Origin of the sequence: Streptomyces sp. NPDC007205, assembly GCF_040634095.1 — a bacterium.
Taxonomy (GTDB): Bacteria; Actinomycetota; Actinomycetes; order Streptomycetales; family Streptomycetaceae; genus Streptomyces.
This window is the reverse complement of record NZ_JBEYEW010000026.1, coordinates 57,444-105,927: the sequence shown is the minus strand read 5'-3', so window position 1 is coordinate 105,927 and position 48,484 is coordinate 57,444. Positions and strand designations below refer to the sequence as shown.

At 70.7% G+C, this 48,484-nt stretch carries 45 protein-coding genes and 1 pseudogene (1 of these 46 running past the window's edge); 24 read left to right on the top strand and 22 right to left on the bottom strand.

What is annotated here, in order from left to right:
* From ABZ624_RS31645 to glgB, 3 genes are all read left to right on the top strand, one after another.
* Positions 1-237 (top strand): alpha-glucosidase C-terminal domain-containing protein (locus ABZ624_RS31645; RefSeq protein WP_360096604.1); only part of this gene is annotated, 237 nt, incomplete at its 5' end.
* Between the two features lie 89 nt (positions 238-326).
* The gene (locus ABZ624_RS31640) at positions 327-1,721 is read left to right on the top strand and encodes a maltokinase (RefSeq protein ID WP_360096601.1); all 1,395 of its coding nucleotides are present in this window, start codon (positions 327-329) and stop codon (positions 1,719-1,721) included.
* A complete protein-coding gene (gene glgB / locus ABZ624_RS31635) occupies positions 1,718-3,940 on the top strand; it encodes a 1,4-alpha-glucan branching enzyme (RefSeq protein WP_360096598.1) in 2,223 nt (740 codons plus the stop codon). Before ABZ624_RS31640 ends, glgB begins: the two co-directional genes overlap by 4 nt.
* 102 nt (positions 3,941-4,042) lie before the next feature.
* Here glgB and ABZ624_RS31630 read toward each other — a convergent pair whose 3' ends face one another.
* From ABZ624_RS31630 to ABZ624_RS31615, 4 genes are all read right to left on the bottom strand, one after another.
* Positions 4,043-6,277, bottom strand: a complete 2,235-nt coding sequence (locus tag ABZ624_RS31630; RefSeq protein ID WP_360096595.1) for a UvrD-helicase domain-containing protein — start codon at positions 6,275-6,277, stop codon at positions 4,043-4,045.
* A gap of 170 nt (positions 6,278-6,447) precedes the next feature.
* Positions 6,448-6,780, bottom strand: coding sequence for a thioredoxin (gene trxA / locus ABZ624_RS31625; RefSeq protein WP_360096592.1), 333 nt, complete (start codon positions 6,778-6,780; stop codon positions 6,448-6,450).
* Positions 6,777-7,205, bottom strand: coding sequence for a MerR family transcriptional regulator (locus tag ABZ624_RS31620; RefSeq protein WP_360096589.1), 429 nt, complete (start codon positions 7,203-7,205; stop codon positions 6,777-6,779). Before ABZ624_RS31620 ends, trxA begins: the two co-directional genes overlap by 4 nt.
* 58 nt (positions 7,206-7,263) lie before the next feature.
* Positions 7,264-7,779 carry an Lrp/AsnC family transcriptional regulator gene (locus tag ABZ624_RS31615; protein WP_360096586.1) on the bottom strand — a complete coding sequence of 172 codons (516 nt, stop codon included), beginning with the start codon at positions 7,777-7,779 and terminating at the stop codon, positions 7,264-7,266.
* Positions 7,780-7,824: 45 nt separating this feature from the next.
* On the opposite strand from ABZ624_RS31615, the gene ABZ624_RS31610 reads away from it, so the two are divergent.
* Positions 7,825-8,733 carry an NAD-dependent epimerase/dehydratase family protein gene (locus ABZ624_RS31610; RefSeq protein ID WP_360096583.1) on the top strand — a complete coding sequence of 303 codons (909 nt, stop codon included), beginning with the start codon at positions 7,825-7,827 and terminating at the stop codon, positions 8,731-8,733.
* 1 nt (position 8,734) lies between these two features.
* The gene (locus ABZ624_RS31605) at positions 8,735-9,628 is read left to right on the top strand and encodes an aldo/keto reductase (RefSeq protein WP_360096580.1); all 894 of its coding nucleotides are present in this window, start codon (positions 8,735-8,737) and stop codon (positions 9,626-9,628) included.
* A 33-nt stretch (positions 9,629-9,661) separates the two neighbouring features.
* On the opposite strand, the pseudogene ABZ624_RS31600 reads toward ABZ624_RS31605, so the two are convergent.
* The 3 genes and pseudogenes from ABZ624_RS31600 to ABZ624_RS31590 form a co-directional block, all read right to left on the bottom strand.
* Positions 9,662-10,191, bottom strand: a pseudogene (locus ABZ624_RS31600) (SMI1/KNR4 family protein).
* The gene (locus ABZ624_RS31595) at positions 10,191-10,955 is read right to left on the bottom strand and encodes a DUF2127 domain-containing protein (RefSeq protein WP_360096577.1); all 765 of its coding nucleotides are present in this window, start codon (positions 10,953-10,955) and stop codon (positions 10,191-10,193) included. The pseudogene ABZ624_RS31600 and the gene ABZ624_RS31595 overlap by 1 nt, the downstream one beginning before the upstream one ends.
* A 120-nt stretch (positions 10,956-11,075) precedes the next feature.
* Positions 11,076-12,749: an MFS transporter gene (locus ABZ624_RS31590; protein WP_360096574.1), complete on the bottom strand. Its 1,674-nt coding sequence runs from the start codon at positions 12,747-12,749 to the stop codon at positions 11,076-11,078.
* A 132-nt stretch (positions 12,750-12,881) separates the two neighbouring features.
* Between ABZ624_RS31590 and ABZ624_RS31585 the strand changes: the two genes are divergently transcribed.
* Positions 12,882-13,499: a TetR/AcrR family transcriptional regulator gene (locus tag ABZ624_RS31585; RefSeq protein ID WP_360096571.1), complete on the top strand. Its 618-nt coding sequence runs from the start codon at positions 12,882-12,884 to the stop codon at positions 13,497-13,499.
* 157 nt (positions 13,500-13,656) lie between these two features.
* Here the strand turns inward: ABZ624_RS31585 and ABZ624_RS31580 are convergent, their stop codons facing one another.
* Positions 13,657-15,045, bottom strand: a complete 1,389-nt coding sequence (locus tag ABZ624_RS31580) for a cation:dicarboxylase symporter family transporter (protein WP_360096568.1) — start codon at positions 15,043-15,045, stop codon at positions 13,657-13,659.
* Positions 15,046-15,222: 177 nt separating this feature from the next.
* On the opposite strand from ABZ624_RS31580, the gene ABZ624_RS31575 reads away from it, so the two are divergent.
* The 7 genes from ABZ624_RS31575 (at position 15,223) to ABZ624_RS31545 (ending at position 22,169) form a co-directional block, all read left to right on the top strand.
* Entirely contained in the window at positions 15,223-16,851 is a 1,629-nt protein-coding gene (locus ABZ624_RS31575; RefSeq protein ID WP_360096565.1) for a sensor histidine kinase, read from the top strand.
* Positions 16,848-17,540, top strand: a complete 693-nt coding sequence (locus ABZ624_RS31570) for a response regulator (protein WP_360096562.1) — start codon at positions 16,848-16,850, stop codon at positions 17,538-17,540. Before ABZ624_RS31575 ends, ABZ624_RS31570 begins: the two co-directional genes overlap by 4 nt.
* A 118-nt stretch (positions 17,541-17,658) precedes the next feature.
* Positions 17,659-18,051 carry a hypothetical protein gene (locus ABZ624_RS31565; protein ID WP_360096559.1) on the top strand — a complete coding sequence of 131 codons (393 nt, stop codon included), beginning with the start codon at positions 17,659-17,661 and terminating at the stop codon, positions 18,049-18,051.
* Positions 18,052-18,274: 223 nt separating this feature from the next.
* Positions 18,275-19,648, top strand: a complete 1,374-nt coding sequence (locus ABZ624_RS31560; RefSeq protein WP_360096556.1) for an extracellular solute-binding protein — start codon at positions 18,275-18,277, stop codon at positions 19,646-19,648.
* Entirely contained in the window at positions 19,645-20,508 is an 864-nt protein-coding gene (locus tag ABZ624_RS31555; RefSeq protein ID WP_360096553.1) for a sugar ABC transporter permease, read from the top strand. The genes ABZ624_RS31560 and ABZ624_RS31555 overlap by 4 nt, the downstream gene beginning before the upstream one ends.
* Positions 20,509-20,513: 5 nt before the next feature.
* Positions 20,514-21,341 carry a carbohydrate ABC transporter permease gene (locus ABZ624_RS31550; RefSeq protein ID WP_360096550.1) on the top strand — a complete coding sequence of 276 codons (828 nt, stop codon included), beginning with the start codon at positions 20,514-20,516 and terminating at the stop codon, positions 21,339-21,341.
* Positions 21,342-21,479: 138 nt separating this feature from the next.
* Positions 21,480-22,169, top strand: coding sequence for a helix-turn-helix transcriptional regulator (locus ABZ624_RS31545; RefSeq protein ID WP_360096547.1), 690 nt, complete (start codon positions 21,480-21,482; stop codon positions 22,167-22,169).
* Here the strand turns inward: ABZ624_RS31545 and ABZ624_RS31540 are convergent.
* Entirely contained in the window at positions 22,166-23,191 is a 1,026-nt protein-coding gene (locus ABZ624_RS31540) for an ATP-dependent 6-phosphofructokinase (RefSeq protein ID WP_360096544.1), read from the bottom strand. The two genes, ABZ624_RS31545 and ABZ624_RS31540, sit on opposite strands and share 4 nt — an antisense overlap.
* Before the next feature lie 180 nt (positions 23,192-23,371).
* On the opposite strand from ABZ624_RS31540, the gene pta reads away from it, so the two are divergent.
* The 3 genes from pta (at position 23,372) to pyk (ending at position 28,206) form a co-directional block, all read left to right on the top strand.
* On the top strand, positions 23,372-25,447 hold the full coding sequence (gene pta / locus ABZ624_RS31535; RefSeq protein WP_360096541.1) for a phosphate acetyltransferase: 2,076 nt from the start codon (positions 23,372-23,374) through the stop codon (positions 25,445-25,447).
* Positions 25,448-25,470: 23 nt separating this feature from the next.
* Complete coding sequence (locus ABZ624_RS31530) at positions 25,471-26,691, top strand: acetate kinase (RefSeq protein ID WP_360096538.1); 1,221 nt, start codon at positions 25,471-25,473, stop codon at positions 26,689-26,691.
* Positions 26,692-26,778: 87 nt separating this feature from the next.
* The gene (pyk, locus tag ABZ624_RS31525; RefSeq protein ID WP_360096535.1) at positions 26,779-28,206 is read left to right on the top strand and encodes a pyruvate kinase; all 1,428 of its coding nucleotides are present in this window, start codon (positions 26,779-26,781) and stop codon (positions 28,204-28,206) included.
* Between the two features lie 98 nt (positions 28,207-28,304).
* Here the strand turns inward: pyk and ABZ624_RS31520 are convergent, their stop codons facing one another.
* The 4 genes from ABZ624_RS31520 to ABZ624_RS31505 all read right to left on the bottom strand — a co-directional run bounded on the left by ABZ624_RS31520 (position 28,305) and on the right by ABZ624_RS31505 (position 32,623).
* Positions 28,305-29,675 carry a hypothetical protein gene (locus tag ABZ624_RS31520; protein WP_360096532.1) on the bottom strand — a complete coding sequence of 457 codons (1,371 nt, stop codon included), beginning with the start codon at positions 29,673-29,675 and terminating at the stop codon, positions 28,305-28,307.
* Complete coding sequence (locus tag ABZ624_RS31515; protein WP_360096529.1) at positions 29,665-30,252, bottom strand: DUF6114 domain-containing protein; 588 nt, start codon at positions 30,250-30,252, stop codon at positions 29,665-29,667. Before ABZ624_RS31515 ends, ABZ624_RS31520 begins: the two co-directional genes overlap by 11 nt.
* A 116-nt stretch (positions 30,253-30,368) precedes the next feature.
* Positions 30,369-31,031 (bottom strand): DUF6230 family protein, encoded by a 663-nt coding sequence (locus ABZ624_RS31510; RefSeq protein ID WP_360096526.1) that lies wholly within the window; start codon positions 31,029-31,031, stop codon positions 30,369-30,371.
* A 623-nt stretch (positions 31,032-31,654) separates the two neighbouring features.
* Entirely contained in the window at positions 31,655-32,623 is a 969-nt protein-coding gene (locus ABZ624_RS31505; RefSeq protein ID WP_360096523.1) for a tetratricopeptide repeat protein, read from the bottom strand.
* Positions 32,624-32,834: 211 nt separating this feature from the next.
* On the opposite strand from ABZ624_RS31505, the gene ABZ624_RS31500 reads away from it, so the two are divergent.
* Positions 32,835-33,452 (top strand): TetR/AcrR family transcriptional regulator, encoded by a 618-nt coding sequence (locus ABZ624_RS31500; protein ID WP_360096520.1) that lies wholly within the window; start codon positions 32,835-32,837, stop codon positions 33,450-33,452.
* Positions 33,453-33,458: 6 nt separating this feature from the next.
* On the opposite strand, the gene ABZ624_RS31495 is transcribed toward ABZ624_RS31500, so the two are convergent.
* The 4 genes from ABZ624_RS31495 to ABZ624_RS31480 all read right to left on the bottom strand — a co-directional run bounded on the left by ABZ624_RS31495 (position 33,459) and on the right by ABZ624_RS31480 (position 37,377).
* Entirely contained in the window at positions 33,459-35,159 is a 1,701-nt protein-coding gene (locus ABZ624_RS31495; protein ID WP_360096517.1) for a methylmalonyl-CoA mutase family protein, read from the bottom strand.
* 76 nt (positions 35,160-35,235) lie between these two features.
* A complete protein-coding gene (locus ABZ624_RS31490) occupies positions 35,236-35,574 on the bottom strand; it encodes a DUF3817 domain-containing protein (protein ID WP_360096514.1) in 339 nt (112 codons plus the stop codon).
* Positions 35,575-35,617: 43 nt separating this feature from the next.
* Complete coding sequence (locus ABZ624_RS31485) at positions 35,618-36,127, bottom strand: MarR family transcriptional regulator (protein WP_360096511.1); 510 nt, start codon at positions 36,125-36,127, stop codon at positions 35,618-35,620.
* An 11-nt stretch (positions 36,128-36,138) separates the two neighbouring features.
* Entirely contained in the window at positions 36,139-37,377 is a 1,239-nt protein-coding gene (locus tag ABZ624_RS31480; protein WP_360096508.1) for an MFS transporter, read from the bottom strand.
* Between the two features lie 76 nt (positions 37,378-37,453).
* Between ABZ624_RS31480 and ABZ624_RS31475 the strand changes: the two genes are divergently transcribed.
* Positions 37,454-38,488 (top strand): DUF5937 family protein, encoded by a 1,035-nt coding sequence (locus ABZ624_RS31475; RefSeq protein ID WP_360096505.1) that lies wholly within the window; start codon positions 37,454-37,456, stop codon positions 38,486-38,488.
* On the opposite strand, the gene ABZ624_RS31470 is transcribed toward ABZ624_RS31475, so the two are convergent.
* Together ABZ624_RS31470 and ABZ624_RS31465 are read right to left on the bottom strand one after the other, a co-directional pair.
* Positions 38,448-38,738 carry an MTH1187 family thiamine-binding protein gene (locus ABZ624_RS31470; RefSeq protein WP_360096502.1) on the bottom strand — a complete coding sequence of 97 codons (291 nt, stop codon included), beginning with the start codon at positions 38,736-38,738 and terminating at the stop codon, positions 38,448-38,450. The genes ABZ624_RS31475 and ABZ624_RS31470 overlap by 41 nt on opposite strands.
* On the bottom strand, positions 38,735-39,085 hold the full coding sequence (locus tag ABZ624_RS31465; RefSeq protein WP_360096499.1) for a DUF3817 domain-containing protein: 351 nt from the start codon (positions 39,083-39,085) through the stop codon (positions 38,735-38,737). The genes ABZ624_RS31470 and ABZ624_RS31465 overlap by 4 nt, the downstream gene beginning before the upstream one ends.
* A 175-nt stretch (positions 39,086-39,260) precedes the next feature.
* Between ABZ624_RS31465 and ABZ624_RS31460 the strand changes: the two genes are divergently transcribed.
* The 4 genes from ABZ624_RS31460 (at position 39,261) to ABZ624_RS31445 (ending at position 41,927) form a co-directional block, all read left to right on the top strand.
* Entirely contained in the window at positions 39,261-39,899 is a 639-nt protein-coding gene (locus ABZ624_RS31460; protein ID WP_360096496.1) for an AIM24 family protein, read from the top strand.
* A gap of 2 nt (positions 39,900-39,901) precedes the next feature.
* A complete protein-coding gene (locus tag ABZ624_RS31455) occupies positions 39,902-40,552 on the top strand; it encodes an AIM24 family protein (RefSeq protein ID WP_360096493.1) in 651 nt (216 codons plus the stop codon).
* Positions 40,549-41,358 (top strand): AIM24 family protein, encoded by an 810-nt coding sequence (locus tag ABZ624_RS31450; RefSeq protein WP_360096490.1) that lies wholly within the window; start codon positions 40,549-40,551, stop codon positions 41,356-41,358. Before ABZ624_RS31455 ends, ABZ624_RS31450 begins: the two co-directional genes overlap by 4 nt.
* Before the next feature lie 92 nt (positions 41,359-41,450).
* Positions 41,451-41,927 (top strand): MarR family transcriptional regulator, encoded by a 477-nt coding sequence (locus ABZ624_RS31445; protein WP_031171854.1) that lies wholly within the window; start codon positions 41,451-41,453, stop codon positions 41,925-41,927.
* An 87-nt stretch (positions 41,928-42,014) separates the two neighbouring features.
* Here the strand turns inward: ABZ624_RS31445 and ABZ624_RS31440 are convergent, their stop codons facing one another.
* The 3 genes from ABZ624_RS31440 to ABZ624_RS31430 all read right to left on the bottom strand — a co-directional run bounded on the left by ABZ624_RS31440 (position 42,015) and on the right by ABZ624_RS31430 (position 45,789).
* Positions 42,015-43,241, bottom strand: a complete 1,227-nt coding sequence (locus tag ABZ624_RS31440; protein ID WP_360096487.1) for an MFS transporter — start codon at positions 43,239-43,241, stop codon at positions 42,015-42,017.
* A gap of 340 nt (positions 43,242-43,581) precedes the next feature.
* Entirely contained in the window at positions 43,582-44,538 is a 957-nt protein-coding gene (meaB, locus tag ABZ624_RS31435; RefSeq protein ID WP_360096484.1) for a methylmalonyl Co-A mutase-associated GTPase MeaB, read from the bottom strand.
* Between the two features lie 51 nt (positions 44,539-44,589).
* Positions 44,590-45,789, bottom strand: coding sequence for an acetyl-CoA C-acetyltransferase (locus tag ABZ624_RS31430; protein WP_360096481.1), 1,200 nt, complete (start codon positions 45,787-45,789; stop codon positions 44,590-44,592).
* A 149-nt stretch (positions 45,790-45,938) separates the two neighbouring features.
* Here ABZ624_RS31430 and mce point away from each other — a divergent pair, with 149 nt between their 5' ends.
* Both mce and scy read left to right on the top strand, forming a co-directional pair.
* On the top strand, positions 45,939-46,379 hold the full coding sequence (gene mce / locus ABZ624_RS31425; protein WP_360096478.1) for a methylmalonyl-CoA epimerase: 441 nt from the start codon (positions 45,939-45,941) through the stop codon (positions 46,377-46,379).
* Between the two features lie 205 nt (positions 46,380-46,584).
* Positions 46,585-48,484, top strand: the 5' portion of a protein-coding gene (gene scy / locus ABZ624_RS31420) for a polarized growth protein Scy (protein ID WP_360096475.1). Its footprint extends 2,048 nt past the window's final position; 1,900 of the gene's 3,948 nt are visible here — the first part of the coding sequence; its start codon is at positions 46,585-46,587; the stop codon falls past the right edge of the window.

The following is a 48,484-nucleotide window of genomic DNA, read 5'->3' as shown; positions in this document are numbered from 1 at the left end:
TCCAACCCGGCCGTCCTCGCCTTCCTGCGCGAGTACGAGGACGATCTCGTGCTGTGCGTCCACAACTTCTCCCGCTTCGCGCAGCCCACCGAGCTGGATCTGAGCCGGTTCGGCGGGCGGCACCCGGTCGAGCTGTTCGGCGGGGTCCGCTTCCCGGCGATCGGCGAGCTGCCGTACCTGCTCACCCTCGCGGGGCACGGCTTCTACTGGTTCCGGCTGCGCGGGAACGCGGCGTAGAACCCTGGTGGTGGGGCGGTTTCTCCCGCCCCACCCGGGGCACGCACAAGTGACACCCCCTCGTGCACCGGGGAAAGGACGTGACGCCCATGGCGGAAACGGTCACCTCTTCCGGCACCACCACCCCGCTCCTCGCCTCTTTGGACCCTTTGCTGCGCGAGTGGCTGCCGAGGCAGCGCTGGTTCGCCGGCAAGGGCCGCCCGGTCACCGGGTTCACCCTCGTGGCCGCCACCGAACTGCTGCCGCCCGACGGGCGGCTGGGCCTCTACCACCTGCTCCTGCGCGTCCACCAGCCGTCCGCCCTGGGCGCCGAGCCCCATCCGGGCGACTGCTACCAGCTCCTCATAGGCGTGCGCGAGGCGCTGCCCCCGCGGCTGGCGTCCGCGCTGATCGGACACGTGGAAGACGGGCCGCTCGCCGGACGCACGGTATACGAGGCCCTGTACGACCCCCGGCCCGCCGAAGTGCTGCTGGAGGCCCTGCGCACCCGGGCCCGCATCGGCGGGCTGCGTTTCGAGCGGGACCCGCGTCAGGAGATCCGCACCGGTCTGGTGGCCCGGCTGATGACCGCCGAGCAGTCCAACTCGTCGGTGGTCTATGGCGATACGTTCATCCTGAAGCTGCTGCGCCGCGTGGTGCCCGGCGTCAACCCCGACCTGGAGATACCCCTGGCGCTGGCCCGCGAGGGCTGCCCCCGGGTGCCCGCACCGACCGCCTGGCTGCATGCGGAGGTGGACGCGGAGTCGTACGTCCTGGCGGTGCTCCAGCCCTTCGTCAGCGGGGCCAGCGACGGCTGGGAGCTGGCGCTGCGCGAGCTGGCCAAGGGGGAGGACTTCGCCGCCGAGGCGCGGGCGCTGGGCCGCGCCACCGCCGAGGTGCACACCACGCTCGCCCGCGCCCTGCCGACGGTCACCCTCGGCCACGCCCAGCTGCAGTCGCTGGTCGAGGGGATGACCGAGCGGCTGGAGGCGGCCGTCCAGGCGGTGCCGGCACTGCGGCCGTACGAGAGCGGGCTGCGCTCGGCCTACCGGGCGCTGGCCGGCCTCGCCGACGAGCGCCGCACCTGGACGGCCCAGCGGATCCACGGCGATCTGCACCTCGGCCAGTGTCTGCGCTCGGCTTCCGGGGACTGGTCGCTGATCGACTTCGAGGGCGAGCCGGCCCGGCCGGCGGCCGAACGGCGCATGCCGCAGCCGCCGGTGCGGGACATCGCGGGGATGCTGCGCTCCTTCGACTACGCGGCCCACTCGGTGAGCCCGCCCGCGCCGGACTGGGCGCGTGTCTGCCGGGCCGCCTACTGCTCCGGGTACGCGGAGGTGGCCGGCCGCGACCCGCGCACCGATCCGGTGCTGCTGGGGGCCTTCGAGACCGACAAGGCGGTCTACGAGGTCGTCTACGAGGCCCGGCACCGCCCCGACTGGCTCCCCGTACCACTCTCGGCGATCCGTCGCCTCGCCGCGTCCGCCCAGGAGGCTCGTCCGTGACGACCAAGAAGCCGGCCACCCCGAAGCACACCCCCCGTGCCGCCGTCCCCCCCGCGGACCGCGAGCGGCTGCTGCACGGCACCCATCACGACCCGCACTCCGTCCTGGGCGCCCATCCGGTGCAGGGAGGCGTCGCCGTCCGGGTCTTCCGGCCGTACGCGCTGTCCGTCACGGTCGTCGCCGACGACCTGCGCGCCGAACTGCACGACGACGGCGACGGGTTCTTCTCGGGGGCGCTGCCGCTCGGGGACGTACCGGACTACCGGCTGCTGGTGGCGTACGAGGGGAACGTCCTGGACACCGAGGACCCCTACCGCTTCCTGCCCACGCTCGGCGAGCTGGACCTGCACCTGATCGGCGAGGGCCGGCACGAGCAGCTGTGGCGGGCGCTCGGCGCGCATGTCACCACCCGTCAGGGGGTGTCCGGGACCCGGTTCGCGGTGTGGGCGCCGGACGCGCGGGGGGTGCGGATCGCGGGGAGCTTCAACTTCTGGGACGGCACCGGGTTCCCGATGCGCTCGCTGGGCTCCTCCGGGGTGTGGGAGCTGTTCGTGCCGGGGATCGGCGAGGGCGAGGTGTACAAGTTCGAGATCACCCGCCCGGACGGCTCACGCACCCTGCGCGCCGATCCGCTGGCCCGCCGTACCGAGGCTCCGCCCGCCACCGCGTCGATCGTGCACGTCTCGCACCATGAGTGGGCCGACGCGGAGTGGATGGCGCACCGCGCCGACACCCCCGTGCACGAGGCGCCCTTCTCCGTCTACGAGGTGCACCTGCCCTCCTGGCGGCCCGGTCTGACCTACCGGCAGCTGGCCGAGCAACTGCCCGCCTATGTGCAGGAGATGGGCTTCACGCACGTGGAGCTGATGCCCGTCGCCGAGCATCCCTTCGGCGGGTCCTGGGGCTACCAGGTCACCGGCTTCTACGCCCCGACGGCCCGGCTCGGCACCCCGGACGACTTCAGGTACCTGGTGGACCGGCTGCACCAGGCCGGTATCGGGGTGCTGATGGACTGGGTCCCGGCGCACTTCCCGCGCGACGACTGGGCGCTGGCCGAGTTCGACGGGCGCCCGCTGTACGAGCACCACGACCCGCGGCGGGCCGCGCATCCCGACTGGGGCACCCTGGAGTTCGACTTCGGCCGCCGCGAGGTGCGCAACTTCCTCGTCGCCAACGCCGTGTACTGGTGCGAGGAGTTCCACATCGACGGCCTGCGCGTGGACGCCGTCGCCTCGATGCTCTACCTGGACTACTCGCGCGAGCCGGGCCAGTGGACCCCCAACGAGCACGGCGGCCGGGAGAACCTGGACGCGGTGGCGTTCCTGCAGGAGATGAACGCCACCGTGTACCGGCGCTGCCCCGGTGTGGTGACCATCGCCGAGGAGTCCACGGCCTGGGACGGCGTCACCCGCCCCACCCACCACAAGGGCCCGAGCGGCTTCGGCGGGCTCGGATTCGGCCTGAAGTGGAACATGGGCTGGATGCACGACTCGCTGCAGTACATCCAGAAGGAGCCGGTGCACCGCAAGTACCACCACCACGAGATGACCTTCTCGATGGTGTACGCGTACAGCGAGAACTACGTCCTGCCGATCTCCCACGACGAGGTCGTGCACGGCAAGCGCTCCCTGGTGTCGAAGATGCCCGGCGACTGGTGGCAGCAGCGCGCCAACCACCGCGCCTACCTGGGCTTCATGTGGGCCCATCCGGGCAAGCAGCTGTTGTTCATGGGGCAGGAGTTCGCCCAGGGCGCCGAGTGGTCCGAGGCGCACGGCCCCGACTGGTGGCTGCTCGACCCGGCCCACGGCGCCGCGGCCGACCACCGGGGCGCGAAGGATCTCGTCCGGGACCTGAACGCCGTGTACCGGGCGACCCCGGCGCTGTGGCAGCGGGACACCGACCCGGCGGGCTTCCAGTGGATCACCGGGGACGCGGCGGACGACAACGTCTTCGCGTTCCTGCGCCTCGACGCCGACGGCAGTCCGCTGCTCGCGGTCTCCCACCTGGCCCCGGTGGTCCGGCACGACTACCGGCTCGGGGTTCCGGAGGACGTACCGGCCTGGCACGAGGCCCTCAACACGGATGCCGCACGGTACGGCGGCAGCGACGTCACCAACCCCGATGTGATCAAGCCGGAACCCCGGCCCTGGCACGGCCGCCCGGCCGGCATCCGCCTGACCCTGCCCCCACTGGCCACGGTGTGGCTGCGGCCGGCCTGAGGATTCCTGAGGAGTCCTGAGGAGTCCTGAGGAGTCCTGAGGAGTGTCCTCCGCAGGGGGCCAGGGCTCGGTCGGGCCCCCTGCGGACGTGCCCTGACGCGCTTACGCAGCGGCTTCGGCCAACGCCCGGGGCAGGTCGCCGGTGTACAGCACCCCGAGCCGCTGTGTCGCCCGGGTCAGGGCGACGTACAGGTCACTCGTGCCGTAGGTCGCCGGTTCCACCACCAGGACCGAGTCGAACTCCAGGCCCTTGGCCTGGCGCGGGTCGAGGAGGACGACCGTCTGCGTCAGGTCGGGCTCGGCGCCCGCCGTGACGCCGTCCAGCCGGGCGGCCAGCGGGCGGTGCAGCCCGCGCGGGGCGATGACCGCGAGGCGGCCCTCGGCCGGGGTGAGTTCGGCGACGGCCTTGGCCACCGCGCCGGGCAGGTCGTCGGAGGCCTGCCGGACCCACGGTCGTACGCCCGTGGAGCGGACGGAACTCGGCGGCTCGAAGTCCGGGTTCTCGGCGCGGACCACGGCCGCGGCCAGCTCCATGATCTCGGCCGGGGTGCGGTAGTTGACGCCGAGGCGGGTGTGCTCCCAGCGGTCCTCGACATACGGCGCGAGGATGTCCGCCCAGGAGCCGACGCCGGCCGCCTCGGCGGTCTGCGCGGGGTCGCCCACCAGGGTCATCGAGCGGGTCGGGCTGCGCCGCATCAGCAGCCGCCAGGCCATCGGGGACAGCTCCTGTGCCTCGTCCACGATGATGTGCCCGAACGCCCAGGTCCGGTCGGCCGCGGCCCGCTCGGCGGCGCTGCGGTGGTCGGCCTCCTCGTGCCGCTCGGCGAAGCGTTCGGCGTCGATGATGTCGTGGGCCGACAGGACTTCCGACGCGTCCGGGTCGCCGTCCTCCTTGTCCTCGAACTCGTAGGTCCGGGAGGCGTACGAGACGTCCAGCACGCCCTGGGCGTAGGCGATCTGGGTCTCGCGCTCGCGCTCGGCGCGCGCCCGCGCCCACCGGTCGTCCTCGCCGAGGAGTTCGGCCGCCTCGTCGAGGAGGGGGACGTCGGCGACGGTCCAGGCGCGGGTCACCGGGCGGCGGATGGCTGCCGCGTCCTCCTCGCTCACATACCCCTCCGGCTCCGCGAGGAAGTCGGCGACCAGCCGCTGCGGGGTGAGCCTCGGCCACAACTGGTCGACGGCGGACCAGACTTCGGGATTCTCGGCGAGCTCGTCGCGGATCTGGGTGATGTCGGAGGCGTCGAGCAGGCTGCTGCCGTCGTACGGGTCGGTGCCGACGCGTTCGGCGTACAGCTCGGTGAGGGTGTTGAGGATGTGCCCCTCGAAGTACTCACGGGCCGCGTTGTGCGGCAGCCCCGCGGCCCGGGTGCGCTCGCGGGCGACGCGCACCAGGCCGTCGTCCAGCATGAGCACCTCACGGTCGTGCTCGATCGCGATGACCGGGTCCGGCAGGGCCTGCCGGTCGCGTACGACGGCGGCGAGGACGTCCGCCATGTCGGCGCGGCCCTTCACGGCCGCTGCCCCGGGGGTGTCGCCGGCGGTCGCCTTCACCCCGGGGAACAGCTCGCCGACCGTGGCCAGCAGCACGCCGGTCTCACCGAGGGAGGGCAGCACCTCGCCGATGTAGCCGAGGAAGGCCGGGTTGGGGCCGACGATCAGCACGGCGCGGCGGGCCAGCAGTTCCCGGTGCTCGTACAGCAGATACGCGGCCCGGTGCAGGGCCACGGCCGTCTTGCCGGTGCCGGGGCCGCCCTCGACCACCAGCACGCCGCGGTGGGGTGCCCGGATGATCTCGTCCTGCTCGGCCTGGATGGTCTGCACGATGTCGCTCATACGGCCGGTGCGTGCGCCGTTGAGCGCGGCCAGCAGCACGGCGTCGCCGTTGTGGTCCTCGTACCCGGTGCGGGTGGCGTCGCCGAGGTCGAGGATCTCGTCGTGCAGGGAGGTCACGGTCCGGCCCTGGGTGGCGATGTGCCGGCGGCGGCGCAGGCCCATCGGGGTGTGACCGGTGGCCAGGTAGAAGGGACGGGCGACGTCGGCCCGCCAGTCGATGAGCACCGGGGTGCGCTCGGTGTCGTCCTCGCGCAGCCCGATCCGGCCGATGTGGTGGACGGCGCCGTCGGCCAGGTCGATCCGGCCGAAGCAGAGCGAGCCGTCGACGGCGTTCAGCGCGGCGAGCAGCCCCGAGCGCTCGGCGACCAGGATGTCCCGCTCCAGCCGGGCCTGCATGGGCTTGTCGCCCTGGGCGAGCGCGTCCGTGACCGACGTCTCGGCCTCGCCGCGCAGGGCGTCCACGCGTGCGTACAGTCCGTCGATGAATTCCTGCTCGTGCCGCAATTCATCGTCTGGAAATTCGGTGTTTGACAATTCCGCTCCCGCCCGGATATACTGTGCTCACTGAACTTCTCCGCGCCTTCACCGAATGGAAGTCGCGAACCACCCAATATACGCAGAGAAATCCCCCGAGCACAATTGCTCGGGGGATTTTTTTGCAAGCGGGCCGGGATTTACAGCACGTCGGCCAGCTCCTCCAGCAGCCGCCGCTTGGGGCGCGCCCCCACCATCGACCGCACCGGCTCACCGTCCCGGAAGACCATCAGGGTCGGCATGGACAGCACGCCGTAGGCGAGGGTGGTCTGCGGATTGCGGTCCACGTCGAGCTGTACGACCTTCAGCCGGTCGCCCTTCTCGAAGGCGATGTCCTTCAGCACCGGCGCGAGCTGCCGGCAGGGCCCGCACCAGTCGGCCGTGAACTGCACCAGCACCGGCAGCTCCGCATCCTTCACCTCCGCGTCGAAATCCGCGTCCGTCACCTCGGCCAGTCCGCTCACCAGACTCATCGCGAAAACCCTCCCAGCTCGCACACGGGTTCCGGGCCCCCCGGAACCAGCGCCTCGGCGGCCAGCGCGTCCCGGGCCCGCTCGGCCCGCCGCAGCTGCCCGGCGACCGTCTCCCGCACCGCCGACAGCTGACCGATGAGCCCGTCCAGCTCCGCCAGCTTGCGCCGGTAGACCGCGAGCGAGGCCGGGCAGGAGTCGCCCTCCGGGTGCCCGGAACGCAGGCACTCCACGAAGGGCCGCGTCTCCTCCAGTTCGAACCCGAAGTCCTGCAGCGTCCGGATCTGCTGCAGCAGCCTCAGGTCGGCCTCGTCGTACGTGCGGTGTCCGTTGCCGTCGCGCCGGGCCGGCAGCAGCCCGCGTGCCTCGTAGTAGCGCAGGGTGCGGGTGGTGGTCCCGGCCCGTGCGGCCAGCTCGCCGATTCGCATGCCCCCGACCGTAGGTGTTGACGTCGGCGTCAAGGCAAGCGGTGCTTTCCCTTCCGGCTCAGGCCGGGGGCAGCAGCGGCTTGCGGCGCACCGGTGAGGACAGCACGATCGACGTCGTCGACCGGCCCAGCGCCGAGGTCTGCTCCAGGATCTCCTCCAGGTGGACGGTGTCCGTGACGGCGACCTTGAGGATCCAGCAGTCCTGGCCGACCACGTGGTGCACCTCGGTGATCTCCGGGCGGTCGATCAGCTCCAGGGTCCTCGGGTGCTTGAGGTTGTAGCCGCCGTGCGGGTTCACCCGGATGAAGGCCTGGACGCCGTAGCCGAGGCGGGCGGGCGCGACCTGGGCGCCGTACCCCTCGACCACGCCGGCCGCCTCCAGCCGGCGCACCCGCTCGGCCACGGCCGCCGGACTCAGACTGACCCGCCGGCCCAGCTCGCTCAGCCTGATCCGCCCGTCGGTCTGCAGCAGCTGGAGGATCTGCCGGTCCACGGCGTCGAAGGCCACCTGTGTTTCGTCGGCGACGGCCCGCAGATGCCGTGGTTCTTTCGGCGTGGTGGCCCGATCTCCCATGTCTCCCCCTTCAGAGCCGCCTGCTCGGTCCGGAGAATTATGGCCATGACAAAGGCACGAGAGGTACTGGTCATCGGGGGCAGCCGCTATTTCGGCAAGCGGCTGATCGCCCGGCTGCTGGCGGCGGGTGACCGGGTCACGGTCCTGAACCGGGGATCTTCGGCCCCGCCGCCGGAAGCGGTCCACCTGGTGGCCGACCGCGACGACGAGAGGGCGCTGACCGAGGCGATCGGCAGCCGTACCTTCGACGTCGTCATCGACCAGGTCTGTTACACCCCGCGCCAGGCGGAGATCGCCCGCCGGGTCTTCACGGGCCGCACCGGACGCTACGTCATGACGTCGACGGTGGAGGTGTACGAGCACGAGGACTCGGCGGTGCCGGTGCCGGAGAGCGCGGTCGATCCGAGTACGGTCGCCGTGGACCTGGAACTCGCCTGGGGCGAGGCGGAATTCGCCGCGGCGCACTACGGCGAGGGCAAGCGGCAGGCCGAGGCGGTGTTCACGGGCTCCGGCCTCCCGTTCGCGTCCGTCCGCGTCGCCCATGTGCTGGGCGGGGACGACGACTTCACCGGCCGGCTGGAGCACTATGCCCAGCGCATCCGCACCGGCACGCCCATCGCCGTACCGCCGGTGCCGCACCCGGCGACGTACATCCACGTCGAGGAGATCGCCGACTTCCTGTTCTGGGCGGCGGGGGCGGACTTCACGGGCCCGGTGAACGCCGCCTCCCACGGCCTGCTCGCCCTGGACGAGCTGTGCACCGCGGTGGCGGCCCACCTCCCCGAGGGCGGGGTACGGTTCGAGGTGACCGAGTCCGCCGGGCTCTCCCCCTTCGCTTTCCGCCGCCGTTACCCCATGGACAACTCCCGGGCCGCCGGGCTGGGTTTCACCTTCGGTGACGTACGGCAGTGGCTGTCGAAGGCCGTGGCCGAGACCCTGGATGAGGAGAACTGAGATGCGGTACCGCGCGATTGGCGACCTGAAGGTGAGCGCGGTGGGACTCGGTGCCATGCCGCTGTCGATCGAGGGCCGGCCGGAGGAGGCCCGCGCCCTCGCCACCGTCCACGCGGCGCTGGACGCGGGCGTGACCCTGCTGGACACGGCCGACTCCTACCACCTGCCGGGCCAGGAGCCCGGCCACAACGAGCTCCTCCTCGCCCGCGCCCTCGCGACCTACGGCGGCGACACCGACGGCGTCCTGCTGGCCACGAAGGGCGGCCGGGGCCGCCCGGCCGACGGCACCTGGACGACGACGGGCACGCCCCGGCATCTCAGGACGGCCGCGGAGGCCTCCCTGAAGCGGCTCGGCGTCGAGGCGATCGGCCTCTACCAGCTCCACAGGCCCGATCCCGCCGTCCCGTTCGAGGAGTCGGTCGGCGCCCTGCGCGACCTGCTCGACGAGGGCAAGATCCGGCTGGCCGGGCTGTCGAACGTGACCACCGACCAGATCGTCCGGGCCCGCACGATCCTCGGCGAGCGCCTGGTGTCCGTCCAGAACCGCTACTCCCCCGAGGTCCGCGACAGCGATCCGGAACTGCGGCTCTGCGCGGAGCTGGGCCTGGCGTTCCTGCCGTGGAGTCCGCTCGGCGGGATCTCGCGCAGCTCGCTGGACGGGTCGTCGGGCCTGGCGGCGGCCCCGCGGTTCGCCGCGTTCCACGAGGTGGCCCGGGAGCGCGGGGTCAGCCCCCAGCAGGTGTGCCTGGCCTGGCTGTCGTCCCTCTCCCCGACCGTGATCCCGATCCCGGGCGCGAGCCGGCCCGAGACGGTCCAGGACTCGGCGGCGGCTTCGGATCTCACCCTGACGGAGGCGGAGCTGACGCGGCTCGCCGAGGCCGCGCGGGCTTCGTAGCTGGAACGCCGCTCAGCGGCAGAGGGCGTCGAGTCAACGGCAGAGGGCGTCGAGGTCGTCGGCGAAGGAGGGGAACTGCGCCCGGCCGCCGCCACGATCTCCGGGGCCGGGCGGCACGGGGTGCCGGCGTGCCGGGCGGCGATGTCCGCGAGGACGGCGTTCGGGCGGGCGGTCCAGTCCCGGTCGGGCCAGAGGGCCTCCCTGGGGCCGTAGCCGTCGGCCAGCACCCACAGAAAGTCGGAGAGGTTGCCGGCGACCACACCGGTCTCTCCCTCCGCGCCCAGGAAGACCACCGGCTGCTCCGTCAGGGGCTGCCCCGGCCGTGCGCACCACACGGCGGCGCGGCCACCGGTGCCGTGCTTGCCGAACACGCGGTAGGCACTGGCGTCGGCGTCCGGGGTACCGGTCCACAGCCGCAGCCAGTCGGCGGTGTCCTCGGCCGGGACGAGGACGTCGTACGCCTCGAAGTCGGCACCGTCGCCATGGTCGTAGTCGAACCCCACGGCGGCCACCTCCGCCAGGGCGGGCGGCAGACGGTGGCCGTCCTCGTCCCCGGCGGACATCAGACCGTCACCCCCGCCGACTCCTCCACCTCCATCAGGGACGCGCTGTGCCGTTCCTCCTCGAAGGCCCTGCGGCCGCCCCGGAGCCCGAACAGGCGCTTGGCCACGGCGATGTAGAGGACCGCGAGGATGTTGAGGACCAGCGTGGCGATCTTCAGGTAGCTGACCTTCTCGGTGAGCTCGTAGATCTCCAGCGGCAGGAAGGCGGCGGTGGCGACCACCGTCAGGTACTCGGCCCAGCGCTTGGCGTACCAGAGGCCGACGGCCTCGATCAGCTCGATCAGCGCGTAGACGAGCAGCAGGGCCGCCACCAGCAGCAGCGTGGAGTGCTTGTAGCCGAACACCTTCTGGATGGAGCCGACGACCGGTGAGTGGTCGAGGTCGTAGTGGAAGTGCCGGAAGACCGGACGGAAGACGTCGAGGTACTCGTTGAAGAGGCTGCGGACCGCGTCCTGGCTGTTGCTGAACTTCCAGACCGCGACCGCGACCAGCACGATGAACACGCCGCGCACGGCCCGTTCGATCGCCAGGAAGCGCAGGATGAACAGGTCCCGCAGCACCTTGCCGCGCGGCACCAGCGGGGCGTCCGCGGCGGGACCCGAGCCGTGCGGCTCCCCCAGTACGAAGTCACCGCAGCGCAGACAGCGCCACACCTCGCCGAGCGCTGTGTCGGCGTGCAGCCGCAGGCGCAGGCGGGGGTCGTCGGGCGCGTAGGTGACATGCCCCTTCCGCGCGCAGGTCCGCCGGTCCCAGTCCATCTTCATCCCCCGTGCCTCCATACACACTGACATACAGGTACTGACATACAGGTACGGACGCCACGCACGAACGTGCCGTTCCGATTGATCAGGAACGGCACGTTAGTGGATGGGGGCGAGGAGCTGTCAGCCGACCGCGCTGTCCGCGAGTTCCTTCTCCTCGGTCTTCACGTCCGGCGCGGCGGCTTCACGGCGTGGGAGCAGGAAGCCCACGAGGATCGTGCCGAGGCCGAGGATCACCGCGCCGACCAGGCTGGTGTGGGCGACGGCGGAGGAGAAGGAGGAGCCGACCGCGTCGGCCATCTGGCGGGCACCGGAGGCGAGTTCGGCGGCCTGCTGCTTGAGCTGTGCGGCCTGCTGGGGGTTCGAGGTCCTCGCCGCCTGCGCGGCCAGCGCGTGCGCCTTGTCGCTGATGCCCTGCGCGACGGCGTATCCGGCGCCGACCGAGTCCCGCGCGGTGTCCAGGGCGCTCGCCGGGAGCTTGCTGCCGGCGGTGGCGTCGGAGAGGTGGTTGCCGTACGACGTGGCGAGCAGCGAGCCGAGGATGGCGATGCCGAGCGAGCCGCCCAGCTCCAGCGAGGTGTCGTTGACCGCGCCGCCGACGCCCAGCTCGGACTCGGGGAAGGCGCCCATGATCGCGTCGGTGCAGGGCGAGAGGGCGAGGCCGATGGCCAGACCGAGGATGATCAGGGGGGCCAGGAAGTCGGTGTACGTCGAGCCCGCGTCCACCCGGGTCAGCAGGGCGAGCGCGCTCGTGCCGCCGACCATGCCCGCCGTGACGGTCCACTTCATCCCCACGCGCGGGGTCAGCAGGCCGGTCAGGGCCGAGCCGACGAAGACCGCGCCGGCCAGCGGGAGCATCCGTACGCCGGTCTGCAGGGCGTCGTAGCCGAGGACGAACTGCAGGTGCTGGGTGAGGTAGTAGAAGGCGCCGAAGACGGCGAGGAAGAACAGGGCGACGGCGAGGTTGGAGCCGGCGAAACGGCGGTGTGCGAAGCGGCGGACGTCCAGGATCGGGCGGGGGTGGCGCAGCTCCCAGACGACGAAGGCGACCAGGCCGGCGCCCGCGACCACGGCCGCCGTGACCGCCTTGGCACCCCAGCCGAAGTGCGGGCCCTCGATGATCATGTAGACGAGGGAGCCGGTCCAGATGACCGACAGCAGGCCGCCGATGTAGTCGATGCGGTCGTGGTGGCCCGCCTTGGACGGCGGGATGAGCACGAGGGCGGCGACGATCGCGACGGCCGCGATCGGCACGTTGATCAGGAAGGTCGAGGACCAGCCGTGGTCGCGCAGGAGGGCGCCGGCGACGACCGGTCCGGCGGCGATGGCGAGGCCGGCGGTGGCGGTCCACAGGACGATCGCCTTGGCGCGTTCGGCGCGCGGGAAGGTCGCGGCCAGCAGGGAGAGCGTGGCGGGCATGATCAGCGCCGCGCCGACGCCCATCACGGCGCGGGCCGCGATGACGGATGCGGAACTGTCGGCGAGGTAGCCGAAGATCGCGCCGCCGCCGAAGACGACCAGGCCGAGGACGAGCGCTCCGCGCCGGCTGTACTTGTCGCCGATCGCGCCGAGCAGCAGCATCAGCGCGGCGTAGGGGACGGTGTAGCCGTCGATCACCCACTGCAGGTCGGCGCTGGTCAGCCCGAGGTCCTTCGTCATGTCGGGCGCGGCCACCGTGAGGGCGGTGTTCGCCATCACGATGATCAGCAGGCTCAGGCAGAGCACGAGCAGTGCCCACCAGCGCCGGGCGTACGGGCGCTCCATCTTCTCGACCGGTTCGGTCATGACGAGTCGCATGGCAGGGGTCGCCTTCCTCGGATACGCGACGGGGACAGGTGTCCAGGTTTTGCACAGTGGCGTGCAATTGCACAACCATGTGCAATGTACGTCGTTGCACAATGCTGTGCAAGTTGGCCGAGTGCATGCAGAATGACTGGCATGACCACGGGTAACCCCAGCCGCGCCGACGCCAACCGGCGCCGCATCCTCGACGTCGCCCTCGCCGAGCTGCTGCGCGATCCGGACGCCTCCATGGACCAGATCGCGCGCGCGGCGGGTGTCGTACGACGGACCGTGTACGGCCACTTCCCCAGCCGTGAGGCACTGATCAGCACCCTCGTCGACGAGGCCGTGCAGACACTGACGGACGCGGACGCGACGGTGCGCGAGGGGGTGGAGGACCCGGCGGAGGCGGTGGCCCGGTCGCTCCTCGCGATCTGGGCGGCCGCGGACCGCTACCGCCTGCTGATCGCGCTCGCCCAGCGCACGGTCACCGTCCAGGGCATCCGTGACCGCCTCGCCCCGCTGCGCGCCAACAAGGTCCGGCTGCTCCAACGGGGCTTGGACGAGGGCGTGTTCAGTTCCCCGCTGCCGGCGCCGGCGCTGGCCTATGTGCAGGAGCAGATGGTGTTCGCGGTGATGGAGGCGGTGAACGACGGCCTGGTGACAGCGGAAGAGGCGGGCCGCTCGGCCACGGTCACGGTTCTGACCGCGGCGGGCGTGCCCGCCTCAGCGGCCACCGCGCTGGTGGCCAAGGTGAGTGCGTAAGCGTAAGAGTGGATGCGCGGAGATGCGTGCGTAGACGGAAGGACGCCGGGCGGCCGAGGTACGGGGGAGACACGGCCGCCCGGCGTCGGATACCGGACACCCGGCCCGGGTTCAGGCCGGGCCGGACGTCCGGAGTGAAAGCCCCCGAAAGGGCCGGCTAGGCCTTGGCCAGCTCCTTCTTCCCGTCCTCCCGCGGCTCAGGAGCCTCGCTCACCGAAACCTGGTTCTCGTCCAGCAGCGTCGTCTCGTCGAACGGCAGCTCACCCGAGAGCACCCGGCGCACCCGGACCTTGTCGATCTCCTTGGTCCATGTGCCGATCAGCACCGTGGCGACCGCGTTGCCCGCGAAGTTCGTCAGCGCCCGCGCCTCGCTCATGAACCGGTCGATACCGACGATCAGACCGACCCCGTCGACCAGCGCCGGCTTGTGCGACTGCAGACCGCCGGCCAGGGTGGCGAGCCCCGCACCGCTGACGCCCGCCGCACCCTTGGACGCCAGCAGCAGGAACAGCAGCAGCGGGATCTGCTCGCCCACCGACATCGGCGTACCCAGCGCGTCCGCGATGTACAGCGACGCCATGGTCATGTAGATCATCGTGCCGTCGAGGTTGAAGGAGTACCCGGTCGGCACGGTGATGCCGACGACCGGCTTGCTGACGCCCAGGTGCTCCATCTTCGCGATCAGCCGCGGCAGCGCGGACTCGGAGGACGAGGTGGACAGGATCAGCAGGAACTCCCGCGCCAGGTAGGCGCACAGCGAGAAGATGTTCAGCCCCGCGACGATCCGCAGAACCGCGCCGAGCACCACGAAGACGAACAGCACGCAGGTGACGTAGAAGCCGAGCATCAGCACGGCGAGGCTCTTCAGCGCGTCGAGACCGGCCGAGCCGACCACCGCCGCGATGGCGCCGAAGGCACCGATCGGCGCGGCCCACATGACCATCGACAGGATGCGGAAGACGAGCCGCTGGATGTGCTCGACACCGCGCAGGACCGGCTGCCCGACCGGCCCCAGGGACTGCAGCGCGAACCCGGCGAGCAGGGCGACCAGCAGGGTCTGCAGGACCTGTTCCTGGGTGAAGGCGGACACGAAGGTCGTCGGAATGATCGACAGGACGAACTGGACCGGCGGCAGCGCCTGCTTGGACACCTGGTCGTGTCCGGACGCCTTGACGGCCTCGGTGAGGTGGAGCCCGTCACCCGGGTGCAGCACGTTGCCGACGACGAGCCCGATGGCGAGCGCGACCAGCGACATCACCAGGAAGTACCCGAGCGCGATACCGCCGACGGTGCCGACCTTCGCGGCCTTCCGTACGGACCCGATCCCGAGCACGATCGTGCAGAAGATGATCGGCGAGATCATCATCTTGATCAGGTTCACAAAGCCGGCACCCAGGGGCTTCAGCTGGACCGCCGCATCGGGCCAGATGAGTCCCACGGCGATGCCGAGCGCGACCGCCACGATGACGGCGATGTACAGGTAATGGGTCCGGTCCCGCTTCACACGGGGCGCGGCAGGTGCCGTGTCGGGGGTTGTGGCGGCCACGACTGCCCTCCTTGACGTCTTCGTCGGCGAACTACCGGCGTGCGGCTCACGTCCGGGCGTTGTTCAGGGAATGCCGTGACTATCTCCCGCCCTGTGAGGGCGGTCACCCTTCCGTTCATTTAGTTCACGACGGACCGGACAGACACACCGCACGGACCGGAGAGGCACACTGCTGACATGCGCTTTCCCCGTCTCCCCCGGCCCCGCAGCCTGGCGGGCCAGCTGTTCGCCATGCAGGCCGTGCTGATAGCGCTGGTCGTGGCCGGGTACGCGCTGTTCACCTATGTCAGCGACCAGCGGCAGGCCGAGGACGCGGCGGTCCGCCAGGTCACCGCGGTGGCCCGCTCGATCGCGGACGCCCCCTCGGTGCGCTCGGCGATCCACACCTCCCGCCCCACGGCGGCGCTGGAGCCGTACGCGCTCATGGTCATGCGGGACGCGGACGTCGACTTCGTCACGATCATGAACCCGGACGGGATCCGCTGGACCCACCCCGACCGGAAGCAGATCGGCAAACGCTTCCTCGGCCGTATCGGCCCCGCCGTGCACGGCCACACCTTCACCGAAACCTACACCGGCACCCTCGGCCCCTCCGTCCGCGCGGTCACCCCGATCGAGGAGAACGGCCACGTCATCGGCCTGGTCAGCGCCGGAATCAAGGTCGAGGCGATCAGCGCCCGGGTCCAGGGCCAGGTCACGGCCCTGCTCGGGGTCGCCGGCGCGACCCTGCTGCTCGGCGCGGTCGGCACCTATGTGATCAACGCCCGCCTGCGCCGCCACACCCACGGCATGAACGCCACCGAGCTCAGCCGGATGCACGACTACCACCAGGCGGCGCTGCACGCGGTCCGCGAGGGCCTGCTGATGCTGGACGGGCAGTACAGGGTGGCACTGATCAACGACGGCGGGCGGGAGCTGCTCGGTGTCGGCCCCGAGGAGGAGGTGATCGGCCGCTCGGTCGCCGGGCTGGGCCTGCCGGCCCCGCTGACCGGCGCGCTGCTGTCCTCGCAGCCCCGGGTGGACGAGGTGCACCTGACGGCGGCCCGGGTGCTCGTGGTGAACACCTCCCCGGTGTCGGGCGGAGAGCAGCAGGGAACGGTCGTGACGTTGCGTGATGTGACCGAACTCCAGTCGCTGATGGGCGAGTTGGACTCCGAGCGGGGTTTCACCCAGGCGCTGCGCTCGCAGGCGCACGAGGCCGCCAACCGCCTGCACACCGTGGTGTCGCTGATCGAGCTGGGCCGGGCCGAGGAGGCGGTGGAGTTCGCGACGGCGGAACTGGAGCTGGCCCAGGCGCTGACCGACCAGGTGGTGGCGGCGGTGGGCGAACCGGTGCTCGCCGCCCTGCTGCTCGGCAAGACGGCCCAGGCCAACGAGCGGGGCGTGGAGCTGGTGGTGTCCCCCGACAGCCGCCTGGACGACGGCCTGCTCCCGGCCGGCCTGTCCGCCCGCGACCTCGTGACCATCCTCGGCAACCTCATCGACAACGCGGTGGACGCGGCGCAGGGCAGCGTCCGGGCGCGGGTGACGGTGACGGCGTTCGCCTCGGACACCGAGGTGGTCCTCAAGGTGTCCGACACGGGCCCCGGTGTCGACCCGGCCCATGCCGACCTGGTATTCCAGCGGGGGTTCTCGACGAAGCCGGCCGGGCCCGGCGGACGGGGCCTCGGGCTGGCCCTGGTCCGGCAGGCGGTGACCCGCCACGAGGGCACGTTGACGGTGGCGGAGTCCGACCAGGAGGGCGAGGGCGGAGCGGTGTTCGAGGTGCGGTTGCCGCTGCGCACCCCCGCGGGTGGCAGCAGATGACGAACGAGCAGCAGCCCATCCGCGTCCTGGTCGTCGAGGACGACCCGGTGGCCGCCGACGCGCACGTCATGTACGTCGGCCGGGTGCCGGGATTCGTCGCGGTCGGCAAGGCGCACACGGGCGCGGAGGCGCGGCGTTTCCTGGACCGGACGCCCGTGGACCTGCTGCTGCTGGACCTGCATCTGCCGGATGTGCACGGATTGCAGATGGCCCGCTCCCTGCGCGCGGCAGGCCATCACGCGGACGTGATAGCGGTGACGTCGGCGCGGGACCTGGCGGTGGTGCGGGAGGGCGTCTCGCTGGGTGTCGTCCAGTACGTCCTGAAGCCCTTCACCTTCGCCACGCTGAGGGACCGGCTCGTCCGGTACGCCGAGTTCCGTGCGGCGGTGGGCGAGGCGAGCGGCCAGGACGAGGTGGACCGCGCCCTGGCGGCTCTGCGGGCACCGTCGCCCGCCGCACTGCCGAAGGGCTTGAGCGGGCCGACGCTGGAACGGGTGACGGGGGCACTGCGGGAGGCGCCGCAGGGCCTGACCGCGACGGGGCTGGCCGAGGCGGTCGGCATCTCCCGGATCACCGCGCGACGGTACCTGGAGCACCTGGTGGAGGCGGGCAGGGCCGCCCGGAGTCCGCTGTACGGACAGGTGGGGAGGCCGGAGCTGGTGTATCGGTGGGTGGCGCAGGGGCGGTGAGCTCCAATATCCCTGTTTTCCCGGCCTTCGGGCACCCTTTTCGGGCAAGGGGGGCCGATGGTGCTGTGAGCTGAAATGAATTGATCACGGCCATGGGACCCGACTAAGATCATCTGTCATGAACAAGTCACTGTGCAGGCGAGTCGGGCTCATTGCGTTCACCGCCCTCGCTGCGACAACACTTTCCATGGCGCCGGCCTCGGCCAACACGGACATCACCATTCGTGACCGCGACGGCTTGGGGAGCATGACGTTCCACGATGATGGTGATGTCTTCACCGTGTGCAACCTTCAGGGGCGCGGCGGATACATCGTCGGCAAGGTCTGGTACAAGCCCGCCATCGGTGGCAGCTGGGGCGTCATCGCCTCGAAATCCGACAGCATCGGTGGTGGGTGCGCCAAGATAACGAGTGTCGACGTGGAAGACGTCGGCAACTACCAGATGAGGATGTACTGGGACGGCGCCGGGTACGACAAGGAGATCGCCCGCAGCAGGACCTTCAACGAGTAGTGAACCTGCCGTTCGCGCTCTGAAGGACGGCGCGTTTCCAAACGATGCCCTGCTGAACCCCGCCAGGCCTCTCCGCGCCCGGCGGGGTTCGGCATAAGAGCCCCAAGTCTTCTGGAGATCGGCGAACTCCAAACCTGCGCAAGCGCATTGACCTGACTAGACCACTCCTCTTACCTTCGCACGGCAACCACCTGGCCACTCAGCAGTGCGCCCTCAGGAGGTCATGCCCGTGCGCCCCACCGCCGCCCTCTCCGCCCTCCTCACCGCCGCTCTCGCCGCCACGGCGCTCACCGCCTGCGGCAGCGGCTCCGGAAGCAGCCCGAACACGGTCAAGGTGTCCTACAAGCAGTCCACCGACAACTCCGTCAAGGTGATGGACACCTATCTCGCCGGGATCAAGAAGGACTTCGAGAGGAAGTACCCGGGGAAGAAGGTCGAGTTCGTGCCGATCAAGGCCCCGGACTCCGAGTACTACACCAAGCTGCAGCAGATGCTGCGGTCACCGAGGACCGCGCCCGACCTGATCTACGAGGACACCTTCCTCATCAACTCCGACATCACGAGCGGCTATCTCAAGCCCCTCGACCCGTACCTCGCCACGTGGCCGGACTGGGGCCAGTTCATCGGCACCGCGAAGGCAGCCGCGCAAGGGCAGGACGGGAAGACGTACGGCGTTCCGGACGGGACGGACACCCGTGGGCTGTGGTTCGACAAGCGCGTGTTCAAGAAGGCCGGGCTGCCGCTGAACTGGCAGCCGAAGAACTGGGACGACGTCCTCGCCGCCGCCCGGACCATCAAGCAGAAGGTCCCCGGCGTCACCCCGCTCAACGTCTACACGGGCAAGCCGGCGGGTGAGCGCTCCACCATGCAGGGATTCGAAATGCTCCTGTACGGCACCGGCGACGGCACCTCCGATCCGCTCTACGACAGCACGGCGAAGAAGTGGATCACGCCGGGTCAGGGGTTCAAGGACGCGCTGACGTTCGTCGAGACCGTGTACAAGGAGAAGCTCGGCCCCGACGTCTCCGACGCCCTCGACCCCAACTTCGCCACCACCGTCAACGGCGAGCTGCTCCCCCAGGGCAAGCTCGGCATCGACCTCGACGGCTCCTGGCTGCCGCAGGCCTGGCTGCCGGGCAGCGGGCACGAGTGGCCCGACTGGTCCCAGCAGTTGGGGCTCGCGTACATGCCCACCCAGCACGGGCAGGCGCCCGGCAAGGTGAGCATGTCCGGCGGGTGGACCTGGGCCGTCCCGGCCAGGGCCGGCAACCCGGACCTCGCCTTCGACTTCATCAGGACCCTGCAGACCGAGGCGAACGCCAGGAAGTGGTACATCGCCAACTCGGGGATCTCGGTGCGCAAGGACGTCGCCGCCGACCCCGCGTACGCCACCGCCCAGCCCGGCATCAAGTTCTTCACCGACCTGGTGTCCAGCACGCACTACCGGCCCGCGTACCCGGCGTACCCGAAGGTGTCGACGGCCATTCAGGAGGCCATGGAGAGCGTGACGACCGGTGACCAGTCGGCGGAGAAGGCGGCGAGCGGGTACGACGACACGCTCAAGGACGTGACCGGCGGCCAAGTGGTCGAGAAGTGAAACCTCCGCGCCGGATCACCCGGGCCCTCCCCCTCACCCCCGCCGTCGTCCTGATCCTGCTCTTCCTCGCCGGTCCGATCGCCTACTGCGTCTACATCGCCTTTACCAACCTGCAGCTGACCGGTCAGGCGCACGCGTCGTTCGTCGGGTTCGCCAACTTCCGGCGTGCCTTTCACGACGACGCGTTCCTGAACGCCGTCTGGCTGACCCTGGTGTTCACGGTGCTGTCCTCGCTCCTCGGACAGAACACCCTGGGTCTCGCCCTGGCGGCGCTGATGAAGCGGGCCTCGAAGCCGGTGCGCACGCTCACCGCCGGGGTCGTCGTCACGGCGTGGGTGCTGCCGGAGGTCGTCGCCGGGTTTCTGCTGTACGCCTTCTTCCGGCGGGAGGGGACGCTCAACGCCCTCCTGGACTGGCTTCATCTGCCGCGCCAGAACTGGCTGTTCACGCTCCCCATCCTCGCCGTGTCCTTCGCCAACGTCTGGCGCGGTACGGCGTTCTCGATGCTCGTCTACTCCGCCGCGCTGGACGGGATACCCGCCGAGATCACGGAGGCCGCCGAGGTGGACGGGGCCGGCGGATGGCGGCGGATGTGGCACATCACCCTGCCGATGATCCGCCGGTCCATCGGCACCAACCTCATGCTCAACACCCTGCAGACGCTCTCCGTCTTCGGGCTGATCTGGGTGATGACCCGGGGCGGCCCCGGGAACAAGAGCCAGACGCTGCCACTGTTCATGTACGAGCAGGCCTTCCAGAACAGCATGATCGGATACGGCACCGCGGTCGCCCTGCTTCTGCTGCTCGTCGGCTCGCTGTTCTCGGTCGCCTATCTGCGGCTCCTGCGGACGGAGGTGTGACACACATGGCCCGAAGGCGCACCTCCCGGCGGCTCACCGCCGACGTCTGTCTGCTGGTCGTGGCCGTCGCCTTCGCACTGCCCCTCGCCTGGGTGGTGCTGTCCTCCGTGGATCCGCACGCCGACCTCAGGGTGAAAACCCCGGACGGGTTCACCCTCGGCAACTTCGACGCCATCCTGACCCCGGACATCACCTACACCCCGCTGCTCAACAGCCTGGTCCTGTGCGGGGGCGCCACCGCGCTGACCGTCGTCTGCGCCGCCTTCGCCGCCTATCCGCTCTCCCGGTTCCGCTCCCGTCTCAACCGGCCGTTCCTGCTGACGATCCTGTTCGCGACGAGCCTGCCGATCACCGCGATCATGGTGCCGGTGTACGCGCTGTTCGTGCGGGTGAACCTGGTCGACACCCTGCAGGGCACGGTCCTCTTCTTCGCCGCCTCCCAGCTCCCGTTCGCCATCTGGCTGATGAAGAACTTCATGGACGGGGTGCCGAGGGAGCTGGAGGAGGCGGCCTGGACGGACGGGGCGAACGCGCTGCAGTCCCTGGTCCGGATCGTGCTGCCGCTGATGGGGCCGGGGCTCTGCGTCGTCACGGTGTTCTCGTTCGTGATGATGTGGGGGAACTTCTTCGTCCCGTTCATGCTGCTGCTCACCCCGGACCAGATGCCGGCCTCGGTCAGCATCAACGACTTCTTCGGCAACCGGGGCATGGTGGCGTACGGGCAGCTCGCCGCGTTCTCCGTCATCTATTCGACCCCGGTGATCCTGCTGTACGTGCTGGTGGCGCGGCGGCTGGGGGGCGGCTTCGCGCTGGGCGGGGCGGTCAAGGGGTGAGCCGGAAGGGTGTCCCCTCCGTTACATCACATCCGTCCGGTTACATACCGAACGGACGGAACTGTACGTTCCCACAACCGGTGATCCTGTCGGAACGGACCGTAGCCATGGTGACAGCGGACCCCTAGCTTGTGCGGGGTGCGCCAACCCTCAGCTCCCCCGTTCAACGCCCCGGCGGCCCGCCGGCTGCGCGCCGCGCTCGGCATGGGCCCCGAGCACGTCGCGTACGGCATGCGGGCCTCGTACGGGCTGCCGTACGTCACACCCGATCTCGTGATCGCCTGGGAACGCGGCATCACCTCCCCGGACCACGCCGAACTCACCGCGCTCGCGGGTGTGCTGTGGTGTTCCCCGGGCGAACTGCTGGGCCGGCCGCAGAGCCTGCGCGAGCACCGCATCGCCCGCGCCGTCGCACCCGAGGACGTCGCCCACGCCGTCGGTATGGACCTGCGCGGCTATCTGCGCATGGAGGACAGCGGGCAGTGGCGGGGCAACGAGCGGCAGTCGGCCGCCCTGGCCGAGGTGCTGGGTCTGGCCCTGCCCGACTTCGTCGCCGTCACCGGCCGCGAGGCCAAGCTCGCCGACCTGCTGCACAGCGCGGTCACCACCCGCTGGCAGGCCTATGTGCGACCGGTGATGAAGCTGGCCCCCGTGGGCAAGGGGGTCGTGGAGGACGTGCTGCAGGAGCTGTACGACGACTATCAGGGGCACATGGCCGCCACCCTCAGCTGGGGTGGCGGCAGCAGGGGCGCCAGTGACTCCGGAAAGGAGTTCGTCGAGCAGATCGTCGCGAACTTCTGGGCGGCCGTCGAGGACAGGACCGCCTAGAAGACCGACTCGGCCTCGTCCATCCGGTCCTTCGGCACCGTCTTCAGCTCGGTGACCGCCTCGGCCAGCGGCACCATCACGATGTCGGTGCCGCGCAGCGCGGTCATCCGGCCGAACTCGCCGCGGTGGGCGGCCTCGACGGCGTGCCAGCCGAAGCGGGTGGCGAGGACGCGGTCGTAGGCGGTGGGCACGCCGCCGCGCTGGACGTGACCGAGGATGACCGGCTTGGCCTCCTTGCCGAGGCGCCGCTCCAGCTCGTACGCCAGCGCGGTGCCGATGCCCTGGAAGCGCTCGTGGCCGTACTGGTCGATGTCGCCCTTGCCGTAGGCCATGGTGCCGTCGAGGGGGTGGGCGCCCTCGGCGACGCAGATGACGGCGAACTTCTTGCCGCGGGAGAAGCGCTCCTCGACCATCTTGACCAGGTCGGCGGGGTCGAAGGGGCGCTCGGGCAGGCAGATGCCGTGGGCACCGGCGGCCATGCCGGACTCCAGGGCGATCCAGCCGGCGTGCCGGCCCATGACCTCGACGACCATCACCCGCTGGTGGGACTCGGCCGTGGTCTTCAGGCGGTCCATGGCCTCCGTGGCCACGCCCACGGCGGTGTCGAAGCCGAAGGTGCGGTCGGTGGAGGAGATGTCGTTGTCGATGGTCTTGGGGACGCCGACGACCGGCAGTCCCGCGTCGGAGAGCATGCGGGCCGCGGTCAGCGTGCCCTCGCCGCCGATCGGGATCAGCGCGTCGATACCGAACTCCTCGACCATGTCGGCGGCGCCGTCACAGGCCTCGCGCAGCCGGTCGCGTTGCAGCCGGGAGGAGCCGAGGATGGTGCCGCCGCGGGCCAGGATGCCGCTGACCCCGTCCAGGTCGAGGCTGCGGTAGTGCCGGTCGAGCAGACCCCGGTAGCCGTCCTCGAAGCCGATGACCTCGTCGCCGTACTGCGCCACCGCCCGGTGCACGACCGACCGGATCACGGCGTTCAGGCCGGGGCAGTCGCCGCCTGCGGTGAGAACTCCGATGCGCATCGTGCTGTGTCTCCTGCTCGCTGTCGGTGCCGGTGAGCCACTGTCGATTGTTCCACGTCCACCGGGGCGGTGAGCCACTTGACGGGCGCCTTATCCGGGGCCAGGGGTATTGTCAAGAGGGTTCTGCTCACCTTGGTGGGCGATTTTTATGCCGACGACGATGAGGAACGGAGTGGACACGTGACGCGCAGCGTGTACGTGACCGGGATCGACCGCGGTGACGGCCGCCAGGTCGTGGAGCTGGGGGTCATGGAACTCCTGACCCGGCAGGTCGACCGGGTGGGCGTCTTCCGTCCGCTCGTGCACGACGGCCCGGACCGGCTGTTCGAGCTGCTGCGGGCGCGGTACCGCCTCTCGCAGGACCCGGCGACCGTCTACGGCATGGACTACCACGAGGCGTCCGCGCTCCAGGCCGAGCAGGGCACCGACGAGCTGGTCTCGGCGCTGGTCGACCGCTTCCACCTGGTGGCCCGCGACTACGACGTGGTCCTCGTCCTCGGCACCGACTTCGCCGACACCCAGCTGCCGGACGAGCTGTCCCTGAACGCCCGCCTGGCCAACGAGTTCGGCGCCTCCGTGATCCCGGTCGTCGGCGGCCGCAAGCAGCCGGCCGAGTCGGTGCTGGCCGAGACGCGCAACGCCTACCGGGCGTACGACGGCCTCGGCTGCGACGTGCTGGCCATGGTCACCAACCGGGTGGCCCGCGAGGACCGCGACGAGATCGCCGAGCGGCTCGCCACCCGGCTGCCGGTCCCCTGCTACGTCGTCCCCGACGAGCCGGCGCTCTCCGCGCCGACCGTCTCGCAGATCGCCCACGCCCTCGACGCGAAGGTGCTGCTCGGCGACGACTCCGGGCTCGCCAGGGACGCGCTGGACTTCGTCTTCGGCGGCGCCATGCTGCCCAACCTCCTCGGTGCCCTGACGCCGGGCTGTCTGGTCGTCACCCCGGGCGACCGCGCCGATCTGGTCGTCGGCTCGCTTGCCGCGCACAGCGCCGGCACCCCGCCGATAGCCGGCGTGCTGCTCACCCTGAACGAGGTGCCGCGCGAGGAGATCCTCACCCTCGCCGCCCGCCTGGCACCGGGCACCCCGGTGCTGTCCGTGAGAGGCAACAGCTTCCCGACCGCCGAGCAGCTGTCCTCGCTGGAGGGCAAGCTGAACGCGGCCACCCCGCGCAAGGCGGAGCGGGCGCTCGGCCTGTTCGAGCGGTACGCCGACACCGCCGACCTGGCCCGCCGGGTCTCGGCGCCGAGCAACGACCGGGTCACCCCGATGATGTTCGAGCACAAGCTGCTGGAGCAGGCCCGCTCCGACAAGCGGCGGGTCGTGCTTCCCGAGGGCACCGAGGAGCGGGTGCTGCACGCGGCCGAGGTGCTGCTGCGCCGGGGCGTGTGCGACCTGACCCTGCTCGGCTCCGTCGACCAGATCCGCAAGAAGGCCGCCGACCTAGGCATCGACCTCGGCGACACCCAGCTGATCGACCCGGCCACCTCCGAGCTGCGCGACACCTTCGCCGAGCGGTACGCGGCGCTGCGCGCCCACAAGGGCGTCACGGTCGAGCTGGCCTACGACGTCGTATCCGACGTCAACTACTTCGGCACACTGATGGTGCAGGAGGGCCTGGCCGACGGCATGGTGTCCGGCTCGGTGCACTCCACGGCGGCCACCATCCGGCCCGCCTTCGAGATCATCAAGACCAGGCCGGACTCCTCGATCGTCTCGTCCGTCTTCTTCATGTGCCTGGCCGACAAGGTGCTGGTCTACGGCGACTGCGCGGTCAACCCGGACCCGAACGCCGAGCAGCTCGCGGACATCGCCGTCCAGTCGGCCGGTACGGCCGCGCGGTTCGGCGTGGAGCCCAGGATCGCGATGCTGTCGTACTCCACGGGTACCTCCGGCTCGGGCGCCGACGTCGACAAGGTGCGCGAGGCCACCGAGCTGGCCCGCTCCCGGCGGCCGGACCTGAAGATCGAGGGGCCGATCCAGTACGACGCGGCCGTGGAGCCGTCCGTCGCCGCGACCAAGCTGCCCGGGTCCGATGTCGCCGGGCAGGCAACGGTTCTGATCTTCCCGGACCTCAACACGGGCAACAACACCTACAAGGCCGTGCAGCGTTCGGCCGGCGCGATCGCCGTCGGACCGGTCCTGCAGGGTCTGCGCAAGCCGGTCAACGACCTGTCCCGGGGCGCGCTCGTCCAGGACATCGTCAACACCGTCGCCATCACGGCGATCCAGGCCCAGACGCCCGCCAACTGAAGCACAGAGAGCATTCCAACACCGTGACCGAGACTCGCGCGGCGAACCGCGTCCTCGTCCTCAACTCCGGCTCCTCGTCGGTGAAGTACCAGCTGCTCGACATGCGCGACCGGAGCCGTCTCGCCGTCGGACTGGTGGAGCGCATCGGCGAGCAGACCTCCCGGATCAAGCACTCCTGCCTCACCTCCGGCGACACCCGTGAGCACACCGGGCCGATCGCCGACCACGACGCCGCGCTCAAGGCCGTCTCCGAGGAGCTGAGCCGGGACGGCCTGGGCCTCGACTCGCCGGAACTGGCCGCGATCGGGCACCGGGTGGTGCACGGCGGCATGTTCTTCACCGAGCCGACCGTCATCGACGACGAGGTGCTCGCCGAGATCGAGCGGCTGATCCCGGTAGCCCCGCTGCACAACCCGGCCAACCTCACCGGCATCCGCACCGCCCAGGCGCTGCGCCCCGACCTGCCCCAGATCGCCGTCTTCGACACCGCGTTCCACACGACGATGCCGGAGTCGGCGGCGCGCTACGCGATCGACCCGAAGATCGCCGACCGCCACCGCATCCGCCGCTACGGCTTCCACGGCACCTCGCACGCGTATGTCGCGCGGGAGACGGCGCGGCTGCTGGGCAGGGACCCGTCCGAGGTCAACGTGATCGTGCTGCACCTGGGCAACGGCGCCTCCGCGTCCGCGGTCCGAAACGGCCGGTGCGTGGACACCTCCATGGGTCTGACGCCTTTGGAGGGGCTTGTGATGGGTACGCGATCTGGTGATCTGGATCCGGCCGTCATCTTCCATTTGGCCCGGGTTGGCGGAATGTCCATGGATGAGATCGACACTCTTCTCAACAAGAGGAGCGGTCTGTTCGGCCTGTGCGGGGACAACGACATGCGGGAGATCCGCCGCCGGATCGACGAGGGCGACGAAGAGGCCGCTCTCGCGTTCGACATTTACATTCACCGGCTCAAGAAGTACATCGGCGCCTATTACGCCGTGCTCGGGAAGGTGGACGCGGTCGCGTTCACGGCCGGGGTCGGCGAGAACGCGGCGCCGGTGCGGGAGGCGGCGATCACGGGTCTGGAGGGCCTTGGCCTCGCGGTCGACCCGGAGCTGAACGCGGTACGAGCGGACGCGGTCAGGCTGATCTCACCGAAGGACGCGCGTGTCGCCGTCGCCGTGGTGCCGACGGATGAAGAACTGGAGATCGCGACGCAGACCTACGCACTGGTCGGAAAGAACAACTGAATAGCAGCACCTGAGCGGTGCGGCACTCATTTGTATCTTCCGCCAGACGGAATATTCCGTAGCGAAACAAACCGATAGGATCGCCCCATGCGCCGTTCGAAAATCGTCTGTACTCTCGGCCCCGCGGTCGACTCCCACGAGATGCTCGTCGCCATGATCGAGGCGGGCATGAATGTGGCCCGGTTCAACTTCAGCCACGGCTCCCACGCCGAGCACCAGGCGCGGTACGACCGCGTCCGGGCCGCGTCCAAGGAGACCGGCCGGCCCATCGGCGTCCTCGCCGACCTGCAGGGCCCGAAGATCCGCCTGGAGACCTTCGCCGAGGGTCCGGTCGAGCTCGAACGCGGTGACGAGTTCGTCATCACGACCGAGGACGTGCCGGGCGACAAGCACATCTGCGGTACGACGTACAAGGGGCTGACGGGCGACGTCGCGCGCGGCGACCAGATCCTGATCAACGACGGCAACGTCGAGCTGAAGGTCCTGGACGTCGAGGGTTCCCGGGTGAAGACGATCGTCATCGAGGGCGGTGTCGTCTCCGACCACAAGGGCATCAATCTGCCCGGCACGGCCGTCAACGTGCCCGCGCTGAGCGAGAAGGACGTCGAGGACCTGCGCTTCGCCCTCCGCATGGGCTGCGACATGGTCGCGCTGTCCTTCGTACGGGACGCCAAGGACATCCACGACGTGCACCGCGTCATGGACGAGGAGGGCCGCCGGGTCCCGGTCATCGCCAAGGTGGAAAAGCCGCAGGCGGTGGAGAACATGGAGGACGTCGTCGCGGCGTTCGACGCCGTGATGGTGGCCCGCGGTGACCTCGCCGTCGAGTATCCGCTCGAAAAGGTCCCCATGGTGCAGAAGCGCCTGATCGAGCTGTGCCGGCGCAACGCCAAGCCGGTGATCGTGGCGACCCAGATGATGGAGTCGATGATCACCAACTCCCGTCCGACCCGCGCCGAGGCCTCCGACGTGGCCAACGCGATCCTGGACGGCGCCGACGCGGTCATGCTGAGCGCCGAGTCGTCGGTGGGCGCCTACCCGGTCGAGACGGTCAAGACCATGTCGAAGATCGTCACCGCGGCCGAGCAGGAGCTGCTCTCCAAGGGCCTGCAGCCGCTGGTGCCGGGCAAGAAGCCGCGCACCCAGGGCGGCTCGGTGGCCCGCGCTGCCTGCGAGATCGCCGACTTCCTCGGCGGCCGCGGCCTGATCGCCTTCACCCAGTCCGGTGACACCGCGCGCCGTCTGTCCCGCTACCGCGCGACCCAGCCGATCATCGCGTTCACCACGGACGAGGCCACCCGCAACCAGCTCACCCTGAGCTGGGGCGTGGAGTCGCACATCGTGCCGTTCGTGAACACCACCGACGAGATGGTCGACCTGGTGGACCAGGAGATCGCCCGGCTGGGCCGCTTCGACGCGGGTGACACGGTCATCATCACCGCCGGCTCGCCCCCCGGCGTCCCCGGCACCACCAACATGCTCCGCGTCCACCACCTGGGCACGCAGACCAACTGACAAGCCCGCCAAGGGCCTTGTACGGCACTGAGGGCGCCCCCTGGGAACAGGGGGCGCCCTCAGCCGTGTGCGGCTCCCGAACGGGCTTGCAGGACCGGTCAGTCGGTCGTGTACACGTGCATGCCGGGCACGTGCAGGTTGCCGCCGAACTGGGCGGCCTGGACCACCTTGACGTGGGTGAAGTAGATCAGCGGGATGTTCAGCGGGGGCGGGCTGTCGGGGCTGAACGTGATCGGGATCAGACCGAGCAGGTTGCCCGAGATCTTCTCCGTGTACATCACGGTGTCGCCGCCCCGGATGGTGGACATCGAGCCCTTGGCCGCCTGCACGTGGTAGGTCTTGCCGGACTGCTTGTCCTTCACCGTCTGGTGCAGGTCGCCGATGTCCGTGCCGCCGGAGATGACGTACTTCAGCACCTTCTTGGTGGTGCCGGACGCCGTCTTCACCTCGACGACGCCCTGGTAGTCGGCGCCCTTGAGCAGAAGCGAGCTGGCGTCCAGGTACCAGGGGTCGTCGGCCACCGGCAGCTTGTTGTCGACGCCGCTGACGTCGTCCGTGGCCTTGGGACAGTTCTCCGCCGAGGCGGAGTCGCTCGCGGACGGGCTCGGCGTGGCCGAACCTGCCGCGTCCTTGACCGTCTTGGTGGCGTCCCCAGCCGTCTTGGAGACCGTGTCGGTGGTCTTCTTCACCGTGTCCCCGACCGTCTTGGTGGCCTTGGAGACGGTGTCCTTGACGGTGTCGGTGACCTTGGAACCGGACGACGACACGTCCGGCTTGGCCGAATCCGAAGACGCACTCGCCGACGGGGTAGCGGACGGCGTCGGGCTCGCGGACGAGCTGCCGGAGTCCTTGCCACCGGTGAGGATGCCGCCGAGCGTGTCGCCGATGGTGTCCAGCAGGCCGCCGCTGCTCTTGGAGGCCGACGGGGTGGGCGTGGCCGTGTCAGCGCCGGAGGACGACGAGCCGGAGCCCGAGTCCGAGCCGGAGGAGCCCGAGGAGCCGGACGTCGCGGTCGGCTTGGGCGCGGCCTTGTCGCCGGAACCTGCATCCGGCGAAGAGGACGTGCCCGAGTCGCCGGACTTGGTGCCCTTCGAGTCCTTGGTGTCGGCGCTCGCCGAGGGCGACGGGGTGGCCTTGTCACCGGACGCGCTCTCCGAGGCGGAGGGCGAGGGCGACGACGAGGCGTCCTTGGAGGTGCCCAGCGCCTTGACACAGTCCTTGTACTCGTCGGCCGTCAGGCTCTTGGACGTGGTCGACGGGGACGGGCCGCTGCCGGCCGCGAGGGCCAGCGAGGACGTGAAGCCCATGCCCATCAGCACCGCCGTCGGCATCGCCACGGAGGCGATCGCCTTCCCGGCCGGCATGTGGAACCTGGTGAACAGCGGCTTCCTGGGTGCCGCGTGGCGGGGCCCGGTTCTCGCGCGGGACCCGTCCACGTCGGTCCCGTGGGTCACCTCGTCAGCCGGCACTGTGCCTCCCGTTCGCCCCGTTGGCCGGGCTCGTTCCTGACAGGTCGTTCTCCCCAGGCGCGGTGAAGCCCTGGTAGGGGACATCGCCCAGCCCGTCCGTGCGCTGCTCGGGCAGCGGCGCGGCCTGCGGGGCGCCGCCCTCCCCGGGGGCTGCCTCGGCCGGCGGCTCCGGCTGCGGCGGGCCGCCCGGCGCCCAGGCGATGGCCATCGCCCCGCCGATCAGCGAGCACAGGAAGCCGACGATGAAGCCGCCGATGTTGGACAGCGGGATGGACACCAGCGCCAGCAGAATCGCCGCGACACCCGCGAAGACCCGGATGTGCCGCTGGAACCAGAGGGTGATGCCGAGGACGATCAGCAGCGCACCGATGATCAGGGAACTGGAGCCGCCGGGCGTCCCCATCGCCATCGTGAGGTGGCCAAGCTGCAGGTGTGCGTACGGGAAGTACAGGATGAGAAAGCCGCCGAGCACGACGAACAGTCCGGCCCAGAACGGACGGTTGCCCCGCCAGGCGCGGAACTGCAGCCTCCGGCGGGTGAACTGGCCGGGTGCGGCGGCAGGGGTCTCGGCGCTCATGGAAACAGCTCCCTGGTGCGGCGTTGCTGTGGTGGTGATGTGTGACGCGTGTGGATACGCGGCCGTTGGAGGGACGGGCGGGGGTGCCGTCGGCTCCCCCGCCCGTCACCGAGCGCCTAGTAGCACTCGATTCCCTTGCCGTCGCCCTTGTGCAGCGACATGTGGAGACCGCTGAGCTTGAACGTGCCGGCGGTGGTCGCCCACGCCGTCTGGTGCACGTGGGTCAGGTCGGCCGACTCGGCCTGCTGGGCGAAGCCGAACGGGTTGGCGGCCTCGCCACCGCCCTTCATGCCCGGGCCCTTGCCACCCTTGGCCTTGGCGGTGTCACCGGCGGCCACACCGATGTCGATGTTGTTGAACGTCGCGTCGGCGTTCAGGTCATCGACGTCGATGTAGAGGTTGTGGGCCTGAACCGCGTCGTGGCCCTTGCCGCCGGCCTCCAGACGGAGGGTGACCGAACCGAAGAACGGCACATCCGGGGTGACCACGGACTGGCACATGTTCGTGATCGAGGCGTCTTGGAACGACGAGACAGCGACGGGGTGGGCCGTCTTCTTCCCGTCGAGCGTGTAGCCGCTGTCGATCGCGCCGTACTGGGCGAAGCCCTCGCCGTGCAGGGTGTCAGCCGTCACCTTGAACTGCTGACCGGACACGCTGAACGAGGCGGCCAGAGCGCCCTGCGCGAGGGCGACACCTATACACGCCGTGGCGGCAACGCTGGGCACCATGACCACAGCGAACCGCTTCCATCTGGTCCCGCCACGCACCTGGGACTCCATATTTCCTCCTTCTCGGACGTACATCTCCTGGCCCGGAATCGCCGCAGTCGGCGGCTCAGCCGGGCAGGGATGGGAGAAGTGCTACGTCCTCGGGAAGGAGAGCGCCCGTACTCGGAGGCGCGAACCGCGCACCGATCACCGGCGATCACCCCCGAGCGACAACCACTGGTCGCGCCTGACACGCATCACGCACAACCCTGCTGGACAGGCTTCGCCGGCCGGCGAAGACCCCCCTGCCCTAGACCCGGCGCCACTGCCGCCGGCTCTGCTCGGTGGGGACCCAGATTCTCCGGTGACCCGACCGGATGCCGGGGTAACGGAAATGGACCGAGCGTCGCCGATCGTGGTGCATTCTCGCGCCGGACACAAGGGGGTTCGTTACTGGCTAGTAACGGCCGGATAACCGGAGGACGACCGGCCGGTCTCGGAGTGCGACGCTGGGTGGCATCCCGGGGCAGAGCAAAGCCGTTGATCCCTGGACGAATCCAGACAGATCAACGGCCTCGACTTACTCGGAGTAACAGATGGCGCGATTACCAAGATTTGGTAAAGCGCAGCCGTCCCGACGTCTCGTCGGCGAATCTTTCACCCCGGCATCACAAGCCGTGGCGTTTAGCGACTGGTCAGAACAGGGCGCGCGCCAGCGCCCTGCGCGCGCCCACCACGCGCGCGTCCTCGGGCCCCACGACCTCGAACAGCTCCAGCAGCCGACGCCGTACCGTGTCCCGGTCGTCACCGAACGTGCGCTGTACGGTCTCGATCAGCCGGCCGAAGGCGTCCTCGACGTGCCCGCCCACCAGGTCCAGGTCGGCGGCGGCGATCTGCGCGTCGACGTCCGTCGGCTTCTCGGCGGCCTCCTGACGGACCTTCTGCGGATCGAAGCCCTGCACCCGCTGCAGCAACTCGGCCTGCGCAAGGCCCAGTTTGGCCTCGGGGTGGGCCGGGTCGTCGGCCAGCACGTTCTTGTAGGCCCGGACGGCACCGGCCAGGTCACCGGCGTCCAGGGCCTCGGCGGCGGCGTTCAGCGAGGCGTCGTACGGACCGGCCTGCTCGACGGCCGCACCGCCACCCGGCTGCGCGTCCGGGTCGACGCTCAGGCCGGTGATGCCGAACCGCTGCTCGGCGACCTGCACCAGCTGGTCCAGGGTCTGCCGGATCTGCTGCTCGTCGGCCGCCCCCTGGAACAGCGGCAGCGCCTGTCCGGCCACAACGGCGAACACGGCCGGGATGCCCTGCACCCCGAACTGCTGCATCAGCATCTGGTTGGCGTCGACGTCGATCTTGGCGAGGAGGAAGCGCCCGTTGTACTCGACGGCGAGCCGCCCCAGGACCGGGCTCAGCTGCTTGCAGGGCTGACACCAGTCGGCCCAGAAGTCGATGACGACGGGCACCTCGGCGGAGCGCTGGAGGACATCCCTCTCGAAGCCCGCCTCATCGACGTCGATGACCAGCTCGGCCGGGGAGACGGCCCCCGTGCCGCCCTGCCGGGCGGCCTCGGCGCGCGTCTGCTCGGCCTTGGCCTTGGCCTCCTGGGCCGCCTTCACCGCGGCGAGGTCGACGACGCCGCTCATGGACATGTTCCGTGGCTGCATGCGTCTATCCTCCCCCGTTACCGCGTCGGAATGAAAAAGCAGGGTGCGCGGGCGCCGGGTCCCCACCCCACGCCGCACGATCGCGGCTCGTGTACGTCCCTCACGAGCTTTCGCTACGAGTCGTAGCGTAATGCCAGGGAGGGGCCGCGCGACACCACCCCCCGGTGATCTCCCTCACGACCGCACAGTTCCCGCCGGTTATGGTCAAGGGATGCAGAGCCGCACTCCCGCCAGCCGTACCGGCCGTCCGCGCAGCGCCGCCGCGGACACCGCGATCCTGGCCGCGACCAGGGAGGCGCTGGTGGAACTGGGCTGGTCCAAGCTCACCCTGGGAGACGTGGCGACGCGCGCCGGCGTCGCGAAGACGACGCTGTACCGCCGCTGGGCCGGCAAGCCGGAGCTGGTGTGCGACGCCGTGGCAGAGCTGTTCGACGAACTGGAACTTCCCGACCGCGGCAGCCTCGCGGCCGACATCGAGGGCGTGGTCCTGCAGTTCGCGGCCATCCTGGCCCGCCCGGAGGCGAAGAGCGGCCTGATGGCGGTGGTCGCCGAGTCCACCCGCGACGACGCTCTGCGCGAACGCATCCGCGCCTCCGTCGTGGAGCGGCAGAAGCGGCTGGTTCTGGAGGGCCGGGCGCGGGCCCAGTCCCGCGGCGAACTGCCGCCGGAACCGGATCCGGCGGAGGCCGCCCGCACGGTGGACCTGATCTTCGACATGGTGGCGGGTGCGGTGGTGCACCGCACCCTGGTGAGCGGCAAGCCGGCGGACGAGGAGTGGGTGCGCAGCTTCACGCGGGTCCTGCTGCAGGGGCTGACCTCGTCCGCCTGAGCCTGCTCAGAACCCCGCCGGCTCCGTGTACACCCCCCACTCGTCCCGCAGCACTCCGCAGATCTCACCGAGCGTCGCCTCGGCCCGCACGGCATCCAGCATCGGCCCGATCATGTTGGCCCCGGACCGGGCCGCATCCAGCATCGCGGCCAGCGCGGAACGCACCGCGCCCTCGTCGCGCGCCGCCTTCCGCTCGCAGAGCACCCGCACCTGCTCCCGCTCCACCTCATGGCTGACCCGCAGGATCTCCAGGTCCCCGGTGACGGACCCGGTGTGCGCATTGACGCCGACGACCCTCTTGTCCCCCTTCTCCAGCGCCTGCTGGTACCGGAAGGCGGACTCGGCGATCTCGCCGGTGAACCAGCCGTCCTCGATCCCGCGCAGGATCCCGGAGGTGATCGGCCCGATCGGGTGCCGCCCGTCCGGGTGCGCCCGAAGCCCCCGCTCCTTGATCTGCTCGAAGATCTTCTCCGCGTCGGCCTCGATCCGGTCCGTCAGCTGCTCGACGTACCAGGCACCGCCCAGCGGGTCGGCCACGTTGGCGACCCCGGTCTCCTCCATCAGCACCTGCTGCGTGCGCAGCGCGATCTCCGCCGCCTGCTCGGAGGGCAGGGCGAGCGTCTCGTCGAGCGCGTTGGTGTGCAGCGAGTTGGTCCCGCCGAGCACGGCGGCCAGCGCCTCCACGGCCGTACGGACCACGTTGTTGTACGGCTGCTGCGCGGTCAGTGAGACCCCGGCGGTCTGTGTGTGGAACCGCAGCCACTGTGCCTTGTCGCTCTTCGCGCCGTACACGTCCCGCATCCAGCGCGCCCAGATGCGGCGCGCGGCACGGAACTTGGCGATCTCCTCGAAGAAATCCACGTGCGCGTCGAAGAAGAAGGACAGCCCGGGCGCGAACACCTCCACGTCGAGCCCGCGGCTGAGCCCCAGCTCCACGTACCCGAAGCCGTCGGCCAGCGTGTACGCCAGCTCCTGCGCGGCCGTCGCGCCCGCCTCGCGGATGTGGTAGCCGGAGACGGACAGCGGCTTGTAGGCGGGGATGCCGGCGGCGCAGTACTCCATCAGGTCGCCGATGAGGCGCAGATGGGGCTCGGGCTGGAAGAGCCACTCCTTCTGCGCGATGTACTCCTTGAAGATGTCCGTCTGGAGGGTCCCGTTGAGCACCCCCGGATCGACGCCCTGCCGCTCGGCGGCGACCAGGTACATGCAGAAGACGGGCACGGCCGGACCGCTGATGGTCATGGACGTCGTCACATCACCCAGCGGGATGTCCTTGAACAGGACCTCCATGTCGGCGGCCGAGTCGATGGCGACGCCGCAGTGCCCGACCTCGCCGCGGGAACGGGGGTCGTCGGAGTCGCAGCCCATCAGCGTCGGCATGTCGAAGGCCACGGACAGGCCCCCGCCGCCGGCGGCGAGGATCATCTTGTACCGCTCGTTGGTCTGCTCGGCGTTGCCGAACCCGGCGAACTGCCGGATCGTCCAGGTACGGCCGCGGTAGCCGGTCGGATGGAGGCCACGCGTGAAGGGGTACTCCCCGGGCCAGCCGATCCGCTCGAATCCCTCGTACGTGTCGCCCGGTCGGGGCCCGTACACCGGCTCCACGGGATCACCGGAGAGCGTGGTGAAGTCAGCGTCGCGCTTGCGCGCGGCGTCGTAGCGGGCCTGCCAGCGGCGGCGGCCCTCCTCGATGGCGTGAGCGTCCATACCCTCGAATTTACTTGGACGTCCTAGTAAATGTCGATGGCTGACCGCCGCACGGTGCTCGTACGGCGGTGGAGCCTCAGGCCTCGGCGACGGCCGGGGCCTGGTCGGCGGCCCTGGCCTCCAGCTCGCGGCTGATGTTCCGCTCGACGATGAAGGCGGCGGTGGGGATGGTCCCCGCGAGCAGCACCCACAGCTGCTTGCCGACGGGCCACTTCGCCTTCGAGCCCAGGTCGAAGGCGAAGATCAGGTAGATCACGTACAGCCAGCCGTGGGCGATGGCCACGACCCGGGTGAAGTCCGCGGCGCCGTCGATGTGGAGCCCGTACTTCGCGATCATGCTCAGGCACAGCAGCACCAGCAGGACACCGGTCGTGTAGGCCATGACGCGGTAGCGGGTCAGCACGCTCTTTTTCATGGAGTCGAGCGTAACCACCCGTTCCGGGAGATCTTGCCCGGGGTCAGTCCTCGTCGAAGTCGTGTGCCGCGACCCGCAGCGGACGGAGCATCGCGAAGATCTCCGCGCACTCCTCCGCGTCGTACACGCCGAGCCCGAACTCCATGGCCATGAGGTCGCGGGTGGCCGCGTCGACCACCTCACGCCCCTTGTCGGTGATCACCGCGAGGGTGCCGCGCCCGTCGCTGGGATTGGGCCGTTTGGCCACCAGCCCGGACTTCACCAGCCGGTCGACGGTGTTCGTGACCGAGGTCGGATGCACCATCAGTCGCTCGCCGATCTTGGACATGGGCAGCTCACCGGCCTTGGAGAAGGTGAGCAGCACCAGCGCCTCGTACCGCGCGAACGTCAGTCCGTACGGCTTGACCACCGCGTCCACCTCGGCGAGCAGGATCTGCTGGGCCCGCATGATCGAGGTGATCGCGGCCATGGACGGCACGTTTCCCCAGCGCCGCTTCCAGAGCTCGTCGGCACGGGCGATGGGGTCGAAGGGAAGGCTGAGAGGCTTCGGCACGTCATCAGACCCTACCGGCCGGTCATATGCCGGGCAGCCCCGTCTCGGCTTTCGGTCGCCCGGGCCGCGACGGCCAGGCCGCAGCAGCACAGGACGCCCGCCACACCGGCCCCCGCCACGGCCGTACGCACCCCCGCCAGCTGCGCCGCCACCCCGGCCAGCGCCATGCCGACGCCCTGCACGGTCATCAGCCCGGCGCTCAGCACGGTCATGGCCCGCCCGCGCAGCTCCTGCGGCACGGCCCGGACGAACCACTGGTCCAGGCCCAGGGTGTACGCCGAGCCGGCCCCGGACAGCAGCAGGAGCAGCAGCGAGGCGGTGAGCCCGGGGCGCAGGGCGAAGCCGGGGTACGGCAGCAGGGTCAGACACAGCAGGGGAAGGGCGACCCGTTCGCGGGCCACGGGTCCGAGCCTGGCCCCGGCGAACAGTTCGCCGGCCACCGTGCCGACGGGCAGGGCGCACATCAGCAGCCCGAGGCCCGCGGAACCGCTGCCCAGCTCGTCCGCGTACGGCGCCGCCAGTGCCTCGGGGACGACCGAGAACGCCGCCGGCATCCAGAACAGGAGCAGCAGGACGCGCACCCGGCGGTCGGCGAACAGCCGGCGCGGACCCGGCGGGGTGTCCGTGCTCCGGTGCGTACGGGCGGGGCGGTGCCGGGTGCCGCAGCGCAGCAGCACGGCGGAGGCGAGGAACGTGCCGACCGTGATCAGCAGGGCGTGGCGCGGGCTGACGGCGGTGAGCAGCAGACCGCCGAGGCCGTAGCCGACGAGCAGGGCGCTCTGGGCGACGATCCGCAGCAGGGAGCGGCCGAGCACGAACAGGTCGCCGTCGCCGAGGACGTCGGCCAGCGTGGCCATGCGGGTGCCGGAGAACACCGGCGAGACGACGGCCATCGCGCAGCGCAGCGCGAGGAGCAGGCCCATACCGGCGCCCGGGGCGGTCATCAGGGCCACACAGCCGGCGCACACCAGGTCGCAGACGACGAGCACACGCCGGGCCGGGAGGCGGTCGGCGACGGGGGCGAGAAGGGCGCCGCCCACGGCGTACGGCAGGAAGCCCAGCGCGAAGGTGAGCGCGCTGAGCAGGGGCGAGCGGGTGAGGTCGTAGACGAGGACGGACAGCGCGATCTCGCTGACGATCACGCCGAGCATGGACAGCACATGGGCGGCGAAGACGGCCCGGAACTCGGGCACGGCGAAGACACGGCCGTAGCCGGCGGACGCCGGGGTGGCCTGCGGTGGTGCGGACATGCCGGCAGCGTGCCGGGAGACGGACCGGCAGTCGTAGAGTTTCGGCTCCAGCCGAATCTTCCCCCGGAGGTGGCCCGTGCCCTCCCGTCTGCACTTCGGCGACGACGACTTCCTGCGCTGCCGGTTCGCGATCTCGCCGCTGTGGGAGACGCAGGAGGCGGTGCGCACCCTCAGCCGGCCCGACCGGCATGCCTATCAGGCGCCCTGGCTGCGCCGGATCAGGGAGGCGGCGGCCGGACTCGACCTGGCTCCGCTGTGGCTGCTGATGCCCCGGCGCGGCCACTCACCGGACTGGCTCGGCGCACCGCCGATCGGACCGGCAGCCACCTTCGAGGAGGAGATCGCGGCCGTCCGGGCGTCCGACCCGGAGGCGGCCCGCGAGGACACCGCCCAGTCGCTGGCCTGCACCCCGGGCGCGCTCCGGTCGCGCCGGGGCCGGGCCTGGCTCGCGGACCCGGCACGGATGGTCCAGGAGCTGGCGGACGCCATGGAGGAGGCGTGGCGGGCCCTGATCGCACCGGACTGGCCCCGGCTGCGGGCGCTGCTGGAGGCGGACGTGGCCTTCCACTCGCGGCGGCTGGCCGAGGTGGGGCTCGGCACGCTGCTGCCGGAACTGGACGGCCGGCTGTCCTGGGACGGCCGTACGCTGACGCTCGCGCTGCACACCGAGTACACCCGCGACCTCGCCGGCCAGGGCCTGGTGCTGATGCCGAGCGTGTTCTCGTGGCCCGACGTGATCACCGGTTTCGAGCCCCCGTGGCAGCCCACGCTGGTCTACCCGGCCCGCGGTATCGCCGGCCTGTGGACCGAGCCGGGCGCCGGCACCCCGGATGCGCTGGTACGGCTGCTGGGCCGCAACAGGGCGGCGGTCCTGTCCGCCCTGGACGAACCGGCGACCACCTCGGCCCTGGCCCACCGGCTGCGACTGCCCCCGTCGTCGGTGTCGTCCCACCTGACGGTGCTGCGCGACGCGGGCCTGCTGACGGCACGCCGCTACGGCCACCAGGTGCTGTACGAACGTACGCCGCTGGGCATGGCGCTCACCGCACCAGTGGCCACGCCCGCGACGCCTACGCCAGATGCCGCTCGACCGTCTCCACCTTGGAGGTGAGGCCGTCGGTCACCCCGGGGCGGATGTCGGCCTTGAGGACGAGGGAGACGCGCGGTGCCCGCTCCTCCACCGCGGCGACCGCCCGCCTGACGACGTCCATGACCTCGTCCCACTCCCCCTCGACGGAGGTGAACATCGCGTCGGTGCGGTTGGGCAGGCCCGACTCGCGGACCACGCGGACGGCTTCGGCGACGTACTCCCCCACGTCCTCGCCGACGCCGAGGGGCGTCACGGAGAAGGCGACGATCATGCGTTCACGATTCCTTCCTTGCGGGCACGGGCGGCGATGACGGCGTCCTCGGCCTCGCGGCGCAGCGCGCGCTCGATGATGAAGCCGCCGCCGGGAATGACCGAGTACGCGAAGTAGAGGGCGGCCTTGCCCTTGGCCCACTTGGTCCGGTTCCAGGCGTCCGCCCAGAAGACCACGTAGAGAACGAACAGCACGCCGTGGATCGGCCCCAGCACCGGCGCCACGTCGAAGCCGCTGTCGACCGTGTACTTGATGACGGTGCAGGCCGCGAGGATGATCCAGGAAATGCCCTCCGGCACGGAGATCAGTCGGAGGCGGCGGATGGCGGAGGCTGTCTTGAGGTCCACGGGTCACCTTCGGTGGGAGAGTCGCTGACGGCGCGATCGCTTCGTGATCCGCCTTGTGAACGGAAGCACAAACGTCCCGCCATTGTGGCAAACGATGCCCGTAGGGGTGTGCTCAGGGTCGGTGTCCACCTACAGGCCCTGTTCCGTCCACCCGTGGCGCCGCTACTTTCACTGCGTGGCGACGTTCCGACTGCAAGGAAGCAAGGTGCTCGCCGTCGAGATGACCGGGGACGCCGTGAAGGCGAAGAACGGCTCGATGGTCGCGTACGACGGGCAGATGAGCTTCAAGAAGCTGACCGGTGGCGGGGAAGGGCTGCGGGGCATGGTGACGCGGCGGCTCACCGGCGAGCAGATGACGGTGATGGAGGTGAAGGGTCACGGCACCTGCTTCTTCGCGGACCGGGCCTCGGAGATCAACCTGGTGAGCCTCCAGGGGGACAGGCTCCACGTGGAGTCGAGCAACCTGCTCGTGACCGACGCGGGGCTGCGCACGGGCACGACGTTCACCGGACTGCGCGGCGCCTCGCAGGGCAACGGACTGTTCACGACGACCGTCGAGGGGCACGGACAGGCCGCGATCATGTCCGACGGGCCGGCGGTGGTGCTCCGGGTCGCCCCGCAGTACCCGCTGATCGTCGACCCGGGCGCCTATATCGCCCATCAGGGCAGCGTCCGGCAGTCCTTCCAGTCCGGGGTGACGTTCCGCACGTTCTTCGGGGAGGGCGGCGGCGAGGCCTTCCAGATCCGCTTCGAGGGCGACGGACTGGTGTACGTGCAGCCGAGCGAGCGGAACACGATCGCGGGGGACCTGTAGCCATGGCGTTCCGGGAGATCAACTCCAAGATGGTCGAGGCGACCGTGCTGCCGGGGCAGCGGCTGTTCAGTCAGCGCGGCGCGATGCTCGCGTACCAGGGGGACGTGTCCTTCACGCCGAACCTCCAGGGCGGCCAGGGCGGGCTGATGTCGATGGTCGGGCGCCGGGTGACGGGCGAGGCGACCCCGCTGATGACGGTGGAGGGCAGCGGCACCGTCTTCTTCGGGCACGGCGGCCACCACGTCCATGTCATCCACCTCACCGGCGACACCCTCTACGTGGAGGCCGACCGCCTGCTCGCGTTCGAGGGCACGCTGCGGCAGGGGACGATGTTCATGGGCTCACAGGGCGGGGTGATGGGCCTGGTCCGGGGCCAGGTCACCGGACAGGGTCTGTTCACCACCACCCTGCAGGGCCAGGGCTCGGTCGCCGTGATGGCGCACGGCGGCGTCTTCGAGATCCCGGTCACCCCCCAGCGCCCGGTCCACGTCGACCCGCAGGCCTACGTCGCCCACCACGGCGAGGTCCGCAACAAGCTGTCCACCGCGCTCGGCTGGCGCGAGCTGGTGGGCCGCGGCTCCGGCGAGGCCTTCCAGCTGGAGCTGAGCGGCAACGGCACGGTCTACGTCCAGGCCTCGGAGGAAAAGCTGTGAACACCTACGGAACTCCGGGCGCCGGGCCGGTGGTGTACGACCCGATGACGCTGCCCGCCGACGACAACGTGAACGCGTACACGTTCTGCGTCGAGCTCAAGAGCGGCCAGTGGTTCCTGCAGAAGGGGAAGATGATCGCCTACTACGGGGCGATCGAGTTCAACGGCATCGGGCACGGGCGACTCGACCGACTTGTCCGTACCTCGTTCCATTCGCCACTGCACGCGAGCGACTGGGTCGTGGCGGCGGGCTCCGGCAAGATGCTGCTGGCCGACCGGGCCTTCGACGTCAACTCCTACGACCTGGACGACGGGAACTTGACCATTCGCGCGGGCAACCTGCTCGCTTTTCAGCCAAGTCTCGCACTCAAACAATCGATCGTGCCGGGTTTTCTGACCCTTATCGGAACCGGAAAGTTTGTGGCCGCATCTAACGGGCCGGTGGTGTTCATGGAACCTCCGATCCGGGTCGACCCGCAGGCGCTCGTCGGGTGGGCCGACTGCCCGTCTCCGTGCCATCACTACGACCACGGGTATCTGATGGGCCTACTGGGCGGTCTACGTGCAATGACGGGCCTCGGCGGGGTGTCCGGGGAGGAGCACCAGTTCGAGTTCGCGGGCGCCGGGACGGTCCTGCTGCAGTCGACGGAGACCCTCATGGGCGAGGCGGCGACGGGGGTCGTTCCGTCCGAACCAGGGGTGCCCGGAGGTGGCGGAGGGGCACCGGACGGACACGGTCCGCAACCCTCGGGCGCACCGCGCCTTCCCGGACAGCTGGGGGACCTCCAGCGTCGCTTCGGGCTGTGAGCGGTAGTCTGCGGAGTGTGACGTCGAACGCGTGCGCACTGTCACACCACCCGAAGTAGTTCGTCATTCAACTTCTTAGGTAGACTTCATTCATGGAGACCGAGACGGCCACGCGCTGGCTGACCGATGCGGAGCAGTGCGCTTGGCGCACCCACCTGGAGGTCAACAGGCTGTTGACGTACCAGCTGGAGAAGGATCTGCAGCCGTTCGGCCTGACGATGAACGACTACGAGATCCTCGTCAATTTGTCCGAGTCGGACGACGTACGGATGCGGATGAGTGATCTCGCCTCCGCGACCCTGCAGTCCAAGAGCCGGCTCTCGCACCAGATCACGCGGATGGAGAACGCGAACCTCGTGCGCCGCGAGAACTGCGAGTCCGACCGGCGGGGGCTGTACGCCGTGCTGACCGAGCACGGCATGGAGACGATGAAGAAGGTGGCACCGCACCATGTGGCGTCCGTACGGCGGCACTTCATCGATCTGCTGTCACCGGAGGCGCTGATAGAGCTGGACAAGGCACTCAAGCCGATCGCGGAGCATCTGCGCGGTCAGCGCGGACGTCCGTAACCGCGGACGTCCGGCATCTGCGAGCCGGCGGCGGCCGGAGCTCCGAAACCGCTCCGCCCGCCGGCACCTCCTGGCTGATGGGGCCCGTCACAGCAGGGATGCGGAGTGTTCCGTGTCCCTCGTGCGAGCCCCGCCCCGGGCCACGGCCGGCGCGGTCAGGAGCATCACCGCGCCGGTCACCGCGAAGCACGGCCCCGGCGGCACCCCGCCGACCAGCACCCCGCCGACCGCGGCACCCGCCGTACCCCCCGCGTTGAGGGCCGTGTTGACCCAGGCACCGGCCCGGACCCGGGCCTCGGGCGGCGCGGTCTCGTCGGCGATGAGGTACGCGGTGGTGATCAGCGGGGACACGAAGAGCCCAGCGGCCGCCACCGCCAGGGCGAGTGTGCCCACCCCGTGCACCAGCCCGGCGGCGCACAGCACCAGCCCCAGTCCGGCCGCCTGCAGGGGCAGCCGTGCCCCTGCGGTGGCCCGCCACGAGACGGCACCGTTGAGCAGCCCGCCGACGGCGCTTCCGGCGGACAGGGCGGCGAGCACCCAGCCGGCGCTGCCCCCGCTGCCGTGCTCCTCCGCGAAGGCGACCACCAGCAGCTCGACCACGCCCAGCGCGAGACCGACCCCGGCGGCGGCGACCACCGGCCGCCCCAGCCCGCGCAGCACCCGCCGCCCGGCCGGACGCCGGTCCCGCTCGCGCCCGCCCGGCGGCACCGCACGCACCGCGGGAGACGACACGAACCCCGCCGTGCCCGCCGCCATCAGCACCGCCCCGGCGAGGACACCGGCCGCCGGCGGAGCGAACCCGACGAGCAGCCCGACCAGCAACGGCCCCGACACGAACAGCAGTTCCTCGGCGACGGCGTCGAGGCTGTAGGCGCGCTGCAGCAGCGCCCGGTCCGGGGCGAGCCGCCCCCACACGGCCCGCATGGTGGGCCCGAGCGGCGGAGTACAGGCCCCGGCGGCGGCCGTCACAGCCCCGACGGCGAGCGGCGGGACGGCGCCCGGACGCCAGACGGTCGCCGTCAGCAGCCCGAGCAGCGCGATGTAGGCCCCGGCCATCGGGGCGAGGACACGCCGCGGCCCGTGGCGGTCTATGAGCGCCGCCCGGGCGGGCGACAGAAAGACGCTGGTGGCGGAGAACAGCGCCATGACGGTGCCCGCCGTCGCATACGACCCGGAGGCCCGGGTCACGGCGAGCATCAGGGACAACGGGACGACGCCGTACGACAGCCTGGCGAGCAGGGCGGCGACGAAGGTGCGGCGCGCGTGCGGGATGCGCAGGACGGCGGCATAGGAAGGCGAAGGGTGCGTGGACACGCTGGAGTTCCTCTGCGGGAGGCGGAAGAGGGGACGCCGAAGGACGCGGTGGCCGTGTGGCCGGCCCCGCGGTCCGATGCGTGCTCTACGCCATGAAGAGGAACATGCCCGTCAGCCTAGGCCCTGTCGTCACATTCCCGTCGTCCGCCCGTAGGGCGGGCCCGGCGGCGTCTGGTGCGTGCGATCGCAAGGCGCCGGAGCGCCCTCGTGGCGGAGCCACGTGGGCGGTTCGGCAACGCGGCTGGGGGTCCCCCCTCTGGGGGAGTGCGTGCCAGGCGCCGCCGGGCAGGCGGGAATGTGACGACAGGGCCTAGCAACATGATCGCCACATCGGCGACCCTCAGCCCTCTGTGAGGCCCGCGACCAGCTCGTCCGCCGCGCGGTACGGGTCCAGTCCGCCCGCGACGATGCGCTCCGCGAGGGCGCTGAGGCGGCGGTCGCCGTGCAGGTCGCCGATGCGTTCGCGCAGCGCGGTGACGGCGATGGTCTCCACCTCGCGGGCCGCCCGCGCCCTGCGGCGCTCGGCGAGCACGCCGCGCTCCTCCATCCAGGCGCGGTGCTTCTCCAGGGCTTCGACGACCTCGTCGACGCCCTCGGCCCGCGCCGCGACCGTCTTCACGATCGGCGGGCGCCAGTCGCCGGGGCCACGGGACTCGCCGAGGCCCAGCATGTGGTTCAGCTCGCGGGCGGTGGCGTCGGCGCCGTCCCGGTCCGCCTTGTTGACGACGTACACGTCGCCGATCTCCAGGATGCCCGCCTTGGCCGCCTGGATGCCGTCGCCCATGCCGGGGGCCAGCAGCACCACGCTCGTGTCCGCCTGGGAGGCGATCTCGACCTCCGACTGGCCGACGCCCACCGTCTCGACCAGGATCACGTCGCAGCCGGCCGCGTCGAGGACGCGGATCGCCTGGGGGGCCGCCCAGGCGAGGCCGCCCAGGTGGCCCCGGGTGGCCATGGAGCGGATGTAGACGCCGGGGTCGGAGGCGTGCTCCGACATGCGGACGCGGTCGCCGAGCAGGGCGCCGCCCGAGAACGGCGAGGACGGGTCGACGGCCAGGACGCCGACCCGTCTGCCCTGCTTGCGGTAGGCCGTGACGAGGGCGGAGGTGGAGGTGGACTTGCCCACGCCGGGTGAGCCCGTCAGGCCCACCACATACGCGTTGCCGGTCAGCGGGGCCAGCGCCGCCATGACCTCCCTGAGCTGCGGGGACGCCCCCTCCACGAGGGAGATCAGCCGGGCCACGGCCCGCGGCCGGCCTTCCCTGGCCAGGGCCACCAGAGAGGAGACGTCCTGCATCACACAGCTCCGTTCGGTTCAGCGACGTACCGTCGGCTACGTAGGGGGAACTCAGGCCTTCGGTACCCGCACGATGAGCGCGTCACCCTGGCCGCCGCCACCGCACAGCGCGGCCGCGCCGACCCCGCCGCCGCGGCGCTTGAGCTCGAGCGCCAAGTGGAGCACGAGCCGGGCGCCGGACATGCCGATCGGGTGACCCAGGGCGATCGCACCACCGTTCACGTTCACCTTTTCGGTGGACACGCCGAGGTCCTTCATTGACTGCACGGCGACGGCGGCGAAGGCCTCGTTGATCTCGATGAGGTCGAGGTCGGAGACCTCCAGGCCGTCCTTCTTCAGGGCGTGCCGGATGGCGTTGGACGGCTGGGACTGGAGGCTGTTGTCCGGGCCGGCCACGTTGCCGTGCGCACCGATCTCGGCGAGCCACTCCAGGCCCAGCTCCTCGGCCTTGGCCTTGCTCATCACGACCACGGCCGCCGCACCGTCCGAGATCTGCGAGGCGGAACCGGCGGTGATCGTGCCCTCGCGGGAGAAGGCCGGGCGCAGCTTGCCCAGGGACTCCACGGTGGTGTCGCCGCGGATGCCCTCGTCCTTGCTGAACAGCACCGGGTCGCCCTTGCGCTGCGGGATCTCCACCGGGGTGATCTCGGCCTCGAACAGGCCGTTCTTCTGCGCGGCGGCGGCCCGCTGGTGGGACAGGGCGGCGATCTCGTCCTGCTCGGGGCGGGCGATGCCGAGGCGGGTGTTGTGCTTCTCGGTGGACTCGCCCATGGGGATGTTCTCCCACGGGTCGGTCAGGCCGTCGTAGGCCATCGCGTCGAGCATCTGGACCGCGCCGTACTTGAAGCCCTCGCGGGACTTCGGCAGCAGGTGCGGGGCATTGGTCATCGACTCCTGGCCGCCGGCCACGACGATGTCGAACTCGCCGGCGCGGATCAGCTGGTCGGCGAGCGCGATGGCGTCGAGACCGGAGAGACACACCTTGTTGATGGTGAGCGCCGGGACGTTCATCGGGATGCCGGCCTTCACGGCCGCCTGACGGGCCGGGATCTGGCCGGCGCCGGCCTGCAGCACCTGGCCCATGATCACGTACTGCACCTGGTCGCCGCCGATCCCCGCACGGTCGAGGGCGGCCTTGATCGCGAAGCCGCCCAGGTCGGCCCCGGAGAAGGACTTGAGGGAGCCCAGGAGTCGTCCCATGGGCGTGCGCGCGCCGGCGACGATCACCGAGCTGGTCGTTCCAGAAGGCATGAGCTGCGATCCCCTTACCGGCCTGCACAGCCGAGGAGTGAACGAGGGTTTACTTCGAATGTACTGAGCGGTAGAGCATGGCGTCATCGGCCTTACGGTGTGATCGCGCGCACGTTGCGTAACCAGGCGAGGAGCGCTGCACTGAATCCATGCTGACGCGAATCGACCACATCGGGATCGCCTGCCACGACCTCGACGCGACCGTCGAGTTCTACCGGGCCACGTACGGCTTCGAGGTGTTCCACACCGAGGTCAACGAGGAGCAGGGCGTGCGCGAGGCCATGCTCAGGATCAACGGGACCTCGGACGGCGGCGCCTCCTACCTGCAGCTGCTGGAGCCGACCCGCGAGGACTCCACCGTCGCCAAGTGGCTCGCGAAGAACGGGGAGGGCGTCCACCACATCGCCTTCGGCACGGCGGACGTCGACGCCGACTCCGAGGCGATCCGGGACAAGGGCGTACGCGTGCTGTACGACGAGCCCCGGCGCGGCTCCATGGGCTCGCGGATCACCTTCCTGCACCCCAAGGACTGCCACGGAGTCCTCACAGAACTGGTCACTTCGGCCCCTGTTGAGTCGCCCGAGCACTGACCCCCGTACATAAGGGCCGGTAGGGTTGGGGGCGGTCGTCCCTCAAACCGGGACGATCGCATGCCGGGGTCCGGGTTTCGGGGGACGAGCGTCGGGGCAGCAGCCCGTGCTCCGCCGTTGATCTGACACCATTCCCCGGGGGCCCCGTTCGGCGGAGGACGAGGCTCGTAGGAGAAGCTGACCAGGGGACGGATGGGACCGCGCAGTGCGGGGCTACGAGAGCCAGGAGCGAGAGCCGGCGGCTGACGTCGACCACCTCTCTCGGTTCGAGGCCGAGATGAAACGGCTGAGGACCGAGCGGGAGAAGGCGATCCAGCACGCCGAGGACCTCGGCTACCAGGTCGAGGTGCTGCGCGCCAAGCTGCACGAGGCGCGCCGCACCCTGATGACCCGGCCCGCCTTCGACGGCGGTGACATCGGCTATCAGGCCGAACAGTTGCTCCGCAATGCCCAGATTCAGGCCGACCAGCTGCGGCAGGACGCCGAGCGGGAGCTGAGCCAGGCCCGCGCGCAGACCCAGCGGATCCTGCAGGAGCACGCCGAGCAGGCCGCCCGGCTCCAGGCGGAGCTGCACCAGGAGGCGGTGACCCGGCGCCAGCAGCTCGACCAGGAGCTGGCCGAGCGCCGCGCCACCGTCGAGTCGCACGTCAACGAGAACGTGGCCTGGGCGGAGCAGCTGCGCGCCCGCACCGAACAGCAGGCACGCCGGCTCCTTGACGAGTCCCGCGCCGAGGCCGAGCAGGCGATGGCCACCGCCCGCGCGGAGGCCGAGCGGCTGACCCGGGAGGCCCGGGAGCGGCTGCAGAGCGACGCCGAGGCGGCCCGCGCGGAGGCCGAGCAGCTCCTGCGCCGCGCCCGCACCGACGCCGAACGCCTGCTGAACGCCGCCTCCACGCAGGCACAGGAGGCCACCGAGCACGCCGAGCGGCTGCGCACCACCACCGTCACCGAGTCGGACGCCGCACGCCGGCAGGCCGCCGAGCTGAGCCGGGCCGCCGAGGAGCGGATGACGGCGGCCGAGGAGGCGCTGCGCAAGGCGCAGGCCGAGGCCGAGAAGCTGCAGACGGAGGCGAAGGAGGCCGCCGCCAAGGCACTCGCGAGCGCCGAGGCCGCGGGCGAGGCCCGCACGCGCACCGCGAAGGAGCAGGTCGCCCGGCTGGTCGAGGAGGCCACCAAGGAGGCCGAGAACACCAAGTCGGAGGCCGAGCAGCTGGTCGCCGACGCCCGCGCCGAGGCCGAGAAGATCGTCGCCGAGGCCGCCGAGAAGGCCCGTACGGTCACCGCCGAGGAGAGCGCGACCCAGCTGTCCAAGGCCGCCAAGACCGCCGAGGACGTCCTCAACAAGGCGGCGGAGGAGGCCAGGAACACCACCAAGGCCGCCACCGAGGAGGCCGAGAGGATCCGCACCGAGGCCGAGGCCGAGGCGGACCGGCTGCGCGCCGAGGCGCACGACATCGCCGAGCAGCTCAAGGGCGCGGCGAAGGACGACACCAAGGAGTACCGCGCCAAGACGGTCGAGCTGCAGGAGGAGGCCCGCCGGCTGCGCGGCGAGGCCGAGCAGCTGCGCGCCGACGCGGTCGCCGAGGGCGAGTCGATCCGCGCGGAGGCCCGCCGGGAGGCGGTCGCGCAGATCGAGGAGGCGGCCAGGTCCGCCGAGGAGCTGCTCGCCAAGGCCAAGGCGGACGCCGACGAGCTGCGGCAGACCGCGACCGGCGACAGCGAGAAGGTCCGTACCGAGGCCATCGAGCGGGCCACCAGCCTGCGCCGGCAGGCCGAGGAGACCCTGGACCGGGCCCGTAAGGAGGCCGAGCGGCTGCGCGCCGAGGCCGACGAGCAGGTCGAGACGGTCCGGACGGACGCCGAGACCGCCGCGCGCGAGCTGCGCGAGGAGACCGAGCGGATCCTTGAGGCGCGCCGCACCGAGGCCGCCGCGGAGCTGACCCGTCTTCAGACGGAGGCGCAGGAGCGGCTCGCCTCCGCCGAGCAGGCGCTGACCGAGGCCCGCGAGGAGGCCGCCCGGATCCGCCGCGAGGCCGCCGAGGAGGCCGACCGGCTGCGCACGGAGTCGGCGGAACGGATCCGTGCGCTCCAGCAGCAGGCCGAGG

Excerpts from the sequence above, each read along its gene's own strand:
- ABZ624_RS31640 (WP_360096601.1), top strand. The coding sequence starts at position 327 with ATGGCGGAAACGGTCACCTCTTCCGGCACCACCACCCCGCTCCTCGCC.
- trxA (WP_360096592.1), bottom strand. The coding sequence starts at position 6,780 with ATGAGTCTGGTGAGCGGACTGGCCGAGGTGACGGACGCGGATTTCGAC.
- ABZ624_RS31620 (WP_360096589.1), bottom strand. The coding sequence starts at position 7,205 with ATGCGAATCGGCGAGCTGGCCGCACGGGCCGGGACCACCACCCGCACC.
- ABZ624_RS31615 (WP_360096586.1), bottom strand. The coding sequence starts at position 7,779 with ATGGGAGATCGGGCCACCACGCCGAAAGAACCACGGCATCTGCGGGCC.
- ABZ624_RS31610 (WP_360096583.1), top strand. The coding sequence starts at position 7,825 with ATGACAAAGGCACGAGAGGTACTGGTCATCGGGGGCAGCCGCTATTTC.
- ABZ624_RS31605 (WP_360096580.1), top strand. The coding sequence starts at position 8,735 with ATGCGGTACCGCGCGATTGGCGACCTGAAGGTGAGCGCGGTGGGACTC.
- ABZ624_RS31595 (WP_360096577.1), bottom strand. The coding sequence starts at position 10,955 with ATGAAGATGGACTGGGACCGGCGGACCTGCGCGCGGAAGGGGCATGTC.
- ABZ624_RS31590 (WP_360096574.1), bottom strand. The coding sequence starts at position 12,749 with ATGCGACTCGTCATGACCGAACCGGTCGAGAAGATGGAGCGCCCGTAC.
- ABZ624_RS31585 (WP_360096571.1), top strand. The coding sequence starts at position 12,882 with ATGACTGGCATGACCACGGGTAACCCCAGCCGCGCCGACGCCAACCGG.
- ABZ624_RS31575 (WP_360096565.1), top strand. The coding sequence starts at position 15,223 with ATGCGCTTTCCCCGTCTCCCCCGGCCCCGCAGCCTGGCGGGCCAGCTG.
- ABZ624_RS31570 (WP_360096562.1), top strand. The coding sequence starts at position 16,848 with ATGACGAACGAGCAGCAGCCCATCCGCGTCCTGGTCGTCGAGGACGAC.
- ABZ624_RS31565 (WP_360096559.1), top strand. The coding sequence starts at position 17,659 with ATGAACAAGTCACTGTGCAGGCGAGTCGGGCTCATTGCGTTCACCGCC.
- ABZ624_RS31560 (WP_360096556.1), top strand. The coding sequence starts at position 18,275 with ATGCCCGTGCGCCCCACCGCCGCCCTCTCCGCCCTCCTCACCGCCGCT.
- ABZ624_RS31550 (WP_360096550.1), top strand. The coding sequence starts at position 20,514 with ATGGCCCGAAGGCGCACCTCCCGGCGGCTCACCGCCGACGTCTGTCTG.
- ABZ624_RS31540 (WP_360096544.1), bottom strand. The coding sequence starts at position 23,191 with ATGCGCATCGGAGTTCTCACCGCAGGCGGCGACTGCCCCGGCCTGAAC.
- pyk (WP_360096535.1), top strand. The coding sequence starts at position 26,779 with ATGCGCCGTTCGAAAATCGTCTGTACTCTCGGCCCCGCGGTCGACTCC.
- ABZ624_RS31515 (WP_360096529.1), bottom strand. The coding sequence starts at position 30,252 with ATGAGCGCCGAGACCCCTGCCGCCGCACCCGGCCAGTTCACCCGCCGG.
- ABZ624_RS31510 (WP_360096526.1), bottom strand. The coding sequence starts at position 31,031 with ATGGAGTCCCAGGTGCGTGGCGGGACCAGATGGAAGCGGTTCGCTGTG.
- ABZ624_RS31505 (WP_360096523.1), bottom strand. The coding sequence starts at position 32,623 with ATGCAGCCACGGAACATGTCCATGAGCGGCGTCGTCGACCTCGCCGCG.
- ABZ624_RS31500 (WP_360096520.1), top strand. The coding sequence starts at position 32,835 with ATGCAGAGCCGCACTCCCGCCAGCCGTACCGGCCGTCCGCGCAGCGCC.
- ABZ624_RS31495 (WP_360096517.1), bottom strand. The coding sequence starts at position 35,159 with ATGGACGCTCACGCCATCGAGGAGGGCCGCCGCCGCTGGCAGGCCCGC.
- ABZ624_RS31490 (WP_360096514.1), bottom strand. The coding sequence starts at position 35,574 with ATGAAAAAGAGCGTGCTGACCCGCTACCGCGTCATGGCCTACACGACC.
- ABZ624_RS31480 (WP_360096508.1), bottom strand. The coding sequence starts at position 37,377 with ATGTCCGCACCACCGCAGGCCACCCCGGCGTCCGCCGGCTACGGCCGT.
- ABZ624_RS31470 (WP_360096502.1), bottom strand. The coding sequence starts at position 38,738 with ATGATCGTCGCCTTCTCCGTGACGCCCCTCGGCGTCGGCGAGGACGTG.
- ABZ624_RS31455 (WP_360096493.1), top strand. The coding sequence starts at position 39,902 with ATGGCGTTCCGGGAGATCAACTCCAAGATGGTCGAGGCGACCGTGCTG.
- ABZ624_RS31445 (WP_031171854.1), top strand. The coding sequence starts at position 41,451 with ATGGAGACCGAGACGGCCACGCGCTGGCTGACCGATGCGGAGCAGTGC.
- meaB (WP_360096484.1), bottom strand. The coding sequence starts at position 44,538 with ATGCAGGACGTCTCCTCTCTGGTGGCCCTGGCCAGGGAAGGCCGGCCG.
- ABZ624_RS31430 (WP_360096481.1), bottom strand. The coding sequence starts at position 45,789 with ATGCCTTCTGGAACGACCAGCTCGGTGATCGTCGCCGGCGCGCGCACG.
- mce (WP_360096478.1), top strand. The coding sequence starts at position 45,939 with ATGCTGACGCGAATCGACCACATCGGGATCGCCTGCCACGACCTCGAC.